We start from the raw sequence: 57,671 nt of genomic DNA, 5'->3' as shown, positions 1-57,671 counted from the left end.
ATACTCCTGTTTTATGAAGAATAATATTTTCTGTATGAGGATTTGCATCTCCGCTAAATAATACCGACACATCATAACCTTTGTGCAACAACCATTTTATAGTCAATAGCGAATGATTAATGCTACCCAAATAATTTCTAGAAACCACTACAACTTTATAATCGGGCATGATGATGTCGAACATGGTATCTTCATCATTTAAAGGAACCAAAATACCGCCAGATCCCTCAATAATTAAATTGTTGTCTGTTTCTGGTTCATTAATATGAAATCTATCAATTTCAATACCTTCAATTTCAGCCGCTGCATGCGGACTCATAGCTGCTTTTAAATTATAGCTACTTGGGTGAAATTTAGATTTCTCGTTAGATATCAATCGTTTCACCTTATCTGTATCAGTGTTATCTAAATCACCTGCTTGTACCGGTTTCCAATAATCTGCTTGTAATGCTTCGGTAAAAATTGCCGATGCAATAGTTTTACCTACCTCTGTTGAAATTCCTGTTACAAATATCTTTTGCATGTATTCTTACTTTGAGTTAGTGATCATTCCACAATTTAGGCACTTATATTTTCTTTTTTCAAAAAATGGAAAAAGTTTATAAAATACTCCCTTGCTGTTATAATATGGTTCAGATTTTTGAGCCTTGCAGTTAGGGCAAACAATAGGTTCCCCGTCATTATCTACAGCATAAGCCCTTATCTCATCATAAATGGCAATTGCACGTTCTTTATCTTTAGAATATACTTGCAATTTTACTCCGCCGATGGCATTGCTAATTAACGGATCTGAATTTAAGGTGTTCTCATCTCTTAGAAATACCGGTATACCTTCAGACTCTAATTTGCCTTTTACAATTTGCACATCGGCTACGTACTCAAAAGAAGCTAGCTGATAAAATTTATCTTCCATATATTATATAAAGCTAGCTAACAATTTTACTAAAAGTCCTATTTCTTCTTTAGAATTAAAACTATGCAAACATATTCTAAGTCGTTCTTGACCCTCTGGTACAGTAGGCGATAGAATTGCCTTTATATTGAAACCTTTATCAATTAATTTTTTCGACACCAATTTGGCTTTTTTAGAACCAGAAATTATGCATCCTTGTATGGCGGTATCACTTGGTATAAAAAACTGTTCGATTTTATGTAAGCCCAGCTGCTTTTTAAAATAAACTATATTTTCGGTTAATAACGATTTGGGCTCCTTTCCCAGTTCACCCATATATTCATGCGCCGTAATAATTGTTGCCAAGGTATGTGGCGTTAATGCTGTAGTATAAATGAATGGTTTAGCAAAATTTACCAAATAATCTTTCAAATCTTCAGAACCAAGTACAGCTGCACCATGGCAACCAAAGGCTTTACCAAATGTTACCGTTCTTGCAAAAACATCTTTCTCTAGACCTAATTCTGGTATTAGTCCTTCCCCATTACTTCCTAAAACACCAACTGCATGAGCTTCATCTACGATTAAATGATACCCGTTAGCTGTTGCAAACTTTGCAAATGCTTTTAAGTCGGGCGTATCACCATCCATAGAAAAAACACTTTCGGTTACTATATAAACAGCGTAATCTTCATGGTCATTTCTACTTGTATTTAGCGCTACCTTTTCCTTTAGGCTAGACAAATCGTTATGTAAAAAACTATATGCCTTAGCATTGCTCATTCGTATACCTTCTCTTATACTGGCATGAACAAACTCATCATAAAATATTAAATCGCCACGTTGGGGCACTGCACTAAAAAGACCCATGTTGGCATCGTAGCCCGAATTAAATACTAAAGCTGCATTTGATTTATAAAACTCAACTAATAACGGCTCTAATTTTTTATAGAGTTTATGATTGCCAGATAAAAGTCGAGATCCCCCAGAACCATTCGACGCAACACTTTCTGTTAATAGTAATTGAAATGTTTTAGAAAATAACGTTTCATTGGTCGCAAACCCTAAGTAGTCATTAGAAAGAAAATCTATTAGTCCGTCATGGGAGTTTAAAGAGCGAAAGGTCTCCTCTTTTTTACGATTTTCTAATACTTTCAATAATTTTTTAGGTAGTTGGGTCATATGGCAAAAATAGCCTTTCTATGAAACGAATGGTATCTAATTAACGAATTCCTGTAATTTTTCTAACCTCTACACCCATATTATTGAAAATAATTCAAGCTTATGCTAAAACTACTAATAAAATCATTTTAAAAATCTGACTAATAGTTACTTATAAATATTAAAAATTGCAATAATTATGAAAAAAAAGCATTTTATACGTGTGCAAAATAAACTTAAAGCATATTTTTGCCTCTTTTTTTAAAGAAATTTCCTACTTTGACGTTAAAGTATTGGATTAAGTACATGGCTTTTGATAAGGATTGAATGAACGGGAGTAATATTTTAGATACGAATAGATTAGAAACATTGATGTCTTATGACATTATGGACACGCACCCAGAGGTCATTTATGATGAAATAACATCACTTGCAGCCTCTATTTGTGATACCCCTACAAGCCTAATTTCTTTGGTAGATGATAAAAGACAATTTTTTAAATCTCACCATGGTTTAGATACTACTGGAACACCTATAAAAGATTCGTTCTGTAAACATATCATAAGCGAAGACATTGACTTATTAATTGTAGAAGACACTCATAAAGACGATCGATTTAGCAACAACAGTCTTGTTATAGGCGACCCCAATGTTGGTTTTTATGCCGGTGCATCGTTAACCGCAGAAAATGGTTCTCGTCTAGGTACTCTATGTGTTATTGACTATGCACCGAGAAAACTTAACGAGCTTCAAATTAAAAGCCTTAGAACACTTGCCAAACAGGTTGTTCATTTACTAGATCTTCGTAAATCTAAAAAGACTGAAGAAGATCAAAAAATAGACTTGGAACAAAAAGGTAAACTTCTAGACAATATTGTCAATGCTACAGGAATTGGCATTTGGGAACGTAATCTTATCAATGACTCACTTACCTTAAACGAACAAGCACTTAGTATTTATGGTTTAAACAAAACAACTTTATCTGAGTTTAAAACCGATACATGGTTTAGCCTTATTCACAAAGATGATTTAGCTGAAGTACAGAAAAAAATGTTCGATTGCTTAAGCCATCCTTCTGATGGATGTAGTGTTCAATATAGAATGTTACAAAAAGGAGGCGATTACAAATGGATACAAGACAAGGGAAAAGTACTTCAGTGGAGTGATGATAAGAAACCACAATTAATGTACGGTACCGTACAAGATATCACTGAAAAAAAGAATTATACTACAGAGCTTCAAAGAGTTAAAAACAACCAAGAAGCCATGATTAATAGTACCAAAGACTTAATGTGGTCTATTGATTTAGAATACAGACTAATAACTGCAAATACCGCATTTCACCAACTAGTTAAAAAAATTCAAGGTACACCCTTCAGTGAAGGTGACTTCGTTTTCTCTGAGCAAGTAGCCAAGCAGATTACAAAAAAATGGAAAGCCTACTATAATAGAGCTCTTACAACAGGTGCCTTTTCTGTGAAACAAAAAATTCAAGATCCTGAAAAATTCTGGACGACTTATGGGCTTACTTCATTTGACCTTTTATATAATAAAGAAGGCGAAAAAATAGGTATTACTTGTTTTTCTAAAGATATTACATCAGAAGTATTGTCTCAACAAGTACTTATAAGTGCTAAAGAAGAGCTACAAAAAATAATGGACACTTCTCTAGACATTATTTGCACCCTAGATGAAGATGGATATTTCTTAAACGTTAACAAAGCATGTACACAAATTTGGGGTTATGAACCTAAAGATATTATAGGTACTCGATATCTTGAATTGGTTTATGATGAAGATATTAAATTATCCGAAGATTCTGCTGAATCTGTTTTATCTGGCAAAAAAGTTGTCAATTTTGAAAATAGGTATAAGCACAAAAATGGAGCTATAGTACCAATGCTATGGTCATCTAATTGGGACGAAAAAGACAGAGTTTACTATTGTATTGCAAAAGATAATACTGAAAAGAAGAAATCTGAGCTACAATTAGAAAATAGCGAACGCCGATTTAAAACTTTAGTTCAAGAGAGTAGTGACATTATTTCTATTTTAGATTTAGAAGCTAATTTTACATACGTAAGCCCTAGTACAATGAAAGTACTAGGTGCTGATCCTGAATATTATATTGGCACGAATGCCTTTGACTATATTCACGTAAATGATGTAGAAAGGGTAAGAGAAAGATTTAATTCTATAATACATAGTGACTCCGTTGAAATAGAACCGTTTAGATTTAAAGATATTAATGGTGGATGGAAATGGTTTGAGAACATTATAACAAACCAACTAAGTGAGCCTTCAATAAATGGACTAGTTGTTACCACAAGAGATATTACTGCAAGGAAAAAAGCAGAAGAGGAATTAGAAAATAGCGAACGTCGTTACAAAACACTGGTTCAAGAAGGTAGTGATATGATCTGCATTGTAGATGAAAAGGCAATTTTCTCTTATGCAAGCCCTACTTCAACCAAAATTTTAAATATTACACCCGAAGAGTTCGTAGGTACTAATGCTTTTGATCATGTTCACCCAGATGATTATGATATGGTTTACAACGAATTCATAAAAGTTCATGACATTCCACAAGTGAATATCAAACCATTTCGTTTTAAGCATGGATCTGGTCATTGGATCTGGTTAGAAACCGTTATCACCAATAAACTCGATGAACCTACTATTAAAGGTATAGTTGTAAATTCTAAAGATGTTACCACGAAAGTGCTACACCTAAACGCGATTGAAGAACAAAATGCTCAGCTTAAAAAAATTGCATGGACACAATCGCATATTGTAAGAGCACCTGTGGCAAGATTAATGGGTTTAATTAACTTATTGACAGACGATAAAGGAAAATTAAACGTTGAAGAGAAAGAACAAGTGCTAAATTATATATTTACCTCTGCAGATGAAATAGATAATGTCATTAAAGACATTGTTGAAAACACTATAAACGTAATTGATATAGAAGAAAATTAATGGAGTATCAACTATTACTTATCGAAGACGATCCAATTTTTACTTTTTTACTCGAAAAAGGAATTAAACATGCCGAATTAAAAGGTGATATCATTAGTTTTTCTAATGGAAAGCCTGCTATAGAATATTTAACCGAAGAATATAAAGAATCGAACAACTATATCATATTTCTTGACCTCAACATGCCCATAATGAACGGTTGGGAATTTATGGATCAATTAGAAACATTTGCAAAAGTTGACAACTGCATGGTTTTTGTCTTGACTTCTTCTGCTTATCGTAATGATATAGAACGTTTAAACAAAAAACCCTTGGTAGCAGATTTCGTTACCAAACCAATTACCGAATATCTTTTAAATGGCATTAAAGAAACTATTGAAGATAGATTCGAAAAAAATCAGACTATATAATTCACTATACATTTTATAAAATTTAACTGCATATAACATGAATTAGCTTCAGTATCTTAGCTAAAAATCATCGTATGCGCTACCTTCTTATTATATTATTATTTGGTTTACAATCTACTCAACTAGTTGCACAAACCAACAATTACGCCATCTCTTTCGAAAATGCCGTTCATCATGAGGCTACGGTTTCAGCCACGTTTGAGCAAATAGCTGAAGATACTTTAGCGTTAAGAATGAGCAGAACTTCGCCAGGCAGATATGCTTTACATGAATTTGCAAAAAACGTCTATAACTTTAAGGCTACCGACAGTGAAGGCAATGACTTAACTATTTCAAGAACTAATCCGTACGCATGGAACGTCTCTGGGCATGATGGTACCGTTAAAATATCGTACACCCTTTTTGCGAATAGAGGCGATGGCACCTATTCTCAAATAGATGAGTCTCATGCACATTTAAATATTCCGGCAACATTTATGTATGCCCCTTCACTCAATGAAAGAAAAATTGAGGTAGATTTTAAAACTAGAGATGATTTAAATTGGAAAGTTGCCACACAGTTACCACACGTAAAAGACAATACCTATAGCGCTCCAAATCTGTATTATTTTATGGATAGCCCGACGGAGTTAAGCAACCATAAAGTACGAGAATTCAAAGTAGACGGGCAAACGATAAAACTAGCATTACACGACCCTGGCACTGAAGAAGAAGCCGATACGTATTTTGAGAAAGTGAAAAAAGTAGTGCTTGCCGAAAAGGATGTTTTCGGAGAGTTACCAACCTTTGACTATGGTTCTTATACCTTTTTAGCTTGCTATATGCCAAATGCTTCTGGTGACGGTATGGAGCACAGAAACTCAACCATTTTAACCAGTACACGGACATTAGCCAACGGAGGAATGGATGGTAATATCGGTACCGTTTCTCATGAGTTTTTTCATAGTTGGAATGTGGAACGTATACGACCAAAATCTTTAGAACCTTTCAATTTTGAGGAAGCCAATATGAGCGGCGAACTATGGTTTGCAGAAGGTTTTACCAGCTACTACACCAATTTTATACTTTGCAGAGCAGGATTGATTACGCCTGAAAACTATGTGGAAGGATTAACCGGGACTTTCAACTATGTATGGAATTCACCTGCAAGACAATTTTTTAACCCCATAGAAATGAGTTACCAAGCTCCTTTCGTTGACGCATCAACTTCTGTAGACCCCGTAAATAGAGAAAATACCTTTATTTCTTACTATTCTTACGGTAGCGTTCTCGGTTTGGCTCTTGACCTTTCTTTAAGAGAGAAAGACTTGAATTTAGATGACTTTATGAAACTGGTTTGGAATACCTACGGAAAAACTGAAAATCCGTATACCATAGAAAATCTTAATAAGGCTTTAAACCTTTATGCTGGTAAAGAATTTGGAGATAACTTCTTCAATAGTTTTATTTACAAAAGCGAAATGCCGCTATATAACGAACTATTTAAAACCGTAGGTGTTAGTTTGTCCCAAAACACTGAAACTGCCTATTTCGGTGCCGCTGTATCTATAACAGATGATTTAAATGGTAAAATTAGAAGCAATACCAAAATTGGTAGTCCCGCTTATATTGCTGGTCTCGATAAGGATGATATTATTACCACAATTAATGGCGATAAATTCCCGAACGGAATTCAATTCGATACGTTTATCAAAGATGGGTTTAAGCCAAATGATATTCTTTCAATAACATTTTTAAGAGATGGTTTAGAAAGAAAAACGGAAGTCACTTTATCTTCAAATCCTAACTATGCAATTAGCTTGGTTGAGAAAAATGAAAAAGCTCCTTCAAAAAAAGTATTAAAAAATCGTAAAGCTTGGTTAAAAGTTGACTAAAATGAATTTGATATATACGACCGCCACAACTACTGAAGAATTAATACAAATTCTCTCTTTACAAGAAATGAATTTAAAATCATCTGTTTCTGATTTAGAAATGGAACAAGAAGGTTTCGTTACCGTTCACCACACCTTAGATGTTCTCACCAGAATGAATGATGCCTGCCCGCATATTATTGCGAAAGATAAAGATAAAGTCGTTGGTTACGCGCTGTCAATGACCGAAGACTTTAAAGATGAGATTTCTGTTTTAAGACCAATGTTTACCGAATTAGAAAACGTCAACATTCAAAATTTTATTACCATGGGGCAAATTTGTGTTGCCAAAACCCATAGGAAAATGGGTATTTTCCGCGGACTTTACAGCGCCATGAAAATTGCTTCTTACCCAACTTACGATGCAATTATTACCGAAGTTGACGCTACCAATACCCGCTCTTTAGGAGCTCATTACGCCGTAGGTTTTGAAAAAGTATGTACTTATCATTCTTTAGACCAAGATTGGGAATTGATTTCTTTGAAGACGGGTTCATTATAAAAAACGTTATGTCTATGAATGTTTATTTAAACTGGAATTAAATATAGAATCAAATAGATTTCTAAATATTACTGGATAAATATGTAGATAAAAATACCAATGTAAATGATTTGTTTGGAGTGAAAATTAATGCAAATGACTTGGAAAAGAAAATGTAATTGTCGCTATTAACAGATTCTTAAATTTAGATGTATTATGAAGTATTTTGGAATAGGGGAAGGTTCGTTAGGTTGGCAACTGTACTGTAGCCAAGAAGAAATTGCTCGTTTGCAGTTAGATACACATTTACAAAGAAATAGGGAAAGATGGGAAAACCCTAAACCTATTCAATTGTATGTAGATACTAATGTTCCAGATCATGAAGCGTTAAATTTTAATGAGCCCATATTGCGTAATACCATGTTATGGTCTAGCGGTGGTGGAAGTCGAAAATGGCATAAAGCTGCTTTTACACCTTTTACTAGAGGTATTTGTATAAGTGACCAATTATTCAAAGTTTTAAATGATTTTACTTTAACGGAAGATCAATTCTTAGAACTAAAAGTTGACAATTATCAAAAAAAGACCCAATATAAATATTGGTTATTTTATCCAATAAAACAATGGAACTTTCCACATCTAAGTATTGAAAATTCAATATTTAAAAAAATAAATAAAAATGATAAAGACAACATAACAATCGTAAAAGCATCATCATACGAAGAGTTACTTGAGATAAAAAAAGCTAACCACAAGAATTATGAATTTATCCCTTCTGTTTTAGGCTTAAATAAAGAATACGATTTCTTATTTGATGGTTACACGTTTATTGTATCAGAACGATTAAGAAACGCCATAGAAGAAGCTGGTATGACAGATGTTTTCTTTTATGATCTAGATTATGAGGTTATCGTTAACAAAGAAAATTGAAGCTTATAATCCCTGCCAAATCGAACAGAAAAACATAAATTTAATAACCCTGTTGATTGTAATTACAATAGTGCAAGAAGCTATCCTGATGATGAAACTGTACTAAAAATTAAGAATCAAGGTATACATTAAGGAATCATAGACATATAAAAAGTATCGCTGTATAGGCACTAGCGTGACGCTCGCGCTAGCTGGAGGCTCATCAAGGTGCTCGAGTTGCAGGCATGCAAAACAGCGGAAGTGTAGCTAAGTGGCTGGCATACAATTGTGATTCAAGTGATTCTCCAAATAATTTATTTTATCAAAACTAATATGAGAGAATTTACAATACTTCCGAAAATTCAAGATTTTGAATTGGATATGATTGATAATATTTTGGAAGATAACATTCCAGAAGATGTGCGTATTTATCTTAAACAATATGGAGGAAGCTCTATTTTAGAATGTTATTACACAGATTCTAAAGGCTTAGAATGGGAATTGAATCAGTTTAACTTATTCCACGATTTATTTAAACTAACCAAAGAATTCAAAGAAAACGGTTGGGGTTTAAAACTACCTTTCGCATACGACCCAGGAGGTTGGCATTATTGTTTAAGTTTTGATAAAGAAACTTATGGAAAAATAATTGTAAACAGATGGACTGACCATTCACCAGAAGAACAATTTGTAATAATAGCCGAAAGTTTTGAAGAGTTCATTAATGGGCTTGAAAAAAATCCTGAAGAACTAATCTAAAAATTTAAAAAATCAGGTTATCTAGTTATTTTTTAAACGTCTAGATTATTAAAAAAACAGTCAAAAATGAATAGCAAAAACTGGGGATATGTAGGATTCGAAAATGATGTTAGAAATATATTCGAAACCATCGTTGCAAATCACTGTTTGGTAGTAGCCAAAACAGACAGTTTCTCATTTGTTGAATTCAAAAATGAAAAAATAGGTATTTATATAAACTATGATGATTCAAAAGTATTACGATTTAGTTTCAAAAAATATGCAAACACCTTTGACTATAAGCAATATGATTTAGCACAGTGTTGCGTCCTAAAAGAAATACGTTTTGTTGAACCCGTATGCGACTTCAAAGATGAAGTATGCATCAAAAAGGGAATATATTATATAAAAGAATTGGTGGAAGAGTATTTTAGTGATGAATTGAAAGGCGAGTTCTCATATAAAGAAGACTATCAACTATTAAAGGAAGAAAATTATTTTATAAAAGAAAAATTATTGCTGCTTCCTATAGGAGATAAATTAAAGCAAAAAATCAAAAACGACTATTTACCTAAAGCTGGAGTAAAGGAAATGAGAAATAGGTTAATTGAAACTCATGAATACCCTGAAAAATTCAAGGCTATTTGTAATCAATATTTAAGAAACTAGAGGTATAAAAATCCCACCGATGGCGCACGCGTCACGCTTGTGCTAACAACATTAAGAAACAAAATGAGTAGAACTAAATTATAAAATTGAAAAACAGTAACGGCACAAGCTGGAACCTTGCGTTATCATATGTGGAATTTATAAAAGATTCAAGTAAGTTATAGACTATGGAAATAAAACTAACGGAAGGGAAAAAGGAATTATTTGCCTTAACACATCCTTACTTTAAGGACAAGGGTTATACATTCAATGCTACCAAGAAAACAGGAGTTGGATACTCGCTAAACTTAAAGCATGTAAAAATTCTATTGGTATTTGAATTCAAAACAAAATCGTCATTACATGAGTTATTGCCCTTTTCAATTTTTCATGAACAGGTATAAAATTTAATTAATGAAATAGGTAAACCGAATTTTTCTGATACAGGAAATGCTTCTTGGCGCACAGTTAAAGATAGTCTACCAAACTACTATGAATCAGCAATAAATGACATTAATTTTAACACACTTTTATCATTCCGTCAATGGGGCCATGCAATTGTTGATTATGCGCAAGGTTCAGGTAAGGCTTTTATAGATACTTACTCCTACCTGCCCAACGTACTCAAAGAAATGGACTGCTTAGAGGCAGAAGGAAAATATTGGAAGGAGATTTTGGTAGGTGGGATAGATCACTTGTTTAGAGGATTAATCATTTCTAAATTATGCGATGATCCTAATTTTAATGTAAAATTGGAAAAATGGGATAGCGTTATATCTCAATCAAAATATAAAATCTGGCATTCTTATTATAATACGTTAAAAGAACACCTTAAAACGATAGAGCCTATTTATCCGTATTACAAGAATGTGTAAAATATAAGATTTTGTCACCCACCGCTAGCACATGCGTCACATTTGTACCTGTAAAAGTAAGAACGTGAATACATATTATAGATTCAAATTTAACGTATACCTCTATGAGGTTTTACTAATAAAAAAGATATCACAAATCATTTTTATTTAATTTTATTATTGTTTTTCGATAATTTTTATATATTTGTTATCGTTAAACAATAATAATGGAGAAACTTTATAAATTATTAAGATGGATTATAGTTGGCTTAATATTTACTTTAGGATTAAATTTCTTAGATATTTTGGTCAAAATAATTAGGTACTTCGTTAATGGAGAAATTAATCTTAAAAAAATCCTATCTATAAATTTCAATCAATTTTTTTCGGATATAGAGTTTATAATAATCTGTTTAATTATTGAACTCCTTTTAGGCTATTTGCTATACCTCCTTTTAAAACTAATATATTTCTCTTGGACCTTAGACGACAATAAATTATTCTCAAAAAAGAGCTATAAACTATTATACTTATCAGGTAAGGTGATTATATTCATTTCTATTTTATTTATTGGAATTGAAATATTTGTAGAAGTTAAATCAATAGACCAAAGTTTTTTCTCAATCGAAGATACACTGACATACAGCATAGGCTATATTGGCTATATTCTTGGTATACTTTTAAAAATACTGTACCAATGGATTCCCCTTTTAATACTCGGAATCATTACTTTAATTTTTGCTGAACTTATTGAAAAAGGTATAGTTCTTAAATCTGACAACGACTTAACTATATAAAAAGAATACCATGAAAATTTTTGGTCCAAAATCACTTTCAGCATTCTTCTATTTTATCTTTAGAAGTGTTTCAATTGTACTCTTGACTTTTCTAATCTATATGGAATTTGCTTTTATTACCGATAGATTCACTGTAAACAATGGTAGATTTAATATGAAAATTCCTTTATCAGGAAGCTCTATTGATGGTAATTATCAATCTAGCGATATACTAACTATATCCTTAATTCTCATATTCGGAATTTTACTGCTCTATTTACTTTCTAACATTTTTAAAGCCCTAAAACAAACTGTCATATTTAATAAGGGCATCATCAAAAATTTGAAACTCTTAACCATCCTAAATTTAATTATTGGTCCTGTTTTATACTTTCTAATTCAATACCCAATAATGCATCATAATAAATTAGGAAACATTCATAACCTTATATTATTGGTCATCTTTGGAATGATTTCTTTATTTCTTACTTACGTGTTTCAAAAGGGCTTTAGCGTACAATCTGAAAACGACTTAACCATATAACCATGAGCATAGTCGTAAACTTAGACAACGTATTATCTGAAAGGAACTTAAAAAGCAAAGAGTTAGCAGAAATGATAGGTATTACCGAAGCTAACCTTTCTATTCTAAAATCAGGTAAAGCTAAAGCAATTCGTTTTTCTACACTAGAAGCTATTTGCAAAGCCTTAGATTGTCAGCCTGCTGATATATTAGCATATGAAAAGGAATAAAAAAAGGCTACACTTTTCAGCGTAGCCTATATAATTTATAATAAAATGTACTAATTAATCTGCAAGTACAATAACTCTATTATTCTTAAGCTCAATAGTACCGCTAGAAATTTGTAATACTGTACTACCGCTAGCATCTTTAGTAAACTTAGAGGCATATTCTTCTTCTAAAGAAATATTACCTGTAATTTTAACCTTACCTTCTTGTAACAATGATACAATTGGGGCGTGGTCTTTTAACATTTGAAACTCACCATTTATACCTGGTACCGTAACCGAAGTTACTTCGCCAGCAAATAATGTTGCTTCTGGTGATACAATTTCTAAATACATATTTTTTAAGTATTCAGTAATCAGTGTTCAATAATCGAATGCAAAACTGCAAACTGCTACTGCAAACTGTTTACTAGATTTAAGCTTCAGTCAACATTTTTTCACCTGCTTCGATAGCCTCTTCGATAGTACCTTTAAGGTTGAAAGCAGATTCTGGTAAGTGATCTAATTCACCATCCATAATCATATTAAATCCTTTTATAGTCTCTTTAATATCAACTAATACACCCTTAAGACCTGTAAACTGTTCAGCTACGTGGAAAGGCTGAGATAAGAAACGTTGTACACGTCTTGCTCTACCTACGGCAGATTTATCTTCTTCAGACAATTCTTCCATACCTAAGATGGCAATAATATCTTGAAGTTCTTTATAACGTTGTAAAAGCTCTTTTACTCTTTGGGCACAATCATAATGCTCTTTACCTAAAATAGCAGCTGTTAAAATTCTTGATGTTGAATCAAGAGGATCAACCGCTGGGTAAATACCTAGCTCAGCAATTTTACGAGATAATACCGTAGTTGCATCTAAGTGAGCAAACGTTGTTGCCGGTGCTGGATCCGTTAAATCATCTGCAGGTACGTAAACTGCCTGTACAGAAGTAATAGAACCTCTTTTTGTTGATGTAATACGCTCTTGCATAGCACCCATCTCTGTTGCCAAAGTTGGTTGGTACCCTACCGCAGATGGCATACGACCTAATAATGCCGATACCTCTGAACCTGCTTGTGTAAAACGGAAAATGTTATCTACGAAGAAAAGTACATCTTTACCTTGACCTTCACCTGCTCCATCACGGAAATACTCTGCAATCGTCAAACCTGAAAGTGCAACTCTCGCACGTGCTCCTGGTGGTTCATTCATTTGACCAAAAACGAATGTCGCTTTTGAACCTTTCATTACCTCTTTATCTACTTTTGACAAATCCCATCCGCCTTCTTCCATAGAATGCATGAATTCGTCACCGTATTTTATAATACCTGATTCTAACATCTCACGAAGTAAATCATTTCCTTCACGAGTTCTTTCACCTACCCCAGCAAATACAGAAAGACCACCATGACCTTTTGCAATGTTGTTAATCAATTCTTGGATCAATACTGTTTTACCTACACCAGCACCACCAAATAAACCAATTTTACCACCTTTTGCATAAGGCTCGATCAAATCGATTACTTTAATACCTGTAAATAAAACTTCAGTAGAAGTTGAAAGATCTTCGAATTTTGGAGCTTCTCTGTGTATTGGAAGACCAGCTTTTCCTGCTTTAGGCAAATTACCTAAACCATCAATAGCGTCACCAATCACATTGAATAAACGACCGTATACATCATCACCTACTGGCATTTGTATCGCACTTCCTGTAGCAACTACATCTACTCCTCTGCTTAAACCATCAGTAGAATCCATTGAGATAGTTCTTACCGTGTTTTCACCTACATGAGATTGTACTTCTAATACTAAAATCGAGTTATCCTTTTTTACAATTTCTAAGGAATCATAGATTCTAGGAAGATCAGCACCTGACTGAAATTCTACATCAACCACGGGTCCAATGATTTGCGAAACTTTACCTGTAACTTTTGACATTACTTATATGTTTATGTATTACGTTTAATATATTCTGAAAAATGCTCTCATTTTCAGGCTGCAAAGATATAGTTTTCAATTTTAAAGAAAAATTGTTTTTTTCCTTTTTTACAAAAGTAAAAAGGTGCCTATAAAGCACCTTTTAAATCTTACTATTTTATATACGTCTATTGTAGTGTAGCCGGGTAGTTAGTCGGATAATCACCAACATTCAATAAGCTACCTGATGTCTCAAAATTAGAGCCATATGTAGCATCAATAGCTTTCATAAACTCATTTGCCAACAATGCATAACCTCTAGCTGTTGGATGAATACCGTCTAAAGAGAAGGCTCCACCTGTTACTAAATTTGATTGTAAAGTGAAATCTCCACTAGTGATACCACCATTAGCCAATTGATTCAATAATGTATTTGCATCTACAAAAGCCAAACCTGCTTGACTAGCCGTAGCTTCAATAATTTGATTAAATGCTGCCGTAGCTACCGCAATTTCTTCTTGCTCGCTAGGTATTAACACCCATTTATCTTCTAAAGGAAGAGAGATACCTTCAACCGAAAACTGACCTGCCAACGCTTGCGGCAAACCTGCTGCCATTAAAGCACCTACAGATTCTAAATTTACAGTACCTATTATTGCAGCACTTGGTAATACAAATAAATCTGAAGCCGTTGCCTCTCTTGTTTGACCATAAGTGTTACCCAACAACCCAGCAACTAAAGGTGCTGCTTGCACTGGTAAGCCAAATGACTGTACAAATGCAGGGAATGTTGGACTAGCGCTTAAGACGCCCGCAATTTGAGCAGATAAATCTGTTAGCGTTTCATCTCTAATAACCACTTCACTTGCCTTAGTTTCTGAAAATTTAATAGAACGTTCTGGAACTCCTAAAAATTCATAAACCTGATTTAACTGTCCGAATATTCCATTTAACGTCGCTATTTGTCCTCCAAAATCTGGATTAGTAGGGTCTAAAGGATTATGAGGTACCGTTGTAAAATGTGGTACATCTGTAACATTAGGAATATTTGCAACAACTCCTTGTACCCCTCCTGCTGTTAAGGTAGCTATTAAAGCTCCATAACTACCATCAAAACCTTGACCTGGTGCTCCTGAAACAGGTGTAATAGGATTTGTACCGTCACCACCTGTAGTAGCATATCCTAATACATCATTATTACCAATCCATAGTGAGAAAAAGCTAGGTGTTTGGCTTACTGCCATTTGTAATACACTAATATCTGGTGTTGCACCCGTCATTCTTACGAAATAAGGATTAGCAAGACCTAATTGCACGTTGGCTACATTACCATAACCAGGTGCCAATAAGTGAAAACTTTTCGCCCCAGGCACTCCTAAATTATTAAAAGGACCTGTTGGATTATTCAATGCAATATCTGTAGTAACAGTTACATCTCCGATCAGAGTCTCTAAGCCAACTGGACCCGCACCACCAAAGACCAATCTAGGGTTTTGAATTCGAGTACCAGCAAGTGCTAAACCACCTATATTATCACTAGTTAATGGCTGTACAAAACTACCACCACCAACTAGACTGAATTTTTGAGAAAGTAAATTAGGTATTGATAAGTTTTGACTCGCCTGAAACAAGGCACCATCTGTAAAACCTGCAGTCAATGAATTTCCTAAAGAAACATAATTAGAAAAATCTGCTGATCCCGCTGTTAAGGCAGGCAGCTCTTCTGCCATTATTTCTGGCTCAAGGTCAACATCTTCTGGGTCATTACAAGCTGTAAAAGCCAAGACACCTAAAGAAATGTATAAATATTTTAAGTTTTTCATTTCAACTTTTAATTTTAATTAGTTGTTAATTGTCCAAGATAGGTAGTACATAGAACCAATATACCCAGTACCGAATGCTGTGAAGTATTCTTTATTAGTAAGGTTCGTACCCCCTAATTTGAAAGTAGATTTGATACTTGGCACATCGTAATTAATTTGAGCATCTACTACATGAAATTCTGGAACAACGCCATTACCGAAAGTAGCTTCCCAGAAATAATCATCACTAAATCTGTACGACACATTAAATCCGAAATTATCAAATAACTCTTTGTTACCAAAAGATGCTTTGAACTTGTGCTCTGGTGTGTTGAAATTCAACATTACATCTGGATTAGCCTCACGGTCGAAATCTAATTTAGTAAAGGTATAACTACCGCCTAAATCAAAATTACCAAGTACTTTCATATCTAAACCTAAAGATGCTCCGTACGAATTTACATTTGCATCAGTATTCGTGTAAGCGCTATATGCTTGAAAATCTCCATTTGCTATTGCAGCTACAGAAAGTGCACCATCACCTGCTTCACCATAGAATGGAGCAATAACAACCTCTTGAGAAATAAAATCTTCGTAACTATTATAATAGGTACTAAAATCTACAACCAGCTTATTAATCTTACCTCTGTACCCAATTTCAAAAGAGGTAACTTTTTCTGGCTTAATTAAATCTGGATTAGAAACTTCTAATACCGCAGGGTTTCCTGTTTCGCCTAATTCTGTAACCGAAGCAGCAGAATATGAGTTAGTGTATGCAGCACCACCAGTTTGTGTAATTTGTGATGGCTGACCCAAAAGTTGACCACTTGCACTTACAGCATAATCTCTAGTATATCTGTCTAAGTTGCTCTCAGCAGAACCAACTAGTATCGCTCTACCAGCATTTAAGCCAATAAAAAGATCTTGAGTAGTAGGGTTTCTAAAACCTGTTTGAGCAGATGCTCTAATATTATGATTTCTGCTCAATGTATAACCAGCAGATAATCTTGGAGAATAAAAACCATCAAAAAGCTCTGACTTATCATATCTAACAGAACCGGTTAGTTTTAAACTTTTATCACCTTCAAAAGGAAGTGTTTTTTGAACTTGAGAATAAATTCCGAATTCAGAATACCTAATTGGCCCGTCGAAATCTGTATAGATAGTACCAGAAGAATTTAAATCATACTCTCTGAAAGAACCACCTAATTGAATTTCTGCCCAATCGATTAAATGACTAAAGTTATAATTGGCATCTGCATGGTAATATTTTGATGCATCTTGAAATTTTGAACCTGTAGATAAATCTGGATCAGCAACACTTCTATTAAAAGCAGCTTCAAATTCAGGAGATCCTGGTAAATATCTTCCAGATTCTGCTTGAGCTCTAGCGGCAGCATGTGCTTGTTCATCTGTAGCTCCTCCTAAAGTAGCCTGCACATATGCACCAGTATACTCACCGAACCAAGTATTGTCATCTTTCCACGCTCTGTTAATATTGATACCCGTAAATACCATATCATAAGAATCACCTGACTTATCGCCAACCACATAACCTCTTACAAAAAAGTTATCGTTTTTGATTTCAAGTTTATGTTGCTCTTGAAAGAAGCCTTTAATGTTATATCTATTAGTACCTTGATAAATTGTATTACCCGTACCCACTTTACCAACATAAGAAAGCTCTAAACTATTATCTTCAATAGGTCTATAAAACAAACCCCAATCAGCCTTTATACTTTCTGCATTGTAATTTGTAAGATCACTTTCACTATAACCAGTTCTACTTACTACTTCTGAAGGAACCAATGCATTTGCACCAGCAGGTAAAATACCCAGACCTTCTAAAGTAAGCGCTACTTCTTTTATGTTTGTAGAAACCTCATCTCCATAAATATTTACCCCATCATAGTTCAAATCAGCTCTAGTACCGCCTGGCGTAGTTTTATCATCTTGATTATTTGCAGCCCAATCAGTTCCTTTTAAGTAACCGAAATTAACTTTCACAGCAAATTTATCACTGAACTTATGTGCTGCTCTAATACCGAAATCAGTATAAGAGTTATCACCAGCCGCTTGCTGAGAAGTAATACCTTGTTTGATAGAAACACTAATACCTTCGTAATCGAACGGACTCTTACTACGCATGAACAAAATACCATTAAAAGCATTTGCACCATATAATGCAGAAGAAGCACCTGGTAATAATTCAACACTTAGTACATCTGTTTCAACCATACCTACCAAGTTACCGATAGGGAAGTTTAATGCTGGCGTAGAGTTATCCATACCATCTACAAGTTGCATGAAACGCGTATTTGCAAAAGAAGCAAAACCTCTAGTGTTTACAGATTTAAAAGTTAAACTATTTGTGTTTACATCAACACCTTTTAAATTCTCTAGTCCGCCATAGAAATCGGCAGCCGTTGTGTTCTTTATTTCAGAAACACCTATTCTTTCAACCGTAACCGGCGATTCGAAAATACGTTCTGGAGTTCTAGATGCTGAAATAACCACCTCATCTAAAAAAGTTTGTGACTCGTTTAAAGTAATTGTAATGGTTTGGCTTGCACTAGTAATACTTTCTTTAGTACTAGTATACCCAATGCTTGACACCTCTATTTTAAAAGGCGGCACTTCGGATGTTGCCAAATTGAAATTACCATCAAAATCTGTTACAGTACCAATGGTTGTGCCAACAATAACAACATTGGCCCCTGGTATAGGCTCGTTGTTTTGGTCAACAACATTACCATTGATATTGGTTTGGGAATACCCAAAAGTACCAATAACCATCAATGCTAAAAGTAGTATTGTTCTCATTCTTAATCAAAGTTTAAAATTAGTTGAGGGTTAAGATACAGATTATTTTAAACGAAGTATAAGAATTTGAAAAAAATTATGCGTGCATAGTAAAATTCCTGTAACCAAATATGTGTAATTTTAAGAAATACGCAATTAACTTAACTATAACAGTCCTCAGAAATTCTCTCCAAATTTGATTTATCTACATAAAAAAGAAGCACATACAAATAAAAAAGGGACGTGAAATAAATCACGCCCCTTTATAATCTTATTAAATATAAATTTTATTCTACAGTAACCGATTTAGCAAGGTTTCTTGGTTGATCTACATTACAATTTCTCATTACTGCAATATGATAAGAAAGTAATTGCAAAGGAATTGTAGTTAATAACGGCGTTAAGCTTTCTAAAGTTTCTGGCACCTCAATTACATGATCTGCCAAATCTCTAACCTGCTCATCACCTTCAGTAACGATTGCTATAATCTTACCTTTTCTAGATTTTATTTCTTGAATATTACTTACTACCTTTTCGTAATGCCCCTTTTTAGTTGCTATTACAAAAACTGGCATATGCTCATCGATTAATGCTATAGGACCATGCTTCATTTCTGCAGCAGGATAACCCTCTGCATGAATGTAACTAATCTCTTTCAACTTAAGAGCTCCTTCTAATGCTACCGGAAAATTATAACCCCTACCTAAATAAAGGCAGTTAGTTGAATCTTTATAAACATCAGCAATAATTTCAATCAATGTATTCGATTGTAAAGCCTTTTCAACTTTACTCGGAATTGTTTCCAATTCAGTTAAATATTCATGATATCTAGATTCAGAAAAAACACCTTTCGCCTTAGCCAGTTTTAATGCCATTAGCGTTAAAACGGTAATTTGAGTAGTAAATGCTTTTGTAGATGCAACACCAATTTCTGGTCCTGCATGTGTATATGCACCAGCATCTGTTTCTCTTGCAATAGAAGACCCTACTACATTACATACACCAAAAACGAAGGCACCCTTTTCTTTAGCTAATTTAATAGCGGCTAATGTATCTGCTGTTTCACCAGATTGTGAAATTGCAATTAAAACATCTTTATCTGTTATAACAGGATTTCTATATCTAAATTCAGATGCATATTCTACCTCTACAGGTATTCTTGCCAAATCTTCAAATATATACTCAGCAACTAAACCAGCATGCCATGAAGTACCACAAGCTACTATAATAATTCTATTGGCGTTTAAGAATTTTTCCATGTTAAGGTCAATTCCCGCCATTCTTATTAAACCCTGATCAGCCAATAAACGACCTCTATACGTATCTTTTATAGCTCTTGGTTGCTCATATATTTCTTTCAACATAAAGTGATCATAACCACCTTTCTCAATTTCTTCAAGATTCATCTGAAGCTCCAAAATTCTTGGATAAGCAACTGAATCATCTTTAATTTTTCTAAGCTTAATTTCTTTTCCTAATCGAATAATAGCCATCTCTTCATCTTCAAGATAAATAGCATTATTTGTAAACTCAATAAAAGGAGATGCATCTGAAGCGATAAAAAATTCCCCTTCACCAATTCCAATAGCCAAAGGACTACCTAATTTAGCAACTACAATTTCATCTGGTTTTTTCTTATCAAAAACCGCAATAGCATATGCACCAACCACTTGATTAAGTGCAATCTGAACTGCTTTTCCTAATTTAACACCTTCAGTCTTTTGAACTTCTTCTATTAAATTAATTAAAACTTCAGTATCTGTGTCAGAGTGAAATATATAACCACGCTTAGTCAACTCTTGTTTTATAGCCTCATAGTTTTCAATAATACCATTATGGATTATTACTAACTCGCCTGAATTAGAATAATGAGGATGAGAATTAACATCATTTGGAACACCATGTGTTGCCCAACGGGTATGACCTATACCAATAGTACCCTTTTGAGAAATCTCTTTAGCTTTATTTTTTAAATCTTCAACCTTACCCTTTGTTTTGGCTAGATTGATTTGGTTACCATCAAACAATGCAATACCTGCACTATCATAACCACGATATTCTAATCTTTGAAGTCCTTTTATAACTATAGGAAAAGCTTCCCTATACCCTATGTATCCTACAATTCCACACATATTACTATCAATTTGAAAATTTTATCTAATATTTAATCGAACATTAGATATACGAACAAGCCTAATATTTAGACCATTTAGGTTATACAACGTAAATAATTAGGAAGTGGTATATAAACTTTGAACAAAATCGGAACACTATACTAGAAATATTTTCTAATCTGCTTTAGTATATGATATTTCAAGCTTTAACCTTTTGTCAAAATCGGGATCTGTAGCCTCAAGATTACTGCCAAAAAGAATAGTACCTAGCGGAGTAACTGTAGAAGTCATTGCTAGCCTCTCTTCACCACCTACTACTTTTGCATCTGCAATACTCCAATTTTGGATATTAGTAGTTAATGTCAAAGCTAAAGTTGCATTCGTAGAATCTCTAACTACCATATTATTAATATGATCAGTTATTTTGACAGAATACTTAACACCCTTATCACTAGATTTCTCTATTATTCCATCATAATTAAGATAAGTACCAAACAGCGCGGGTGAACCAGTATCAATCTGTTCTGTTAACGTATTTATCAAAGGAAATTTATTCTCAGCATTATATAAATAAAGTCTTGGCGGCTCTAACTTGCTGCCAGAAGCATCCAGTTGATCTCTGTCTATATAAAAAACCAAATTAGCTTCATTTATAACCCAGTTTTCACTTTTAATTTGTTCTAAAATACTTTCACCACCATCTTCTTCAAAAAGATTAATTTCAGCATAAGTACCCGAACCTCCTTTTAAATATACTCTTGATGCATTCTCGCCATTATCTAACGCTTGTACAATCTGAGGACCATAATTTTCTGTAATTAGGGTATTTACCGCATTACCATTAACAGCTCCAGTTGTACTCCCCGTTAAGAATGAAAACGTAAAATCTTTTTCTAAAATATTATTTGGGTTATCATCACTTGTATCGTCAACAGTACCATTAGTATCATAGTTAGTGTAACTATAAGTCATAGTAATATTAGAACTTTTTAAGTCAAATAACAACATAACATCATTACCTGTATTATCAGTTATTGAAAAGTGGAGTCCACGAATGAACTCAGTAAAATTTGATTGACTTATTAATTCCGAATCCCCCTCTTTATCTAGAATATTAGTTTGAAAAAACTCATTATCTAATGCAACTCTAATACCTGGCTGGACCTTGGTAAATGTTAAGGACTCATCTACATCTTCAGTAGATTCATCATCATCATTCTGTATTAATATTTCTTCATCATTAATTTCAACAACACCATCAAACAATGGATCTCCTGTTACGAAATCTGGTGAAAAAACTTGATTAGAATAATATTCTTGTGCCTCTTGAAAACTTGCATTTGGATCCAAGTCACGTAAGAAAAACGTAGAACGCTCAACCTTCAAGTTAAATGAAGGCAAATTTGACCCGCCCACATCATCATAGTTTTCACCATTAATGTAGATACTGTCTAATTCTACTTTTTTAGCGAAGTTGTTTGTGAAAATTGTAGCCCCATTAGGATCATTTAAACCATCGCGATCTTCATCTACACTAGTATCGTCTAACGGATCTGTATTAGATGCAGTTTCAATAATATTAGAAACTCCATCGCCATCATTGTCATTATCACTATTTTCCGGCTCCGCATCAAATTCATCTGCAACCCCATCACCATCATTATCCAACGAACTCGTGTTTGTCAAAAAAGGAATATAAAGAAATACCTCTTTCACAGTCTCATTCTCTTGAACTACAGTTATAGAAACATCTTCTTCACCCGCCGTATCTTCTACTGCCTGCGATAAACCACCAAACGAAGGGCTTGCCGCACTTAGAAAAAGTTGCGATGTTACAGAAGCATCTGTTCTACCATAGATAGGATCGTTATAAGTACCTAATTGATATATTGGCAATTTATTGGTTTGTACAGCCTCAATGTTCTTATTATATGCAAAAACATCATACACTTCTGTCCCTGTAGTAAATGGCTCATTACCAACCACCCCAGAACCTACGGTAGTTAAATCTTGTTCGCAAGAAACCAAAAGACCCAATATCAATAACAATCCCGAAAATTTGGGAAGAGCGGAATTAGCAATAAAATTCATTCAGATTATTTTAAAACTTCGGTGTTATAAAAATTAGCATACGCCTCTTCAAATTCTTGAACAGGAACATATGGCAACACTGGTTTTTCTTGGTTGGCAATATGGTTTTCTAATTCTTCTGGAATATCTTCGGAAGCTAAAATAATTGCATCAGAATAATCAACAGCTACCTTTAACAAATTATTATAAGTAGGATCGCCTAAAGATGCAATCGCTTCTTCTGGTATACCATCAAAAGCAATTCTTTTAACCATATCTTTATCTAAAGCGCCTTCAAAAGTTTTACCGTAAACCGACAATACTATTTTACTATCTGCAAAAAGTGGCTCGTCAGCATAATACTTCTTAAGATATAATGGTAATAAACTTGCCATCCATCCATGAACATGAATAATATCTGGTGACCAATTTAATTTTTTCACCGTCTCCATAACTCCCTTTGCAAAGAAAATTGCACGTTGGTCGTTATCTGGAAAAAGGTTTCCTTCCTTATCTGTAAATGTAGCTTTACGCTTGAAGTACTCTTCGTTATCGATGAAGTAAACTTGAATTCTCTCTTTAGGTATAGATGCTACCTTAATGATCAATGGCATATCCATATCATTGATGACCAAGTTCATACCTGATAGTCTAATTACTTCGTGTAATTGATGCCTTCTTTCGTTAATGTTCCCATATCTAGGCATGAAAATCCTGATCTGACCACCATTGCTGTTGACCATTCTAGGTGTTTCATAAGACATTAGGGAAACTTCGTTTTCGGGTAAGTAAGGAACTAATTCAGAAGATACAAATAATATCTTTTTACCATTCATAGAGGTTATATTTTATTTTTCACTGAAACGCAACTGCAAAATTACAAAAAATATAGAGATTAGCAGTAATTATAGTAAGTTTGCTCGCTAATGAACTTTTCAATGCCGGTAATACAGACCAAAACCAAGCTAACAGAAGAACTAAATAAACTAGGCAACAATCAAGACTTAGGTCTTGTACCCACTATGGGCGCCCTACATAAGGGGCATGCTTCGCTCATACAAAAAGCGGTTGAAGAAAGTGAGAATGTCGTTGTAAGTATTTTTGTCAATCCTACTCAATTTAATAATAAAGAAGATTTAGACAAATACCCGAAAACTTTAGCATCTGACGTTCAATTGATCTCAGCTATTTCAGATAATATTATAGTTTTTGCACCTGATGTAGCCGAAATATACCCAGACACCATTATTCCTAAAATCTATGATTTTGAAGGACTTGATAAAGTCATGGAAGGAGAATTTAGAGATGACCATTTTAATGGTGTAGGCACAATAGTAGAAGAGCTTCTTAAAACCGTAAAACCTACAAGAGCTTATTTTGGAGAGAAAGATTTTCAGCAATTACGTATCATTCAAAAACTTACCGAAATACAACATATACCTGTCGAGATAATTGGCTGTGAAATAATACGAGAGGATCACGGCTTAGCAATGAGCTCAAGAAACGAAAGGTTAAGCGAAAAAACACGACTTAAAGCTGCATTTATATATGATACATTAAAAACTGCCAAAATAAAATTTGGCATGGAAAATGTACTAAACGTAAAAGATTGGGTGATTAATGAGTTTGAAAAAACCGACGAATTTCAGTTAGAATATTTTGACATTACAGATGTTGAAACATTGACCCCAATTCAAAATAAAATAAATAATGTAAAATACAGGGCGTTTATTGCCGTTTACGTTGAAGACGTAAGACTCATAGATAATATAGCCTTAAATTAGTATAAGATATGCAAATAGAAGTAGTTAAATCAAAAATACATCGAGTAAAAGTTACTGGTGCCGACCTTAATTATGTAGGTAGTATTACTATCGATGAAGATTTAATGGATGCCGCAAATTTTATTCGTGGCGAAAAAGTTCAGATTGTCAACAATAACAATGGCGAAAGATTAGAGACCTACATTATTCCTGGCCCAAGAAAAAGTGGAGAAATAACCCTAAATGGAGCCGCAGCAAGAAAAGTATCTGTTGGTGATATTTTAATTTTAATTTCTTATACTTGGATGGATATTGAAGATGCAAAAAAATTCAACCCTTCTTTAGTTTTCCCTAACGAAGTAAATAATCTTTTAACCTAAAAGTTGACGAATACCCTAAAAAAAAATCTTAAGACCATACTCCCAATTGCATTGGGAGTTTTTTTAGTTTGGTACTCTTACAATTCAACAACACCAGAAAATAGAAAGGAAATTATCTTTTACATTAAAGAGGCGAACCCGCTTTATGTATTTCTTTCTGTTTTATTAGGCATACTAGGGCATATTTCTAGAGCAGTACGCTGGAATTATCTTTTAGAACCATTAGGATACAAGCCTAAACTCACAAATAACATCTTAATTATATTAACCTCTTATTTTGCCAATTTAGGTATCCCCAGAACTGGTGAAATATTAAGAGCAACAGCGCTGACTACTTACGAAAATGTTCCTTTTGAAAAAGGATTTGGCACTATTGTAACAGAAAGAGTTATAGATGTAATTATGCTACTTTTAATAGTAGCAGTGGCATTTTTGCTACAGACCGATGTTATTATGGGCATTCTTCAAGAACGCGGCTTCAATGCAACCGGACTCATACTTCTCGCATTAGCAGGTATAGCTTTATTCTTTGTTTTCATTTTTATTATAAAAAAATCTAAGAGTGCATTTGCTCAAAAAATAAAAACATTCGTAAAAGGACTTCTTGACGGAGTGTTCAGTATTTTTAAAATGAAAAATAAATGGTTGTTTATTTTTCATACTTTCTTCATTTGGGGATGCTATATCGGCATGCTTTGGATCATAAAATTTACGGTCCCTGAAACTATTTCACTTACGCTTAGTCAACTCTTGGTCGCCTTTGTGGCTGGGGCTTTCGCCATGGCAACTACCAATGGCGGCATAGGTCTTTACCCCATCGCCGTAAGTAGCGCTTTAGCCATCTTTGGGATCAGCGCAGTGTCTGGTGATGCGTTCGGGTGGATTATATGGATTGCACAGACTCTAATGATAGTTGTTTTTGGTGCAATATCTTTTCTTTTATTACCGTTATTAAACCGTAGTAAATAGTATACTTTCAACTAATAATTACCTTTTATGCGTTATGTAGCTTTAATATTCGCACTTTTATTTGGGATAACATCCTATGCTCAAGTGACACAAGAAATCTTCGAATCTTTTAAACTTCAAGAACGAAGAGATGTTCATTACTATTTTCCTGAAAATATGGATGAAACCAAAAAGTACCCTTTAATCATTGTACTTGATGGCGAATATCTATTTGAACAGGTAGTGGCAACCTCGAAATTTTATAGTCGTTTTCACGGTATGCCACAGAGTATTGTTGTGGGTATAAACCAAAGCGAAAATGATTTAAGGTATGAAGATTGCGCCTTTGATCAAGATAGCGGCCTGCCTTCAGAAAAAGGAAAAAGTTTTTATGAATTTATAGGAATGGAACTAATACCCTACCTAGACCTTAATTACAGTACAGCGCCTTTTAAAATGATTGTAGGCTATGACATTACAGCTAACTTCATGAACTACTGGTTGTTTAAAGACAATTCTGTTTTTGATGGCTATGTAAGTATTTCACCTACTCTTGCGCCAGAAATGGAAAGTAGAGTACCTATGCGATTAGGCATCATTGAAGACCAAATATTCTATCAGTTAATTGTTGAAGGGGAAGCTAGTAATGACAAGCAACGAATTTTAACAATGGACAAAGGTTTGAAAGCCATAGACAAAGAGTCTTTGCATTATTTCTTTGATGAATATACAAATGCAGATCATATTTCTGTTGCTACCTATGGCATCGGAAAAGCATTTGATAATATCTTCGGAATGTTTAAACCTATCAGCCCGAAAGAATACAAAACCCAGATATTAACTAGTGAAGAGCCAGTTTATAATTATTTAGAAAACAAATACCAAGGCATTGTCGATATGTTCGGTTTTAGCAAGCCTGTTGAACTAAATGATATTATGGCAATATATGCGGCATCTCGTAAAAAGGAGGATTTTGAGTCGCTTAAACCTTTATCTGACCTTTGTAAAAAAGAGTACCCAGAGACGATGCTAGGTTTTTATTTTGAAGCTGAATACTATGAACAACTTGGCGAACCTAAGAAAGCATTAAGAACATTTGAAAAATCTTTTCAAATGGAAGAAATAGATTTTTTAACTAAAGAAATGGCCCTTGAAAAAATGGATGCACTAAAAGCCGATTTCGGTTTTTAAAAATTATTATATTAAATAAACGGCTATCCCAAATTAGCCTAACCTACTTAATTATGATTAAAATTGACGCAATGTACTTCGTGTTCTCCGGAGTGCTCTTTACTTATTTTGGCTTAAAAGGAGAATTTATCTTAGCCTATAACGGTATTGCCCTATTTATGGCGTGGGCATCATTTTTCCTCGCCTTTAGTGCTTTTAAAAAAGAACGGTCCGGTGAAAATTAGCCTATAATTTCATTCTAAAATATAATCGTTTCAAACTTCTTGCTACCTTTAGCTTTTTCAATAAAAGCTAAAAATGGCCAAAACTAAAACTGCATTTTTTTGTCAAAATTGTGGTACTCAATATGCCAAATGGGTAGGGCAATGCTCTGCTTGTAAACAATGGAATACCGTTGTTGAAGAAGTGGTACAAAAAGAAGAGAAGGCAAGTTGGAAAACTCCTTCTCAGACCTCAAAAAGAGTCTCTAAACCTCTTTTGGTTAATGAAATTAGTATTGAAAAAGAAGTACGCCTAAACACTTTTGATCTCGAATTCAATAGAGTTCTTGGTGGTGGCTTAGTACCTGGTGCATTAGTACTTCTTGGTGGTGAACCTGGTGTCGGAAAAAGCACCTTACTGCTACAAATCGCTTTAAAACTACCTTATAAAACGCTATATGTTTCTGGTGAAGAAAGCCAAAAACAGATTAAAATGCGTGCCGATAGAATTCACCCAAACAGTCAAACCTGTTTTATTCTAACGGAAACGAAAACCCAAAATATCTTTAAACAGATTGAAGCTACAGAACCCGATATTGTAGTTATCGATTCTATACAAACGCTTCACTCTGATTACATAGAATCTGCCGCAGGTAGTATTTCGCAAATACGAGAATGTACTGCCGAGCTTATAAAATTTGCCAAAGAAACGAACACACCCGTAATTCTTATTGGTCATATCACTAAAGATGGCTCTATTGCCGGACCTAAGATTCTAGAGCATATGGTCGATACTGTTCTGCAATTCGAGGGTGATCGTAATTATGTTTATCGTATTCTTAGATCGCTAAAAAATAGATTCGGATCAACTGCAGAATTGGGTATTTATGAAATGCAAGGCAGCGGATTGCGTGAAGTCAACAACCCTTCTGAAGTTTTGATTTCTAAAAATGATGATGGATTAAGTGGTACCGCAATTGCCTCGACCGTAGAAGGCATGCGACCTTTACTTATTGAAATTCAAGCACTTGTGAGTACTGCTGTTTACGGTACTCCACAACGTTCTACTACTGGCTATAATGCCAAAAGATTAAATATGCTATTGGCAGTATTAGAAAAACGCGCCGGTTTTAAACTAGGCGCAAAAGATGTTTTCTTAAACATAACTGGTGGTATTTCTGTAGATGATCCAGCAATAGATTTAGCTGTTGTTGCCGCAATTCTATCAAGCAATGAAGACATACCCATTGACAAGGGTATTTGTTTTGCTGCAGAAGTTGGTTTAGCTGGTGAAATTAGACCGGTACAACGGGTAGAGCAACGTATTCTTGAAGCCGAAAAATTAGGTTATGACACCATAATTATTTCAAAAAGTAATAAAATAAGTCTTAAATCGACCAAAATTAAAATTTTAATGGCTTCGAAAATTGAAGAAATTGCTGGCAATTTATTCAGTTAACGCTTGTCTCTCATTATTCTAGCCAAAACCATAATGATTATTATTACTACTAGAATAAGGACTATTTGTCCGAATCCGACTTTTAATAAAATAAGGCTTCCCATATTATGGTGCTGGATTTGGTATTGAGTTGTGAATGGCTTCTATTTCTTTTAAAACATCTTCGGATAAATCAACATCTATACTACCAATATTTTCTTCTAATTGCCTGATGCTTGTGGCACCAATAATAGTACTGGTTACAAAAGGTCTCGTATTTACAAACGCCAAAGCCATTTGTGCTAACGTTAGACCATTTGTCTGTGCCAAATCATAATATCTTTTTGTCGCCTCTACAGCTGTATCGCCGATATATCTATTATAATGAGGAAATAAACTTAATCGAGAACCTTCTGGCATTCGATCACCTAAATACTTACCACTCAACGCACCAAATCCCATCGGAGAATATGCCAATAGACCTACTTGCTCTCTCATAGAAATTTCTGCCATACCCACTTCAAAAAGTCTATTTAATAAACTATATGGATTCTGAACTGTAATGGTTCTAGGCAAAGTGCCATGAACTTTACTCTCCTCCAAAAAACGCATGGTACCCCAAGGTGTTTCGTTAGATATACCTACATGTTTAATTTTACCCTCGCGTATTAAATCGCGCATGGTTTCTAAAACCTGATGAATATTATCTTCCCAGTGGTCAGATACGTCATGCTTGTATCCTCTTTGACCAAAATAGTTTGTGCTTCTGTCTGGCCAATGCAGTTGATATAAATCGATATAATCTGTTTGTAAACGCTGCAAACTCCCTTCCACCGCATCAATAATAGACTCTCTAGTAAACCCGGTAGTTCGAATAAACTTCGTCATATCGGCTTTTCCTGCAATCTTAGAAGCTAAAACGATATCTTCTCTATTACCGTTTTTCTTAAACCAATTACCAATAACTTTCTCGGTAGCGGCATACCTGTCTTTATGTGCAGGAATAGGATACAGCTCAGCAGTATCTAAAAAATTAACACCTTTATCAATGGCGAATTTAATTTGCTCATGACCTTCTTCTTCGGTATTCTGATTACCCCAGGTCATAGTACCCAAACATATTTTACTTACTTCAATATCTGTATGCGGTAAATTGGTATAAATCATTCAATTTAAAATTTGCAATCCTTAAATACAAAATTACTAAATATATTAAGGGTACTTGTATCCATTTCGTTAACTCTCTACCTCTATCAAAATAGGGCAATGATCACTGTGCTTCGCCCCTGTTAAAATTACAGACCTAGACAACCTATCTTTCAACGTAGAAGCTACCATGGCATAATCTAAACGCCAACCCTTATTGTTATTTCTAGCATTCGCCCTATAACTCCACCAGGTATAATTATCTGGCTCAGAATTAAATTCCCTAAAACTATCTATGAATCCGCTTTTCATGAAATCTCCTATCCATTCTCTTTCCACCGGTAAAAAACCAGATACGTTTTTTAATCCTACAGGGTTATGAATATCTATTGCTTCATGACAAATATTATAATCTCCAAGTACTATTAAGTTCGGATTCGTCTTTTTAAGATTATCGGCATACTCTTGAAAATCTGCCATATAAGTAAGCTTAAAATCTAAACGCTGCATATTTGAACCTGAAGGCAAATACATGCTCATGATAGAAATATCACCAAAATCGGCACGAATATTTCTCCCTTCGAAATCCATATAATCGATGCCTGTGCCAAACACCACAGTATCTGGCTCGGTCTTAGAGAGTATAGCAACACCACTATAGCCCTTCTTTTGAGCGCTATACCAATAATTGTATTTATAACCCGCCTCTTCGAACAATGAAAGATCGAGCTGATCCTCGTTAGCCTTAATTTCTTGAAGACAAACTACATCTGGCGATACGGTACCCAACCATTCTAAAAAACCCTTTCTTAATGCTGCCCTAATTCCATTTACATTATAAGATATGATCTTCATCTCTATTCATTTTGCCTTAAAAATAAAAAAGAGTTGAAGATTAAAGGTGCATACTTTCTATTAAAATCATAATTTCACATCTTTTAAAAAATATTTGCATTTTAAAACGCATCTTATGAACAAGATTATTTTTTCTATTGCCTTACTATTTATATCAGCTTCTTCTTTTGCACAAGCTTACCATGACAACGAAAACAGTCATGAAGTAAAATTGAATATTGGTCAATTTTTGGTGACTTCTACTGTAGAATTCGGTTACGAATATTACATCAATGAAGATACTAGTATTGGAGGTACTCTTTATTTTGATGGAAAATCTACAGATTATAACGGTAATTTTGGAATAGGACCCAATTTGAGAGCCTACTTTGGTTACGGACCTAAAAGTGGTCTATTTGCTGAAGTATTCGGATTGTATTATACGGGTGATGATAATGATGACACCGAAAATCTAGGCGGTAGAAATTACGATTATTCAACCGTAGCACTTGGTCTTGGCGGTGGATATAAATGGTCAACGAGAAGTCAAAAATTTACTATAGAATTAAATGGTGGTTTAGGCAGAAACATTAATCCTGAAGATTTTCAGAAGGATTTTATGTTCAAAGCCGGTTTATCTTTAGGTTACCGCTTTTAATAGGTATTTTTGGGGTTTTACCCTTCTATGAAAAGAATATTCTCCCTTCTACTTATTACCTCAATTTCTTCAAGTCTTTTTGCACAAAATACTGTCGAAAAAGATAGTATTACCCAATTAAGCGAAGTTATTGTAATAGATACGCTTACTGCTAAAAATGCCATTGGCATTATACCTTCACAAACGATTGGCGCTACAACATTTGCAAATTATAGTCCGGTAGATTTCATCAGCTCTATCAATCAAGTTTCTGGGCTTTATGCATTATCTGGCGCTTTAAATACCAACAGAATAACTATTAGAGGGGTCGGTTCAAGAACATTATACGGCACAGACAAACTAAGGCTATACTATAATAACATTCCAATTACCAACGGAACAGGGTCTTCAACTATTGAAGCTTTTGACTTAGAGAACTTAACTTCTGTTGAAATCATTAAAGGACCAAAAGGAACAGGATTTGGCACAAATTTAGGTGGAGCAATTATCTTAAACACCAAACAACTGAGCGACCAACCTACTAAATTTACCAATAATACTACTATTGGTTCTTTCGGATTATTTAAAAACAGTTTAGGTTTTACCCATTCACAAAAAGATTTTTATATGACCTTTCAATATGGCCATATGGAGATAGATGGATACCGCGAAAACAACAGATTTGAACGTGACGGATTCCTTTTAAACACCATTTTCAAACTTTCAGAAAAAAGTGAAGTCGGACTTCTGGTAAATCATATCGATTACTCGGCTCAAATCGCTAGTTCAATAAGCCAAGAAGATTTCGATGAAGACCCTACTCAAGCTGCCTTTACGTGGAGGTCAGCCAAAGGGTACGAAGACAACAATTATAGCCTAATAGGCCTTTCTCATACATACTATGCAAATTCTAAACTTAAAAATACTACTAGTCTATTCTACACTTATTTAGATCATTATGAACCTGCACCGTTTAATATTTTAGATGAATACACAAATGGTTACGGCTTAAGAACATTGTTCTCAGGTACTTTAAATATTTCTGAAAATGCCCTTTCATACACTTTTGGAGGTGAGCTTTATAAAGATGAATATTCTTGGGGAACATTTGAAAATCTTTATCAAGAGAATGACGGCAATGGAAGCTTACAAGGAGATCGATTATCTAAAAACAAAGAATTTCGAAGTCAAATTAACGGTTTTGCTACAGCATCGTATTCATTTACAAATAAGTTGACCGCACAATTAGGATTAAATATTAATAAAACTCAGTATGATTTTAGAGATCTTTTTAACTCTGGTGCATCAAGTACAAGTGCTTATAGGGATTTTAAAACCTTATTCTTGCCCAGTTTAGATTTAAACTACGCTATTTCACCTACAAATAAACTTTATGCGAATGTTAGCCGCGGATTTTCAAACCCCGGATTAGAAGAAACATTAACGCCTGACGGCATCATCAATCCTGATATTGTTCAAGAAACAGGTACGAACTATGAGATTGGTATTGAGCATAAAAGTAAAGACGATAGACTAAAATTAGAGGTCGCTTTTTACTTAATGCCCATAAAAAACTTACTCGTAGCTAAACGCGTAGGAGATAACCAGTATATTGGGCGTAATGCAGGTAAAACTAAACATCAAGGTATTGATTTAGACCTAAATTATCGTATCAGCCTAACCGATAAAATAACAATTTCGCCATTTATAAGCTACACCTATAGTAATCATAAATTTGTTGATTTCATAGACGAGGAAGCTGATGAAGATTATTCTGAAAATGCATTAACAGGTGTACCCAAAAACAAAATAAACTCTGGTATACAAACTAATTTTGGAAACGGATTATTTGCAAATATCACCCATCAATTTATAGATGAAATTCCGCTAACAGATGCGAATTCACTTTATAGCAACTCCTTTAATTTATTGAACATTAAAGTGGGCTATAAAAATCAAATTACAGAAAAATTACGGGTAGGTCTAGATTTTGGCATCAATAATCTAACAGACACAAAGTACGCCCAATCAGTATTAATTAACGCTACCGGATTTGGAGGAAATGCCCCAAGGTATTTCTACCCTGGGAACACTATTAATTATTATGGCGGTGTAAAGTTGAATTACACCCTTTAACTTATTCCATTTTCTTTAACCAGGTCTTCATATCTACTGCATCATGAATGATACCATTCAATGCTGATATAGCAACACGCTCTTGTTCCATAGAATCTCTATGTCTAATGGTAACCGTTTGATCTTCTAAAGACTGGTGATCAACAGTAATACAGAAAGGAGTACCATTGGCATCTTGTCTTCTGTAACGTCTACCCACAGCATCTTTTTCATCATAAACCACATTAAAATCCCATTTAAGGTCATCTATAATTTGGTGTGCTATTTCTGGTAAGCCGTCCTTTTTAAGCAAAGGCAAAATAGCCGCTTTTACTGGTGCTAAAACAGCTGGTAACTTAAGTACCGTTCTAGTTGTATTATTTTCCAATTCCTCTTCTTTAAGCGAATTAGAGAATACTGCCAAGAACATTCTATCTAAACCGATAGAAGTTTCTAATACATAAGGAACATAGTTCTTATTTACTTCGTGATCAAAATATTGTAGTTTCTTACCCGAGAGTTTCTCGTGACTGCTTAAATCAAAATCGGTACGAGAATGTATACCCTCTAATTCTTTAAAACCGAATGGAAAACGAAATTCTATATCAGAAGCAGCATCTGCATAATGAGCTAATTTCTCATGGTCATGAAAACGATAATTATCTTGACCTAAACCAAGTGACATGTGCCACTTCATTCTTTTTTCTTTCCAAACCTCGTACCACTCTTTCTGGGTGCCTGGTTGTATAAAGAATTGCATTTCCATTTGTTCGAACTCACGCATTCTAAAAATAAACTGCCTTGCAACAATTTCATTTCTAAAAGCCTTACCGGTCTGTGCAATTCCGAAAGGAATTTTCATACGACCAGATTTCTGAACATTCAAGAAATTTACAAAAATACCTTGGGCAGTTTCTGGTCTAAGAAATAGATCCATTGCAGTTTCTGCATTGGCACCTAACTTTGTACCGAACATTAGATTAAACTGCTTTACCTCTGTCCAGTTTTTAGAACCTGACATTGGGCAAGCGATATCTAATTCTTCTATTAAAGCTTTTACATCAGCTAAATCTTCATCCTGTAAAGATTTACCTAACCTGCTTAAAATAGTTTTTCCTTGCTCTTGATAATCAACTACACGCTGATTCGTTTGCAAAAACTGTTCTTTATCAAAAGCTTCGCCAAAACGCTTAGCAGCCTTATTGACCTCTTTTTCAATTTTAGCATCAATTTTAGCGACATAATCTTCGACTAAAACATCTGCTCTATATCTTTTTTTAGAATCTTTATTATCTATTAATGGATCATTAAACGCATCTATATGCCCAGAAGCTTTCCACGTTAGTGGATGCATGAAAATTGCAGCATCTAACCCAACGATATTATCATTGAGCTGAACCATGGCCTTCCACCAATAGTCGCGTATATTCTTTTTAAGTTCTACACCATTTTGACCATAATCATAAATAGCACTTAACCCATCATAAATTTCACTAGATTGAAATACATATCCGTATTCCTTTGCGTGAGAAATTACACGCTTAAAATCATCTTCTTGCTTTGCCATGTTGCAAAAATAGAACAATAGCCCAAAAAAAAAATAATTATTTCAATTCAAATTCAGAAGAAGTAATTAAACGTTCGTCTTCGAACACATTTAATGTGTAATTACCTTCAATTAAAGAACCTTCTGGTATGGTAATAGATTCACAAATTGGCGACTCTAATCCTGTAAATATAAATTCAACTCTTTTACTATAAACATTACCGTTCACTGTAATAGTATTAGCATTGTCTTCAACAATCTGTTTGTTTGGATCTAAAAACTGTAAATAAATTACCTTCTCGTTATCAGCTTCACTCTCATCTGCTAAAACTGTAACGCAACCTCTTAATTTTTCAATTATAGATGCCTTATTGGTTTTGGTTGGCTTTGTACCACGAATTAATCTAAAACCGCTTCCTTCAGAATTAGCCATTTTCAAATAGCTCTTCGTCTTTAATTTCTGATTAAGTTCTAGTATTTTTCTTCTTTGTAAAGCTTCTGCTTCTGCTAGAGAATTACTGTTTGCTCTTAGATTTTCCATCTGCTTACGAGACTCATCATACTTATCGGTAAGTAACATGTTGTTATAACGTAAGAAGTTGTTCTTTAAAAGTAAGCTATCGTTCTTAGACTCTAACCTACGTAATTCCGTTTTAAATTCTCTTAACTTTTGTACTGTAAAATTTAATCGACCTACAGAATCTAAAAGTTCTTGTACCTTATACCTGGAATCTTTCAATTCAATATCGTTCATTTCACTTTTTGCAGATAAGCGAGCTACATCTGCTTTCATAATAGTAAGGTCTTTTACAAGAATCTCTTTCTCTTGTTCTAAAAAGTCTATTTGATCGTTTGATTGGGCATAACTATAGTAGAATGCAATTAATAGTGCTAAAAGAACTGCAACAAATGCTGCTAGTATTATTTTATAATTGAATTTATTATCTTGACTGTCCATTTAAAAAGTGGGCTGTAGGTTGTTTAATCTGTAAAATTTGATGAAAAACAGAATTTCAAATATACTAAAGGATGTTACGAACATACTCTTACCCATATCATGTTTTGGATGTAATGCACGATTATATAGAGGAGAGGTTCTTCTCTGTACATCTTGCCGACACCAATTACCACTTACCGAGTACACCTTTAACGATGAAAATGCAGTTGACCGTATTTTTTATGGTCGAATTAACATAAAAAAAGCAAACTCATTCTTATTCTTTACCGAAATTGGAATCGTAAAAAACCTTATTCACTTCTTAAAATATAAAAACCAAGAAGGTATAGGTATATTTTTAGGCGATTGGCATGGTCAAATTTTGAAGCAACAAGGTCATTTGCCAAAAATCGACTATGTAATTCCCGTTCCCTTACACAGAAAGAAACTTAAGAAGAGAGGTTATAACCAAGTGGCACTATTTGCAAAACAAATTGCACTTCACATTGATGCAAACTATACAGATGATATTTTGATAAAAACTGCAAATACTAAAACACAAACCAAGAAAAATAGACTAAACAGATGGTATGACAACCGGTCGTTATATGAAATCAAAAATGGAGAAAAATTAATAAACAAAACCATATTGTTGGTTGACGATGTTATTACTACCGGTGCTACTATGGAAATTTGTGCAAACACCTTCAAAGATATTGAAGGTGTTGAAATTTACATATCAAGTATGGCAGTTGTTCCATAGAATTAGATTTCTATAAAATATGTTGTTTCTTTGCGGTCGATAATTACACTAATGAGCAGAAAAATTTTAGGTTTTATATTTGTTTTTATCATCGTATTGGTGTCATACCAATGCGCACAAAGGGGCACACCTACCGGTGGACCAAAAGACATAACTCCACCAGAATTAACAAGGGCAGAGCCACCAAATTTAACAACCAACTTTACTGGGCAAAAGATTAGATTGTATTTTGATGAATTAGTGAAGCTAAAAGATATTCAAAAGCAGCTTATAATTTCTCCCCCTTTAAAAAATGCTCCTGTACTTTCACCTATTGGTAATGCTAACAAATACGTAGAAATTACTATTAAAGACACGCTCGAACCAAATACAACCTATACTTTTAATTTCGGTCAAGGTATTGTCGACAACAACGAAGAAAACCCAAAATCTTTTTTTACCTATGTTTTCTCTACTGGCGATTATATCGATTCATTAGAATTAACAGGCGTAGTTAAAGATGCATTCAATAAAAATGCCGATGATTTTGTCAGCGTAATGCTTTATAAAATTGACACTAGTTATACAGACTCTACCGTTTACAAGAGACCACCAAACTATATTACCAATACGCTAGACAGCGCAGTTATATTTAAACTTAATAATTTAAAGGAAGGCAAATATGCCTTATTTGGTATTAAAGATGCCACAGGCAATAATTTATTCGATCAAAAAACCGATAAAATAGGTTTTGTACGTGATACTATAAACTTACCTACAGATTCTATCTATTTATTGAATCTATTTAAAGAAATACCCGATTACAGCATAGCCGTACCCAGTATGGAAGCTAGTAATAGAATTAGCTTTGGCTATTATGGAGATGGAACCGACATATCAATTGAAACCATTACCGAAATACCCGATACAGTTAGAACGAAGATTAGTAAAGAAAGAGAAAAAGACACATTGAATTTCTGGTTTACACCTTATGAAATGGACTCTCTCCTTTTTGTAATTACTAATGAATCTTTAATTACAAAAGATACGTTTAAAGTTAAAAACAGAAAAGTTGAGTTTGACTCCTTAAAAATTTCGATGAGTCAAAATGGAAATATTGAAATGGATAAGCCTATAAATCTCTTAAGTAATACTCCACTAGTTAGTTTCGATAGCACCAAAATTAAATTGATGGATAAAGATTCTGTTGAAATTGCTTATAAATTAAAGCTCGATACCTTAGAAAATTTATTGAATTTTAACTTTAAGATTGACCCCGACCAAAGCTATAGAATGGAACTTATACCTGGTGCGGTAACCGACTTTTTCGAAACATCTAATGATTCGGTCGCTTATTCTTTTCGAACAAAGAGCATTGCAGATTATGGCAACTTAACTTTAAATCTAAATGGCAGCTCAATCGTTTACCCGATAATTGTTCAGCTTACCAACGAAAAAGGAGATTTACAACGAGAAATTTACGCTACTGAGCCACAGGCGTATGTCTTTGATAATTTAAATCCTGGTAAATACCAAGCTAGAGTCATATTCGACATGAACGGTAATGGAAAATGGGATACAGGCAGTTTTTTAGAACATAGACAACCTGAAAAAATAAGCTACTACCCTACGCTAATAGAATTACGCGCTAATTGGGAAAAAATAGAGACCTTTAATTTGATAGATTAAAATCATCGCGGTCATTTAAAAAACGGAGCTTATTTCGCACTAGGTCGATTTCATCTTTTACTAATTCAATAATAATTGTTTCTTCTTTCTCAGAAAGTGAAACCAATTCTCCGAGTGGGTCATATACGCTAGAATGCCCCGGGTACTGATGTCCTACTTTGTCTTCACCTATACGATTTACCCCAACACAATACACCATATTCTCGATGGCTCTTGCTTTTAAAAGTGCATCCCAAGAATTAATTCTTGGCGTAGGCCAATTTGCTGTATATATTAAAACATCAAAATTTTCTGTGTTTCTACTCCATACCGGAAAACGAAGATCATAACATACTAATGGGCAGATGGCAAAACCTTTGTAGTCTATTATTAGTCTTTCTGTACCTGCAGTATATTTTTCATGTTCACCAGCTAAAGTAAATGTATGTCGCTTATCATACTTTTCATATTCGCCATTTGGTCTTACAAATAAGAGTCTATTATAATATTTGTCATTATCATGAAATACGACACTACCAACTACTGCACTATTTTTATTGGCAGCCATTTTCTTCATCCAATCTAGGGTTGTCAAACCTTCTTTTTTTTCAATATTATCAGGTGACATTGTAAAGCCTGTGGTAAACATTTCTGGCAAAACTATTAAATCAACAGGTTCATCGATTTGATCGATTTTGGCGCCGAACATTTCTCTATTGGTATGTGGATCCTCCCAATGTAAAGTAGATTGTATAAGTGCTATTTTTAAACGACCGTTTTGCTCCTCTTTCATACTATTACTCCAACAAATCAATAAAAGCGCTCAAACCTTGAGTTTTAGCATGATCTAATGCACTGTTGCCCCTATTATCTTTTATTGTTTTATCTGCGCCATTCGCTATTAATAATTTTGCGATTTCTAAACGATTAAATTGTGCAGCATAAATTAGGCAAGTTGCCCCCATAGCATTACGCTCATTAAGTTGTGCCTTCTTATCTATCAATAATTTTGCAAGATCGGTAAAGCCTTTGAAGCAAACACCCATTAAGGCTGTGTTACCAGATGCATCTACAGCATCGATTTTTGCTCCTTTGTCTAATAGTAGCGTTGCAATTTCCATTTCATCATAATAAGTAGCCAAAATTAAAGGTGTTGAACCTCTAACATCTTTACTGTTGACGAGTATAGGATTCTTCTCTAACATAGCTTTAACCTCATTAAAGCTACCTTCTCTTATCTCTTTAAAAAAAACCTCGTTCATAGTTTTGTATAATAAATTATTCTCATTCACGACAATATGAAAGTAATCATATCAAGATGTATTTTCTTACTATTCCATAATTTTTTCCTACCTTAAAGATAATATGTACCTTTAAATTAAAATTCTAGAACTTTTGAAAACATTAGCCGTTGACTTTCTTTTAAAAGAGTCCCCCAATGCAATTGCTATCGTGGATACTAAGTTAAACTTTATTAGTTACTCTAACCAGTGGCAAGAAAAATTTAGTTTAGGTGAAATCGATATCATCGACAAAAATTTATTTGATCATACAATTGAAACTCCTAACCTTTTTAAAGTTGCTGTAAAAAATGGCATAAAAGGACAAGAGGATATAAATATTGGACAAAAATTCATTTTACCAGATGGCAAGCTACAATGGCTAAAATGGAAAATTATACCTTCTACTATTGAAGATCATGGTTTTGACGGTGCCATTATATTTTTAGATAATATTACCGCCGTACAGAAAGAACTAGAGCTACTACATAGAGCTGAAGAAGTTGCCAGAATAGGATGCTGGGAACTAGACTTAATAAATAATACAGTACACTGGACAAAAACAACAAAAGACATTCACGAAGTGGAAGCTGATTTTGTTCCAAACTTAGAGGAAGGAATAAATTTTTATAAAGAAGGTGTTTACAGAGATAAAATTTCTTACTTAATTAGTATCGCAATTGCTGAAGGAAAACCTTTTGACACAGAACTAATTATTATCACTGCCAAAAACAATGAAATTTGGGTATGTGCAAAAGGGGAGGTTGAAATGCTAAACGGAAAAGCGGTTAGAATTATTGGCACTTTTCAAGATATAGACGAGCGAAAGAAAATTGAGTTAGCCCATCAAGAAATCTCCGAACGATTAAAAATTACCACCCAAACTGCAAAAATTGGAACTTGGAACTATGATCTCGTTGAAAAAGAGTTAGAATGGGATAATGAAATGTACCGAATTTTTGATTTAAATGAAAATCAATTTTCAGGAGCTTTTGAAACCTGGTCATCTACCATAGATGAAACCGATAAAGAAAGAATATTAGCCGCCACCTTTGATGCTATAAAGGGTATGAAAGATTTTGACGAAGAATACAGAATAAAACTTCAAAATGGATCCACTAGATATATTAAAGGAATTTCCAAAACTATTAGAGATATAAACGGGCAACCTATTAAAATGACAGGTGCTAATTGGGATATTACAGAACTTCGTAGTACCGAAATTGAATTAGCCAAAAGTACTAAGTTATTTGCTGAAACTTTTGAACACTCTGCTATTGGTATGGCACTGGTAAGTCCAGAACTTAAATGGTTAAAAATAAACAAAAGCTTATCGCATAGTTTAGGATATTCTGAAGAAGAGTTATTAAAAATGACCTCGATGGATATTACTCACCCAGATGATAAACCAGGCAGTAATTCTTATAAAAACAAAGTAGTTAATTACGGCTCTGAGCATTTACAGTTTCAGAAAAGATATTTTAATAAAAACGGAAATATAGTACATGCTATAATTGGATCAACCCCTGTAAAAGATTTGAATGGTAAAGTAAGTCATGTTATCACTCAATTTTTAGACATTACTGATAGAATTGAAGCACAAAACAAATTAGAAGCATTGGTAGATGTTACCAAAAGCCAGAATGAAAGTTTAACTAATTTCGCCCATATCGTTTCGCATAACCTTCGTTCGCATTCTACCAATATGACGATGCTTACCACATTTTTGAATAAAGAAGAAGATGAAGACGAGCGAAAGAATATAAATCGAATGATTACCAGCGCTACCGAAAGTTTATCTGAAACTATTGCGCATTTAAACGATGTTGTTCAGGTTAAAACCGGAGCTCTTGAAAAATTACAAAGTATTAGCATACTTAATACTTTAAACCAAATTACTCAAAGTATCAATGGTTTATTAGAAGAACAAAATGCCAAGCTTAACATTGATATTGAAAAATCTCATTTTGTAAATGCAGTACCAGCATATTTAGAAAGTATTTTCTTAAATGTACTTACAAATGCCCTAAAATATCGCTCAATACAACGCACACCTGTTATAAAAATAAAATCTGAAATTAAAGGAGAAGACATTGTAATTTCATTCACAGACAACGGTCAAGGAATAGACTTAGATCGACATGGCAATACTATTTTCGGTATGTATAAAACTTTTCATAAGCATAAAGATGCTAAAGGAATTGGACTGTTCATTACCAAAAATCAAGTCGAGTCAATGAGTGGTAGTATTAGTATAGAAAGTAAAGTAGACGAAGGCACAACCATTTTCATCAAACTTAAAAAGAGCTAAATAAAATTGACTATGAATAAAGTTTCAACATGCTGTATAATAGATGACGACCCTATATTTGTATATGGTACCAAAAGAATAATAAAAGAAGTAGATTTTGCAACTTCTATATTGGTATATAGCAACGGACAAGAAGCTCTTGACGGCCTCACAAGATTGTGTATGGCCAGAGAACCTTTACCTGATGTTATCTTTTTAGACCTTAATATGCCCATACTAAATGGTTGGGAATTTTTAGATGAATTTAAAAACTGCAAAAGCAAAAGATCAAAAAAAATTATAATCTACATCATTAGTTCTTCAGTTGACCCAAGAGACTTAGAGCGGGTAAAAAACTATGAGCAAGTAGATACTTATATTTTAAAACCAATAACACCAGATGATCTTGCCAAAATATTAGGAACAATTACTGAAAATTAAATGACACATTTCAGTTAAAGACAAAAACACTATTGTTAATAAAAATGGGGGCAACTTGTTTCTATTTATATTAAAGTTGTCTAGTCATTTTAATAACTTCGTCAAGTGTAATGGGTTGTTTTTCTCCAACTTAAATCTGAGTAAGATTTACTTTTGAAATAATTTAAAATGAGTATATTTTCTAGTTGTTGTATTATTGATGATGACGAATTTTTTTCCGTCAGTAGTAAGCGTATTTTAAAGCAACATAACTTCAGTGATAATATTCTTTATTATTCTGGTGGTCAAGAAGCTCTTGATGGTTTAATTGGTTTATTGGTCGAAAATATAACACTACCCGACGTTATCTTTCTAGACCTAAATATGCCAAATAGAGATGGGTGGTCATTTTTAGAAGAATTTGAAGCACTGCCAGAAGATAAAATAGGGCATATTCAAATTTATATTACCAGTTCTTTTATTAGCCCTAAGTACATGGAAAAGGCTAAAGACTACAAATTGGTTAAAGATTATATTGTTAAACCTTTAACCGAAAGTGCCGTTAAAAAAATAATCGATTCTAAAGAAATAGCGTAAAGCTATCTCACACTTGGGCTAAAATCTAACGGAGCATTTTGAGGCTGATTTATTGTACCCGCATCGCCTGTATCATTGTAAATAGTCCATTCGCTTGCGGTAAAAATCGAATTTCCAGAAACTACATCTAATTTACGTACAGCAGCACCATCTTCAAATTCGTGATTGGTATTACTGCCATCTTCTCCAATAACTCCAAAAATATCTATAATCATACCGAAAGGGTCTACTAGCACAATAGTATCGTCGCCATTAGAATCTGCCGGGGAGTTTGTGCCGACGGATATATCAGGCTCAAACCCATAAACATTTTTAAACTCTTCTGCATTGGGTGAAATTACTATGAGTCCGTTGGCTTCTATTACATATTCAGATAAATCTATACTTGAACTTACCTGTATATTATCATTTGTATACCGCTCTAACATCCATCCTTTTAATGATAGACTTTCTTCAGATGCATTATATAGCTCCACAAATCGGGCTCCTGCATTATTATCGGGGTCAGCAATTTCAGATATAAAAATTAAAGAAGACGTAAATTCATCAATCAAATCTTCACATCGTTCTTGGTTAAATGAAAGATCATCTACACTTCTAATGATCAATTGATATTCATTATTATCCTTAGTTAATATTCCGGTGGCAGTTCCCATTTTATCTGGGAGTATTTCAGCTTGAAAATCAGCATAACCACTGTTTACTATTACCAATTCGTTATCGCCACAATCAACTAATGTTCTCAAAGTTTCTTCTTCTTTAATCGCAAATGATTCCCCTAGCTCTTCTTGCGTGATTTCTACATCAGTTACAGCAACCAATGTATTCAACATAGATGCATTTAATTCTGAAATAGCAACTGAAGTAGGCTCAATACCCAAATTCCCTTTACAAGAGACCAATACATGGTCAAAAACAACATTTTTAGGCAGCCTACCTACACTACGGTTACCAAAAGAGGTAAATACACCACCAATTTTATAAATCCCTTTAGACTCACCCAAATACAAGCCTTTTAACTTTATGATTATTTGCTGGCCCACATTAAAGAACAAATGCGCATCTCTTAATTCTAATTCGATTTTCATTCCACCTAATGGATTACTTGGCTCGTCTTGAAAATGTATTGTATTGAAAAAATTACCGTCCTTGTCCGAAGAAATTACATAACCTTTAATAACCAAGTCTTCTTGAATCTGAATAGTCTCGTCAACATACATATTCTTTAATTCTGATAAACTAATAAACGTAAATTCAGTATCAGAACATTCTAAATCTGGAGCATCAAATTCCTTATCTTTCACACAAGAGGATAGCATAAGAGCAATGACTATCATGGAATAAAATATATTACTTTTTATCTTCATACTATTTGTATCAGATTTAAAAACTGAAAGCGAAATTTAAAAAATAGGTTCTACCGAAACCATACCAATACTTAGGTGCAAAAGACGGATTACCACTAAAATTATCTTGCTTTAGCTGACCGTAATTACCATTTCTACTCTGCTCATAACCACCCGTTCTAAAAGTGGTGTCAAAAAGATTGTTAACACTTGCAAAAACACTAATGTATTTACCTTTTTTAAGCCACGACTTACCCCCAACCATATTCAATAAATAGAAATTATCTAATGGTTTCTGCATTAGTAATTTTTGAACGTTTTCATCGGTCGCATCAGGAAATCTTAACTGGGTTTCTGGGTCAATTAAAAAACTCTGAGTTCTGGTTATCGTAGAAATATTTGCATAGTTATTTGCTAGGTAGTTGGCAGAAGCACTAATCCACCAATATTTAGGATCTCTATATTCTATACCTGCCGCAATTGCTTTCTGCGGACCTTGTGCCAACTTATAATCTTTTACTGCCGATTGCCCCAAAAACTTAGAACCAGAAATATCAATTAAATCTTCGGTTGCACCTGCGGTATCAAAATTAATAGTCACAAATGGGTTACTCGCATATTCATGTTTTGCCACTGAAGCTACTAACGAAAGTTTTACAGCACTAGAAAATTGGTATTCTAAACCAAGTTCAATACCTAAATGTAATTTGTCTAAATCAGTCAGCACTTCTTGAACGAAATCTGAACCAACACCCGAATCAACGAAGAAGAAATTTACATCTGTTGTATTTTGAAAACGGGTATAAAACCCTGTAAATCTACCTGTCAATTTTGGCATTCTAAGAAAATAAGTTGCATCGACACTAGTCACAGTTTCGCTTTGCAAATTGGGCACTATCGCATTATTCTCCCTCGGGTTTATAAATACATTTTGTAAAACGGGTGCTCTATTTATAAGCGCAGCATTTACAGAAACCCAATGCCTACCAGTTATTGTGTAAGATGCGCCTGATTTTAACGACCAATTCGAAAATTTTACCTGCTCACTCTCCCCAAACGAATTATCTAAAAAGCGTTCATTCTTAAACAAACCTTCTCTTTGATAATTAACTAAAGCATACTTACCAGCAACAAACGCCTTTACTTTATTATAATGCGCATTTAACTGCGTATAAAAATCGCTATTGCTTCCCTTTAAATTATAGTTGTAATTAAAAACAGCACCATCACCTTTATTTACTTCAGATGAAATATCATTTAAGGTTTCTGAAAACGTATCGATATCGCGATGATAATCTGCCCCTAACAAATCATTTATTTGGGCAAAATTTTCAGAATTTAGCTGCCTATGAGTTGCACCCAGATCAAGTTTCAAATGACTATCAATATCTATATTGGCAGTAGCCCTAGCAGTAATCTGATTATCTTTTATGGTATCATCATACAGTACATAAGCCGCTTCTCCGTTTTGGCTTATACTGGTATTCGCCTTGTATATATTTTCCCAATCTAATTGAGGATTTTCAATAAAGCCTTCTTCTGCTTGAATTGCACTTTCGAAGTTGGCACCAATAGGGGAATTCAAATAAAAACTAGGTAAGTATCGATAGTATGTAGGATCAGGATTCGGAGCATTATAATACCCTAAACGACTTCTCTTGTACATACCTGTTTGATAGCCCAAACCAGCATTTATTTGCACATTTTTAGATTCATGATGATAGTTGAATAAGAACAATGGCTCGCGAATATGTCGCTCTCTAGAATTTCTAATTTTACCATCTTGAATACCGGCATATGGATTATATCTGTTTCCTTGAATTTCTTGTACTTCTTCTGTGATTGCAGAAGACCGCCCTCTTCTATTTGATGCTACGATTGCTGTGGCTGAAATTGTATTCTTTTCATTTAAAAGATACTCGAACGAACCGTAAACAGAATACGAATCATACAAAGTACCATCCATATATCCTTCTTTTGCCCAGCGACGAGAAGCTGAAATAATATAGGCGAATTTCTCATTCTTAACTCCAGAATTATAGGTTGCCATTAATCTGCCGCTATATGTTCTATTAGAGAGAGATGAAGATAATCGCGTACCTGGTCTTAATCCAGATGGTCGCAAATCTATATTTGTGTTTCCTAAAATTCCTCCAAAAGTAAAATCTGATGCTTCTAAGCCATTCGCATATTGTTGATTTCTGATAACGTCATTTAATCCTCCCCAATTATTCCATTGTGGTCGGCCGTCATACATTTTATTCATTGGCAATCCGTTTAGGTGCACTTCACCATATTGAGAATCATATCCTCTTACCCTAAAAAATGCCTGACCAAAATCAAAAGCCGCTCTGTTTAGAAAAATATCTTTTGTGGACTGTAATAAAGCAAGTGCGTTAGAATTTATCTCATCATCTAATAACTCGTCATCGGTAATATTAATGAGATTTATAGATTTTTCTACAGTCATATCTCTTTCCAAAAAAATAATGCCTAAGTCAATAGAATTGTCATCAAGAAATACGGGTATTCTTTTATTATCAAAATCGGGCGTAGAAATCTGGAGTATGAATTCTCCTTTATTGGTAGTGATCAATTTAAATTCTCCTAATTCATTAGTAGTTATCGGTGTAGATTCTCCTTCTAAGACTACTTCTGCATTAGCAATTACCTCACTTGCAACCCTTTCTTTTATTATCCCCGAAATTGTTGTTGCACTTTGAGCATTTAGGAAACATATTTTAACAAATAGTAATAAAAAGAGGGTATGCTTAATCATTCTATATCTTAAGGCCTTACTAATGAGCTATTAAGATACTATTTAAGAAATAATTAACGTGAATTTTCCGTATACTCGCTTATAATTAAGACAAAATACCCTCAACAATGCGATTACTACTTCTAATATGTTTCTTTTCCCCTTTACTTACCTATGCACAAAAAGCTGATTCTTATCAAATTAGAACCGTTGCTTTCTATAATCTAGAAAATCTATTTGATACTAAAAACGATACTTTAATTTTTGATGATGATAGAACTCCCGAAGGAAAAGATAAATGGACTGAAGAACGTTATCTGAACAAATTAGAAAATATGTCGAAGGTGATTTCTGAAATTGGCTCTACAGATAATAAAACAGCACCAGATATTGTAGGAGTTTGCGAAGTAGAAAACTTAGGTGTACTTGAAGATTTGGTACATCATAAGAACTTAGCAAAATTCAATTACGGAATTGTACATTACGAATCTCCCGATGAACGTGGCATAGACGTAGCGCTACTGTATAAGAAAAGTGCCTTTGTTCCTGTTAATTTCAATAGCCATAGATTGCTACTTTTTAACCTTGAAGGAAAAAGAGATTACTCTAGAGATCAACTTATTGTAGAAGGGTTATTAGATAATGAAAAGATTTACTTTATTGTAAACCACTGGCCTTCTAGAAGTGGTGGCGAGGCTAGAAGTCGACCTTTTAGATTAGAAGCTGCCAAGTTGAATAAACGGATTATAGATTCTGTTCAAAGACAAGACACCAGTGCCAAAATTATAAGTATGGGAGATTTTAACGATGACCCTATAGACCCGAGTTTAAAAAAAATATTACTTGTTGAAAAAAACTCTAAGAATTTGGACTCTTTAAGCCTCTATGGACCAATGGAAAAACTTTATAAAAAAGGAAGAGGTTCTTTAGCTTACCGTGATAAATGGAATTTGTTCGACCAATTATACATGACATCTTCCCTTATAAGTGCCGACCGAGAAGGTTATAGTTATTGGAAAGTAGGGATATTTACTCCTGAATATTTAATGGACCCAAAAGGAAAATATAAAGGTTACCCATTACGGACTTATGCAGGCGGAAGTTATATTGGTGGCTATAGCGACCATTTTCCTGTATACCTGCACCTCATTAAAAAAGTTCATAATATGAATTAATCTAACTCTTCTATTTCAATATTTTTCCACTTTACTTTTATACCTCCACCAGAATGAATTTGTAATAAAATGGCACCTTTGCCTTTACCAATAATTCTATCTTTCAAAGAAACCATTTCAACACCGTTTACCCAAGAGGTTACCACCTTACCGTCGACCTTTATCTTCATGTGGTTCCACTCACCAAATTTCAATGCCTTGTCTTTTTCTAGTGCTGGTTTAATTAACCATTCTCTTCCATAAGACTCATATATACCACCCGTAAATGCACCCGGCGGAGCTACTTCTACTTGCCAACCGCTTACGGTTGTGCCTTCTACATTTGATCGTATAAACACCCCACTATTACCATCTGCTTCTTGTTTAAAATCTAAATCAAGAATGAAGTTTTTATACTCCTTATCGGTACCTAAATAACCATATTCAGCATCAGGTCCGCTTTCGCAGATGAGCAGTTCATCTTCTACGTACCATTTCTCGGTTCCGTAAATCGTCCATCCTTCTAAACTTTCACCGTTGAACAATGCCGTTTTTTGAGCAAATAATGAGGTACTAAAAAGTAGCACCAAAAGGGTTGATGTAATTTTATTCATATATAAATACTATTGAATTAGTTAAACCACTGTCCCCAAGGAATTCTACTTAAAATAAGAAGTAATCCTATTGTGTAGAAAATAGCAATACTCTTGAATTTTTTAGCTCCGTCAACAAATTTCTTATGTCTTGACCAACCTATGGTTATTGATGCAATTGCCAGTATATTAATGAAAGGATGTTCTACTGCCAATAAACGCGCAGCAGAAGTTAAACCACCCATACCAAACTCTTGTATTGCGCTAAATCCACTTGGAGAAACAAAATACAATATTAGCCCTACTGTTAATTGAATATGGCACAAAATAAGCGCAAATAGGCTTAATCTAAGATCTTTACCCATATTAAAGATTCTCTTTCCAACAAGACCTGAAATAGCATTAATAACTGCTAAGATCAATACAGCCAATGCTATATAAGCCAAGTATGAATGTAGCATGTGAATAGTTTCGTACATAGTTCTAATTTTAAGTTTTAAATGTACTGAATTTTGAGCATAAAAAAACCCTGACCAGATGGTCAGGGTTTTTATTTATTATCAATATTGCTACTAGAATTCGTAACGCAAAGTAACGTTCCAAGTTCTACCCCAACCAAAGTAACCTTGGTTAGATACTGCAATACCATCATAAGTTACATCACCAGCTTCTGCAAAATTAGCAGTAGTCAATGTTGAAAGATACTCAGTATCAAATAAATTGTTAATGTTACCTCTTATTTTCAATTGCTTTAATTTATCAGCTCCTAATGGAACTCTAAAAGTAATACCAGCATCTAATAAGTTGTAAGAAGGTAATTTTAAATTTTCTTTAACCGCACCTACATCAGAATATAAATTATCATAATATCTCCAATCAGAATCGATAGAGAATTTTTGGTTGATTTTATAAACAAAACCTAAACCACCTGATAATTGTGCAGCACCACCAACTTTACCTCCGTCGTAATCAACGTTTTCAAAGCTAATAATGTTTCTGTCTTCATCTGAAACCTGCGTTGTAGCATCACCTACATATTCCCAGTTACCTGCAGAAAACTGACCATTAATTGTTAAATCTGTAATAGGTTTAAATTTGAAATCTACCTCTACACCAGAGTGCAATTGCTCTGTACCAAAATTAGTTGTAAACTGAAGTACATCATCAACAATATTAGAGCTAGATACAACTCTATCTTTCCAAGAAGTTCTATACAAGTTAACGTTAGCAGAGAACATTGAACTCTTGAAACCATAACCAGCTTCTAAGCCGAAAATCTTTTCATTTTCAGTTAAAGGGTTTACTTGGTTTGTAAAGCTTAAGTAAATATTATCATGATAAGGCTGACGATTGTAGTAACCAGTGTTTACATAAAATGCGTGAGCTTCTGAAATTTTATAACTTAAACCAGCTTTAGCATTATACCCTAAGTTATCTACTTTTTCAGAATCTGTACCAGGTGTAATACCTGCTGGTATAGCTTCATCTGTACCTTGACTAGAAGTACCATCAATTAATGCTTGATCTGCATATTGAAAAAAGTCAAATCTTTGGTGATTTTGATTAGAAACCGAACCTTGAAAAAATGCAGACATATTATCTGTTGCATACTCTAACTGGCTAAACAAACCACCATAAGAAATACGCTCTTCATTATTATACGCTATTTTTTGCTCATCAGGATAAGAATCAAAAGCAGCAGCCCAACCAGAAGGTCTAAAGCTTTCTGTTGCCAGTACATTCTTATAAGTACCAAAAGTACCGTATCTCTCGTGATTATTGTTTTGATCCCTTAAACGAACTGTTTCTGCCCAAGAATTAAGACCATGAAAATCAGAAACAACTCTAAAGTGTTTACCGTAGTATGTTCTTAAATCGAAACCTACATTCCAAGAAAGTTCATCTGTAATTTTAGTTTCGAAATTTGTAATTAAACCATACCAGCTATGTAAGTTCATAGAAGAACGAGTAACATAACCACCACCAGCTGTAAAATAACCACCAGCTCCGTTTTCAATTTCACCATTAGCTGCGTAAATAGCATCGTAATCTATACGACCTTCAGCAGTTCTAATTCTATTACCACGGTCACCAGTACCACCACCGTTACCCCAAGAGGCATATAATACAGTAGAAAGGTTAGACTTATCGCTAATAGTAAAATCCCAGTTTAAGTTAGCAACAGGCTTATGGTAGAAGTTTCTTCTTTCAGTTTTGTAAACACCGTTGTAAGTACCCCAGTTGTTATTATAACGTACACCGTACTGCTGATAATCAGCTATAGATTTTGTAAAATTTTGATCGTGAAATTGTGGTGCACCAGTAAGTAATAAGTTGAAACCGTGCTTTTCATTTGGTCTAAAACCAGCAGAAATAAAGTAAGTCTGACCTTCACCGTAGTTACCTTCATTGTAACCATCACCTTGCCAGTGAGAAAGCATAACACTTAAACCCCAACCTTTTTCAGAAACACCTGTGTTATAACCCGCAGTTGTTTTAATGTAGTTATCGTTAGCAACCGTTGCGTATGCAAAACCACCTTCATTCATTTCAGTTGCTTTGGTAACGAAGTTAACCGTACCACCAACAGAAGAAATTGCTAATTTAGAAGAACCCAAACCACGTTGAATTTGAACTCCACTTGCAATATCATTTAACCCAGACCAGTTAGACCAGTACATTTTACCGTCTTCCATACCGTTAATCGGCTGACCGTTTAAAAGAAACGCAGTGTTATCTTGTTCGAAACCACGAACCCTCATATCAGAATCACCAAAACCACCAGCTTGACCAGATACATAAACAGATGGAGTGTTTACCATTGTCATCGTAATATCTTGAGTACCAATTTTCTCTTGAATGATTTCAACAGGAATAGATGATACTGCTATTGGTGTTTGTCTATCGCTAGCAAGGTCAATAAGACCTCTACCAACTACAACAACACCTTCTAATTCTTCAGCATTAGGCTCTAAAACAATAGAACCAATATTACCTGAAGCAGTAAAAGCAACTTGCTTTGAATTAAAACCAATGTAAGAAACTACTAAAGTTCCAGATGCAGAACTTGTGTTAATTGTAAAATTACCATCAAAATCAGTTGATGTTCCGTTTGTTGTTCCTTTTACTATTACTGTAGCACCTGGCAACGGACTATTTGAGTCGCCATCTAATACAGTACCAGTAATTGGTCCTTGTGAAAAAGCAGTTACGGTCATTAAAAATGCCGCTAATGCAAAATACATTTTTTTCATTTTCTTCGAGTATTTGTTAGTTTTTTAACTTGCTGCAAAAGTCAATTATTTTTACACCTCCAACGTTAAGAGAACGTTAAATCAGCAAGACAAAAATACCTAAAAACCAAACACGATTTATGTGAAAATGAAATAGTTATCCTTTTAATAGGAACTTTATCGTATTTATAATTATTTCTTAAAATATTGCAAAAGTCTCAATGTAGAGCTGTCGTGATCAGAAATATCTGAATTGTTAATATCATCAAGAATAGTCCCAGCCAGTTGTTTTCCTAATTCTACACCCCATTGATCATAACTAAATATGTTCCAAATCACCCCTTGAACAAAAATCTTATGCTCATACAAGGCAATTAAAGAACCTAAACTTTTAGGCGTTAGCTTATCCATTAAAATAGTATTGGTAGGCTTGTTACCTGCAAACACCTTAAATGGAGCTAGTTTATTAATTTCAGATTCTGATAAATCTTTAGTCTTTAATTCAGCAACTACTTCTTCTCTAGTTTTACCATTCATTAAAGCCTCGGTCTGTGCGAAATAATTTGCCATCAATTTATTATGATGGTCCTTATCGCCATGTAAAGAATGCTTGAAACCAATAAAGTCTGTAGGTATTAATTTAGTACCCTGGTGTATTAACTGAAAAAAGGCGTGCTGAGAATTTGTACCCGGTTCTCCCCAAATAATAGTTCCTGTTTCGTAGCCAACTTTATTGCCTGCTCTATCTACACTTTTACCATTACTTTCCATTATGCCCTGTTGTAAGTAGGCAGAAAATCTACTTAAATATTGTGCATATGGAATTATAGCTTCTGTTTCTGCACCATAAAAATTATTATACCAAACACTTACCAATGCCATTATAACGGGAATGTTCTCTGAGAATTCAGTTTCCTTAAAATGTACATCGGTTTCATTGGCACCTTGTAACATTGCATCAAAGTTATCGTAACCAACTGCCAAGGCAATTGTCAACCCTACTGCACTCCATAAAGAGAATCTACCACCAACCCAGTCCCACATTGGGAATACATTCGCAGCGTCAATACCGAATTCAGCAATTTTCTCACTATTAGTCGATACTGCGGCAAAGTGCTTTGCAATATCTTCTTGGGTACCATGCTTTAAAAACCACTTCTTAATCGTAGTCGCATTACTTAATGTTTCTTGTGTTGTAAAAGTTTTAGAAACTACAACGAACAAGGTTGTCTCTGGATCTAACGTTTTTAAGATTTCATGAACATGATCACCATCTACATTACTAACGAAATGTATTGATAATTGATTCTTATAAAATTTTAAAGCTTCGGTCACCATTGCCGGACCTAGGTCTGAACCGCCAATACCTATATTTACTACATTGGTAAATGCTTTACCTGTATATCCTTTTAGCTCGCCATTAATTACAGAGTTGGTAAATTCTTTAATATGCTCTTTTACCTCATATATCTCTGGCATTACATTTTCACCATCAACCAAAACAACATCGCCCTTTTTAGCACGAAGCGCTGTATGTAAAACAGCTCTGCCTTCTGTTTCGTTGATTAAATCTCCTCCAAAATAATCTTTTATAGCTCCTTTTAAATTTACCTCGTCAGCCAATTTAAGCAACATCTGCATTGTCTCTTCTGATATTCTATTCTTTGAATAATCAAAAAGGAAATCATTCCACTGTAACGTGAATTTTTCAGCTCTTTTTGCATCCGAAGAAAACAAACTTCTTAGGTGCGTACCTTTTGTTTCTTCGTAATGAGCCGTTAATTTCTTCCAAATATCAGTTTGCTGTGGGTTTATTTTATTTAGTGCCATTTTCTTGATTAAGTGTTAGTAAATCCTCGTCTTCTTCTTCTATTAAAACTTTAGGATAGATTATGCAATCTAACTGTTCTTTATATGTTGCGATATACGCGAAGTATTCTTCTTTTAAGGTGTCATGTAAAGGTTCTGCTTGCGGTAGCTCTTCTTGTAATGGATCTACTTGTTTTCCATTTCTCCAAAAGCGATAGCACACATGTGGTCCACCTGTATTACCTGTCATACCAATCCACCCAATTACATCTCCTTGACGAACAAACTCCCCTTTCTTTACCTTTTGGGCTTTCATATGCAGATACTGAGTGGAGTACGTACCATTATGTCTGATCTTAACATATTTACCGTTACCACCCCTTCTTGTAGATTCTACAACGGTACCATCTGCTGTAGCCATAATTGGTGTACCTATAGGTGCCGCATAATCTGTTCCTTTATGTGGTCGTAACTTATAACCATAGTATTTTATTCTTCTATTCAGATTGTACCTAGAAGATAATCTACCATACTCTACTGGCATTCTTAAAAACGTTCTCCTTAAATTATTTGCATTCTCATCATAGTAATCGACCAGACTTCTTAGAGAATCATTTTCATAAGCGAAAGCATAGATAGGTTTACCATTATGCTCAAAATACGCTGCTTCGATAGGTTCTGCACCTGCATATACCGTATCGTTTATAAACTTCTCATTGTAGATGATCTTGAACTTATCGTTCTTTTGTAATCTAGAGAAATCAATTGTCCATGCATACACATTAGCCAGGTTATGCGTAACATTATAATCTACACCCTGTTCTAATATAGCTTCTGACAAACTAGATACTATTACACCTGAAACTTCTCGTTGAACAAATTTTACCTTGTTCTTATCCTTATATACATTTACACTATCGCGCAAATCTACAACGGTATAGTTAATTGGATCATTCTCATAAATAAATACCTGTGCTTGTGCAGTGGTATCTTTAGATTGCAAAATAGTGTACGGCTTACCTACACGAATTTTACGAACGTCAAAACTATCTTTGAAGTTTTCTGAAATAGCCAAAACCTTTGGATATTCGACATTATTCTTTTGCATTAATTCGCCAAAACTATCGCCATATTTGATAGTATCTAACTTAACATTGAATTCGTCTAAATTAAAACCAAACCTCTCATTGACTTCTGGCACTTCAACAACCTTAACATTTTGAGCCACGTCTTTCTTCTCATTATTGGCGTCTTTGCATGATGCAATAACAGTCAATGCCAATAATATTCCCCAATACTTCTGCATTATTCTACTCTTGATTTATCTGGATTCAACATATGGTTTACCCACTGCTTACCCCAATTATTTAATTCTTGTTCAGTGTATAATTCTGGAAAAAAAACAATTTTCTGAAAACTAGGCGGCAAATATTCTTTCCAATTTGTACCTCCTGTAGCTTCAATATCACCAGTCTCTTTTCTTAAATACCTATGCGCAGAACCCATATGCATTAACTGCCAATTAATGTTAGCATTTACATCTAGCGTCTTCAAAGAATCTACCAAAGTTTTATCTTCTCTCTGCTCTTTGGGTAAACTTAAGTATTTATGATATATTGTTGCGTTCTCTACCTGTTTTGCTATTCTTATAAGCCTAGGTGTATAACGATACTCAAACTGTTTTAAGGTTAAGGTTTTCTCGCCTGTATCTTTATCTGTAGCACCTTTTTTCCAATAGATATGTTCGTACAATTCTTCTATGGTAGATTCTGAAGAAAATTGAACTCTTTCAGAAACATGAACTAAATTTTCTAATGGTGTTGCATACAGTTCTATCATTCTAAACTGGGCTGACTGAAAACCACTAGCAGGTAGCAATGCCATACGATATTGCAAAAACTGTTCGCGCTCCATACCCTTTATCATTACACTAAATGACGATATAAGCACTTTGTAATAGCTATTAACTCTTCTAACCTTTTCTATAAAAAAATCTAAGCTGTTACTTTTATCATCTACCAATTGTTTTTGCTCGTGCAAAATCAATTTAAAATAGAGTTCGGTAATTTGATGATACATGATGAAAATCTCTTCATCGGGAAAATGTGTTCTTGGAACTTGTAGACTTAATAAAGTATCTAGATGAATATAGTCCCAATAGGTAAGATAACGTTGATGCAATAACCCATCTAAATAAGAGCCTAGATCTTGCCCTGAATCTTTATATTTTTCTTCTAGCTTAGAGATTTGGGATTTGATTTTCTCTTTATCTTCCATTTGGGGTCTAATCCATTATTATTTTAAACTGATGCTTAAGACCATTATACCCATCTATATCTGCTTTTATAGCACCTACTGCTAAATCTGCTTTAATTCTTATAGGAATTCGATTGTCGTCATTCGACACCCATAATGATAAACTTTCTTGCTCTTTAAATACACGCCCCGATTGTACCAAGGGTCTAAATTTTAAGCATTCAACTTTACCATATTTTGTATTTACAACTTCAACACCTAAATACTTAAGTTTAAAGTCGAAAATACCATCATCGTCATAAAGCATTTTCAGGGTAATCGCTTTTCCTACTTCAAGGTCTTCTGTCTTATAGTTGTTCCTTAAAAAATAAAAAGCGGATATTAAGTCCTGTATATTGTTCTCTAATGTAAAATTAAGCTTTTTCTTGTTTTTCTTGTCATTAAGTTCTGCTTTAGATGTATTATGATCAAAGTTTATTTCTACATCTTTCTTATAGCCACCTTCATTAATTTTACGAACGAACCTATATGGTTTGCCATCTTGTTTATCAAAATAACTTTCATAAGTATCGTCTACCTTAAAAAACCAACTAGCAACACCCGTTGTTTCGCCATGACCAACTACATGATACACAGATTTATCATCTATAGTCGCAGAATTAACTTGTAGGGTCGCATAACTTGCGTTTAAAAAACCATAATGCATTCTAAACTTCAACCACTCTCCTGTCTTAAAAGCCGACTGAGAACTCTGACCTTGGACACCAAAATATGTTAAGATAAGGGCGAATAAAAATAGTTTTTTCATAGTCCGTATTTTAATGTAAAAATAGTCATAGATACTTCTCTATCACTTTCATTACAATATCTTAAACAAAATTTATTCCAAAGTATTGTTGTATAAAAAAAGCCCAGCTTAAAAACTGGGCTTTTCCTAAATAACCAACCAAACTTTAAATTATGAAAAACCACTACTTAAAGTTGTAAGGGAACCACCCCTTAGCTGATGTAAATTTAAGGCACATTATTCTACCTACAGTACGGTTTAACTTACTTTAATGATAACCTTAACAGTTATTCACACTTCTAATAAATATTTAGGAAACTATTAAGAAAAGTAAGGCATATTAGACCTTTTTCTATCCGCACTTTTAATCTAACCGATATTAAAACCAGTAGCCTACGCTT

52 protein-coding genes (2 of these 52 cut by a window edge) are annotated in these 57,671 nt (G+C 34.1%); 26 read left to right on the top strand and 26 right to left on the bottom strand.

The window, feature by feature from the left end:
• The 3 genes in view from bioD to QSV08_RS17725 are tightly spaced (at most 6 nt apart) and all read right to left on the bottom strand, a layout consistent with a single transcriptional unit that may run on beyond the window.
• Positions 1-523 carry the 5' portion of a dethiobiotin synthase gene (bioD, locus tag QSV08_RS17735; RefSeq protein WP_324025039.1) on the bottom strand. 95 nt of this gene lie to the left of the window's left edge, so the window shows 523 of its 618 coding nt (coding positions 1-523); the start codon lies at positions 521-523; its stop codon lies beyond the left edge, outside the window.
• Positions 524-529: 6 nt separating this feature from the next.
• Positions 530-913 carry a DUF2007 domain-containing protein gene (locus QSV08_RS17730; protein ID WP_073240880.1) on the bottom strand — a complete coding sequence of 128 codons (384 nt, stop codon included), beginning with the start codon at positions 911-913 and terminating at the stop codon, positions 530-532.
• 3 nt (positions 914-916) lie between these two features.
• Positions 917-2,074, bottom strand: coding sequence for an aminotransferase class I/II-fold pyridoxal phosphate-dependent enzyme (locus tag QSV08_RS17725; RefSeq protein ID WP_324025038.1), 1,158 nt, complete (start codon positions 2,072-2,074; stop codon positions 917-919).
• 306 nt (positions 2,075-2,380) lie between these two features.
• Here QSV08_RS17725 and QSV08_RS17720 point away from each other — a divergent pair, with 306 nt between their 5' ends.
• The 12 genes from QSV08_RS17720 to QSV08_RS17665 all read left to right on the top strand — a co-directional run bounded on the left by QSV08_RS17720 (position 2,381) and on the right by QSV08_RS17665 (position 12,514).
• Positions 2,381-5,032, top strand: coding sequence for a PAS domain S-box protein (locus QSV08_RS17720; RefSeq protein ID WP_324025037.1), 2,652 nt, complete (start codon positions 2,381-2,383; stop codon positions 5,030-5,032).
• Positions 5,032-5,442 (top strand): response regulator, encoded by a 411-nt coding sequence (locus QSV08_RS17715; RefSeq protein WP_324025036.1) that lies wholly within the window; start codon positions 5,032-5,034, stop codon positions 5,440-5,442. The genes QSV08_RS17720 and QSV08_RS17715 overlap by 1 nt, the downstream gene beginning before the upstream one ends.
• 74 nt (positions 5,443-5,516) lie before the next feature.
• On the top strand, positions 5,517-7,316 hold the full coding sequence (locus tag QSV08_RS17710; RefSeq protein WP_324025035.1) for a M61 family metallopeptidase: 1,800 nt from the start codon (positions 5,517-5,519) through the stop codon (positions 7,314-7,316).
• A gap of 1 nt (position 7,317) precedes the next feature.
• The gene (locus QSV08_RS17705) at positions 7,318-7,857 is read left to right on the top strand and encodes a GNAT family N-acetyltransferase (RefSeq protein ID WP_324025034.1); all 540 of its coding nucleotides are present in this window, start codon (positions 7,318-7,320) and stop codon (positions 7,855-7,857) included.
• Positions 7,858-8,052: 195 nt separating this feature from the next.
• A complete protein-coding gene (locus tag QSV08_RS17700; RefSeq protein ID WP_324025033.1) occupies positions 8,053-8,766 on the top strand; it encodes a hypothetical protein in 714 nt (237 codons plus the stop codon).
• A gap of 312 nt (positions 8,767-9,078) precedes the next feature.
• Positions 9,079-9,504: an SMI1/KNR4 family protein gene (locus tag QSV08_RS17695; RefSeq protein WP_324025032.1), complete on the top strand. Its 426-nt coding sequence runs from the start codon at positions 9,079-9,081 to the stop codon at positions 9,502-9,504.
• A 66-nt stretch (positions 9,505-9,570) separates the two neighbouring features.
• Positions 9,571-10,152 carry a hypothetical protein gene (locus QSV08_RS17690; protein ID WP_324025031.1) on the top strand — a complete coding sequence of 194 codons (582 nt, stop codon included), beginning with the start codon at positions 9,571-9,573 and terminating at the stop codon, positions 10,150-10,152.
• Positions 10,153-10,319: 167 nt separating this feature from the next.
• Positions 10,320-10,535: a hypothetical protein gene (locus tag QSV08_RS17685; protein ID WP_324025030.1), complete on the top strand. Its 216-nt coding sequence runs from the start codon at positions 10,320-10,322 to the stop codon at positions 10,533-10,535.
• A gap of 228 nt (positions 10,536-10,763) precedes the next feature.
• Complete coding sequence (locus QSV08_RS17680) at positions 10,764-11,006, top strand: hypothetical protein (protein WP_324025029.1); 243 nt, start codon at positions 10,764-10,766, stop codon at positions 11,004-11,006.
• Positions 11,007-11,212: 206 nt separating this feature from the next.
• Positions 11,213-11,782 carry a hypothetical protein gene (locus QSV08_RS17675; protein WP_324025028.1) on the top strand — a complete coding sequence of 190 codons (570 nt, stop codon included), beginning with the start codon at positions 11,213-11,215 and terminating at the stop codon, positions 11,780-11,782.
• 10 nt (positions 11,783-11,792) lie between these two features.
• Complete coding sequence (locus QSV08_RS17670) at positions 11,793-12,305, top strand: DUF2975 domain-containing protein (protein WP_324025027.1); 513 nt, start codon at positions 11,793-11,795, stop codon at positions 12,303-12,305.
• 2 nt (positions 12,306-12,307) lie between these two features.
• On the top strand, positions 12,308-12,514 hold the full coding sequence (locus QSV08_RS17665) for a helix-turn-helix domain-containing protein (RefSeq protein WP_073240904.1): 207 nt from the start codon (positions 12,308-12,310) through the stop codon (positions 12,512-12,514).
• A 54-nt stretch (positions 12,515-12,568) separates the two neighbouring features.
• On the opposite strand, the gene QSV08_RS17660 is transcribed toward QSV08_RS17665, so the two are convergent.
• From QSV08_RS17660 to QSV08_RS17630, 7 genes are all read right to left on the bottom strand, one after another.
• The gene (locus tag QSV08_RS17660) at positions 12,569-12,847 is read right to left on the bottom strand and encodes a F0F1 ATP synthase subunit epsilon (protein ID WP_299321619.1); all 279 of its coding nucleotides are present in this window, start codon (positions 12,845-12,847) and stop codon (positions 12,569-12,571) included.
• A gap of 79 nt (positions 12,848-12,926) precedes the next feature.
• Positions 12,927-14,435 carry a F0F1 ATP synthase subunit beta gene (gene atpD / locus QSV08_RS17655; protein ID WP_324025026.1) on the bottom strand — a complete coding sequence of 503 codons (1,509 nt, stop codon included), beginning with the start codon at positions 14,433-14,435 and terminating at the stop codon, positions 12,927-12,929.
• Between the two features lie 167 nt (positions 14,436-14,602).
• On the bottom strand, positions 14,603-16,237 hold the full coding sequence (locus QSV08_RS17650) for an SGNH/GDSL hydrolase family protein (protein ID WP_324025025.1): 1,635 nt from the start codon (positions 16,235-16,237) through the stop codon (positions 14,603-14,605).
• A gap of 18 nt (positions 16,238-16,255) precedes the next feature.
• Positions 16,256-19,039 carry a TonB-dependent receptor gene (locus QSV08_RS17645; protein ID WP_324025024.1) on the bottom strand — a complete coding sequence of 928 codons (2,784 nt, stop codon included), beginning with the start codon at positions 19,037-19,039 and terminating at the stop codon, positions 16,256-16,258.
• Positions 19,040-19,305: 266 nt separating this feature from the next.
• A complete protein-coding gene (gene glmS / locus QSV08_RS17640; RefSeq protein ID WP_324025023.1) occupies positions 19,306-21,150 on the bottom strand; it encodes a glutamine--fructose-6-phosphate transaminase (isomerizing) in 1,845 nt (614 codons plus the stop codon).
• Positions 21,151-21,306: 156 nt separating this feature from the next.
• Positions 21,307-23,223, bottom strand: a complete 1,917-nt coding sequence (locus QSV08_RS17635) for a DUF4270 domain-containing protein (RefSeq protein ID WP_324025022.1) — start codon at positions 23,221-23,223, stop codon at positions 21,307-21,309.
• Between the two features lie 5 nt (positions 23,224-23,228).
• The gene (locus QSV08_RS17630; RefSeq protein WP_324025021.1) at positions 23,229-24,038 is read right to left on the bottom strand and encodes a glycogen/starch synthase; all 810 of its coding nucleotides are present in this window, start codon (positions 24,036-24,038) and stop codon (positions 23,229-23,231) included.
• A gap of 102 nt (positions 24,039-24,140) precedes the next feature.
• On the opposite strand from QSV08_RS17630, the gene panC reads away from it, so the two are divergent.
• The 6 genes from panC to radA all read left to right on the top strand — a co-directional run bounded on the left by panC (position 24,141) and on the right by radA (position 29,143).
• A complete protein-coding gene (panC, locus tag QSV08_RS17625; RefSeq protein WP_324025020.1) occupies positions 24,141-24,986 on the top strand; it encodes a pantoate--beta-alanine ligase in 846 nt (281 codons plus the stop codon).
• An 8-nt stretch (positions 24,987-24,994) separates the two neighbouring features.
• On the top strand, positions 24,995-25,345 hold the full coding sequence (gene panD, locus QSV08_RS17620; RefSeq protein ID WP_324025019.1) for an aspartate 1-decarboxylase: 351 nt from the start codon (positions 24,995-24,997) through the stop codon (positions 25,343-25,345).
• A gap of 3 nt (positions 25,346-25,348) precedes the next feature.
• Entirely contained in the window at positions 25,349-26,314 is a 966-nt protein-coding gene (locus tag QSV08_RS17615) for a lysylphosphatidylglycerol synthase transmembrane domain-containing protein (protein ID WP_324025018.1), read from the top strand.
• Positions 26,315-26,341: 27 nt separating this feature from the next.
• Positions 26,342-27,484, top strand: coding sequence for an alpha/beta hydrolase (locus tag QSV08_RS17610; RefSeq protein ID WP_324025017.1), 1,143 nt, complete (start codon positions 26,342-26,344; stop codon positions 27,482-27,484).
• 53 nt (positions 27,485-27,537) lie between these two features.
• Positions 27,538-27,708 (top strand): hypothetical protein, encoded by a 171-nt coding sequence (locus tag QSV08_RS17605; protein ID WP_155941599.1) that lies wholly within the window; start codon positions 27,538-27,540, stop codon positions 27,706-27,708.
• Positions 27,709-27,781: 73 nt separating this feature from the next.
• The gene (gene radA, locus QSV08_RS17600) at positions 27,782-29,143 is read left to right on the top strand and encodes a DNA repair protein RadA (RefSeq protein ID WP_299321573.1); all 1,362 of its coding nucleotides are present in this window, start codon (positions 27,782-27,784) and stop codon (positions 29,141-29,143) included.
• Positions 29,144-29,248: 105 nt separating this feature from the next.
• Here radA and QSV08_RS17595 read toward each other — a convergent pair whose 3' ends face one another.
• Both QSV08_RS17595 and QSV08_RS17590 read right to left on the bottom strand, forming a co-directional pair.
• A complete protein-coding gene (locus QSV08_RS17595; RefSeq protein ID WP_324025016.1) occupies positions 29,249-30,289 on the bottom strand; it encodes an aldo/keto reductase in 1,041 nt (346 codons plus the stop codon).
• A 69-nt stretch (positions 30,290-30,358) separates the two neighbouring features.
• Complete coding sequence (locus tag QSV08_RS17590; RefSeq protein ID WP_324025015.1) at positions 30,359-31,123, bottom strand: exodeoxyribonuclease III; 765 nt, start codon at positions 31,121-31,123, stop codon at positions 30,359-30,361.
• A gap of 115 nt (positions 31,124-31,238) precedes the next feature.
• Here QSV08_RS17590 and QSV08_RS17585 point away from each other — a divergent pair, with 115 nt between their 5' ends.
• Positions 31,239-31,760: a hypothetical protein gene (locus QSV08_RS17585; protein WP_324025014.1), complete on the top strand. Its 522-nt coding sequence runs from the start codon at positions 31,239-31,241 to the stop codon at positions 31,758-31,760.
• A gap of 27 nt (positions 31,761-31,787) precedes the next feature.
• Positions 31,788-33,875 (top strand): TonB-dependent receptor, encoded by a 2,088-nt coding sequence (locus tag QSV08_RS17580; RefSeq protein WP_324025013.1) that lies wholly within the window; start codon positions 31,788-31,790, stop codon positions 33,873-33,875.
• Between the two features lies 1 nt (position 33,876).
• Here QSV08_RS17580 and QSV08_RS17575 read toward each other — a convergent pair whose 3' ends face one another.
• Together QSV08_RS17575 and QSV08_RS17570 are read right to left on the bottom strand one after the other, a co-directional pair.
• A complete protein-coding gene (locus QSV08_RS17575) occupies positions 33,877-35,421 on the bottom strand; it encodes a glycine--tRNA ligase (protein ID WP_324025012.1) in 1,545 nt (514 codons plus the stop codon).
• A gap of 37 nt (positions 35,422-35,458) precedes the next feature.
• Entirely contained in the window at positions 35,459-36,358 is a 900-nt protein-coding gene (locus tag QSV08_RS17570; RefSeq protein ID WP_324025011.1) for a hypothetical protein, read from the bottom strand.
• A gap of 40 nt (positions 36,359-36,398) precedes the next feature.
• Here QSV08_RS17570 and QSV08_RS17565 point away from each other — a divergent pair, with 40 nt between their 5' ends.
• Together QSV08_RS17565 and QSV08_RS17560 are read left to right on the top strand one after the other, a co-directional pair.
• Positions 36,399-37,100, top strand: a complete 702-nt coding sequence (locus tag QSV08_RS17565) for a ComF family protein (protein WP_324025010.1) — start codon at positions 36,399-36,401, stop codon at positions 37,098-37,100.
• A 51-nt stretch (positions 37,101-37,151) separates the two neighbouring features.
• Positions 37,152-38,768, top strand: a complete 1,617-nt coding sequence (locus tag QSV08_RS17560) for an Ig-like domain-containing protein (protein ID WP_324025009.1) — start codon at positions 37,152-37,154, stop codon at positions 38,766-38,768.
• Here QSV08_RS17560 and QSV08_RS17555 read toward each other — a convergent pair.
• Positions 38,752-39,540, bottom strand: a complete 789-nt coding sequence (locus QSV08_RS17555) for an amidohydrolase (RefSeq protein ID WP_324025008.1) — start codon at positions 39,538-39,540, stop codon at positions 38,752-38,754. The genes QSV08_RS17560 and QSV08_RS17555 overlap by 17 nt on opposite strands.
• 4 nt (positions 39,541-39,544) lie before the next feature.
• Positions 39,545-40,009 (bottom strand): ankyrin repeat domain-containing protein, encoded by a 465-nt coding sequence (locus tag QSV08_RS17550; RefSeq protein ID WP_324025007.1) that lies wholly within the window; start codon positions 40,007-40,009, stop codon positions 39,545-39,547.
• A 133-nt stretch (positions 40,010-40,142) separates the two neighbouring features.
• On the opposite strand from QSV08_RS17550, the gene QSV08_RS17545 reads away from it, so the two are divergent.
• From QSV08_RS17545 to QSV08_RS17535, 3 genes are all read left to right on the top strand, one after another.
• Entirely contained in the window at positions 40,143-42,338 is a 2,196-nt protein-coding gene (locus QSV08_RS17545) for a PAS domain-containing protein (protein WP_324025006.1), read from the top strand.
• 12 nt (positions 42,339-42,350) lie between these two features.
• Positions 42,351-42,758, top strand: a complete 408-nt coding sequence (locus QSV08_RS17540; protein ID WP_324025005.1) for a response regulator — start codon at positions 42,351-42,353, stop codon at positions 42,756-42,758.
• A 168-nt stretch (positions 42,759-42,926) separates the two neighbouring features.
• Positions 42,927-43,334 (top strand): response regulator, encoded by a 408-nt coding sequence (locus QSV08_RS17535; RefSeq protein ID WP_324025004.1) that lies wholly within the window; start codon positions 42,927-42,929, stop codon positions 43,332-43,334.
• Between the two features lie 2 nt (positions 43,335-43,336).
• On the opposite strand, the gene QSV08_RS17530 is transcribed toward QSV08_RS17535, so the two are convergent.
• Positions 43,337-44,638, bottom strand: coding sequence for a DUF5689 domain-containing protein (locus tag QSV08_RS17530; RefSeq protein WP_324025003.1), 1,302 nt, complete (start codon positions 44,636-44,638; stop codon positions 43,337-43,339).
• Between the two features lie 79 nt (positions 44,639-44,717).
• On the bottom strand, positions 44,718-47,459 hold the full coding sequence (locus QSV08_RS17525) for a TonB-dependent receptor (RefSeq protein WP_324025002.1): 2,742 nt from the start codon (positions 47,457-47,459) through the stop codon (positions 44,718-44,720).
• A gap of 107 nt (positions 47,460-47,566) precedes the next feature.
• Between QSV08_RS17525 and QSV08_RS17520 the strand changes: the two genes are divergently transcribed.
• Positions 47,567-48,613 carry an endonuclease/exonuclease/phosphatase family protein gene (locus QSV08_RS17520; protein ID WP_324025001.1) on the top strand — a complete coding sequence of 349 codons (1,047 nt, stop codon included), beginning with the start codon at positions 47,567-47,569 and terminating at the stop codon, positions 48,611-48,613.
• On the opposite strand, the gene QSV08_RS17515 is transcribed toward QSV08_RS17520, so the two are convergent.
• From QSV08_RS17515 to QSV08_RS17480, 8 genes are all read right to left on the bottom strand, one after another.
• Positions 48,610-49,206: a 3-keto-disaccharide hydrolase gene (locus QSV08_RS17515; RefSeq protein WP_324025000.1), complete on the bottom strand. Its 597-nt coding sequence runs from the start codon at positions 49,204-49,206 to the stop codon at positions 48,610-48,612. The two genes, QSV08_RS17520 and QSV08_RS17515, sit on opposite strands and share 4 nt — an antisense overlap.
• A 17-nt stretch (positions 49,207-49,223) precedes the next feature.
• A complete protein-coding gene (locus QSV08_RS17510; protein ID WP_324024999.1) occupies positions 49,224-49,664 on the bottom strand; it encodes a hypothetical protein in 441 nt (146 codons plus the stop codon).
• Between the two features lie 93 nt (positions 49,665-49,757).
• The gene (locus QSV08_RS17505; RefSeq protein ID WP_324024998.1) at positions 49,758-52,439 is read right to left on the bottom strand and encodes a TonB-dependent receptor; all 2,682 of its coding nucleotides are present in this window, start codon (positions 52,437-52,439) and stop codon (positions 49,758-49,760) included.
• 171 nt (positions 52,440-52,610) lie between these two features.
• Positions 52,611-54,248, bottom strand: a complete 1,638-nt coding sequence (gene pgi / locus QSV08_RS17500; protein ID WP_324024997.1) for a glucose-6-phosphate isomerase — start codon at positions 54,246-54,248, stop codon at positions 52,611-52,613.
• The gene (locus QSV08_RS17495; protein WP_324024996.1) at positions 54,235-55,533 is read right to left on the bottom strand and encodes a M23 family metallopeptidase; all 1,299 of its coding nucleotides are present in this window, start codon (positions 55,531-55,533) and stop codon (positions 54,235-54,237) included. Before QSV08_RS17495 ends, pgi begins: the two co-directional genes overlap by 14 nt.
• Positions 55,533-56,504, bottom strand: a complete 972-nt coding sequence (locus QSV08_RS17490; RefSeq protein ID WP_324024995.1) for a tryptophan 2,3-dioxygenase family protein — start codon at positions 56,502-56,504, stop codon at positions 55,533-55,535. The genes QSV08_RS17495 and QSV08_RS17490 overlap by 1 nt, the downstream gene beginning before the upstream one ends.
• A gap of 7 nt (positions 56,505-56,511) precedes the next feature.
• Entirely contained in the window at positions 56,512-57,291 is a 780-nt protein-coding gene (locus tag QSV08_RS17485; RefSeq protein WP_324024994.1) for a DUF3108 domain-containing protein, read from the bottom strand.
• A gap of 358 nt (positions 57,292-57,649) precedes the next feature.
• Positions 57,650-57,671 carry the end of a patatin-like phospholipase family protein gene (locus QSV08_RS17480; RefSeq protein WP_324024993.1) on the bottom strand. The gene runs 2,270 nt beyond the window's last position, so 22 of the gene's 2,292 nt are visible here — the last part of the coding sequence; its start codon lies off the right edge, out of view; it ends in the stop codon at positions 57,650-57,652.

Origin of the sequence: Maribacter sp. BPC-D8, from assembly GCF_035207705.1 — a bacterium.
Classification (GTDB): domain Bacteria; phylum Bacteroidota; class Bacteroidia; order Flavobacteriales; family Flavobacteriaceae; genus Maribacter.
The sequence above is the reverse complement of the archived record's forward strand: the minus strand, read 5'-3'. Positions and strand labels throughout refer to the sequence as shown.

Excerpts from the sequence above, each read along its gene's own strand:
- QSV08_RS17730 (WP_073240880.1), bottom strand. The coding sequence starts at position 913 with ATGGAAGATAAATTTTATCAGCTAGCTTCTTTTGAGTACGTAGCCGAT.
- QSV08_RS17565 (WP_324025010.1), top strand. The coding sequence starts at position 36,399 with ATGAAAAACAGAATTTCAAATATACTAAAGGATGTTACGAACATACTC.
- QSV08_RS17595 (WP_324025016.1), bottom strand. The coding sequence starts at position 30,289 with ATGATTTATACCAATTTACCGCATACAGATATTGAAGTAAGTAAAATA.
- QSV08_RS17695 (WP_324025032.1), top strand. The coding sequence starts at position 9,079 with ATGAGAGAATTTACAATACTTCCGAAAATTCAAGATTTTGAATTGGAT.
- QSV08_RS17575 (WP_324025012.1), bottom strand. The coding sequence starts at position 35,421 with ATGGCAAAGCAAGAAGATGATTTTAAGCGTGTAATTTCTCACGCAAAG.
- atpD (WP_324025026.1), bottom strand. The coding sequence starts at position 14,435 with ATGTCAAAAGTTACAGGTAAAGTTTCGCAAATCATTGGACCCGTGGTT.
- QSV08_RS17715 (WP_324025036.1), top strand. The coding sequence starts at position 5,032 with ATGGAGTATCAACTATTACTTATCGAAGACGATCCAATTTTTACTTTT.
- QSV08_RS17515 (WP_324025000.1), bottom strand. The coding sequence starts at position 49,206 with ATGAATAAAATTACATCAACCCTTTTGGTGCTACTTTTTAGTACCTCA.
- QSV08_RS17670 (WP_324025027.1), top strand. The coding sequence starts at position 11,793 with ATGAAAATTTTTGGTCCAAAATCACTTTCAGCATTCTTCTATTTTATC.
- QSV08_RS17725 (WP_324025038.1), bottom strand. The coding sequence starts at position 2,074 with ATGACCCAACTACCTAAAAAATTATTGAAAGTATTAGAAAATCGTAAA.
- QSV08_RS17685 (WP_324025030.1), top strand. The coding sequence starts at position 10,320 with ATGGAAATAAAACTAACGGAAGGGAAAAAGGAATTATTTGCCTTAACA.
- QSV08_RS17660 (WP_299321619.1), bottom strand. The coding sequence starts at position 12,847 with ATGTATTTAGAAATTGTATCACCAGAAGCAACATTATTTGCTGGCGAA.
- QSV08_RS17550 (WP_324025007.1), bottom strand. The coding sequence starts at position 40,009 with ATGAACGAGGTTTTTTTTAAAGAGATAAGAGAAGGTAGCTTTAATGAG.
- QSV08_RS17555 (WP_324025008.1), bottom strand. The coding sequence starts at position 39,540 with ATGAAAGAGGAGCAAAACGGTCGTTTAAAAATAGCACTTATACAATCT.
- panC (WP_324025020.1), top strand. The coding sequence starts at position 24,141 with ATGCCGGTAATACAGACCAAAACCAAGCTAACAGAAGAACTAAATAAA.
- QSV08_RS17705 (WP_324025034.1), top strand. The coding sequence starts at position 7,318 with ATGAATTTGATATATACGACCGCCACAACTACTGAAGAATTAATACAA.
- QSV08_RS17495 (WP_324024996.1), bottom strand. The coding sequence starts at position 55,533 with ATGCAGAAGTATTGGGGAATATTATTGGCATTGACTGTTATTGCATCA.
- pgi (WP_324024997.1), bottom strand. The coding sequence starts at position 54,248 with ATGGCACTAAATAAAATAAACCCACAGCAAACTGATATTTGGAAGAAA.
- QSV08_RS17510 (WP_324024999.1), bottom strand. The coding sequence starts at position 49,664 with ATGTACGAAACTATTCACATGCTACATTCATACTTGGCTTATATAGCA.
- QSV08_RS17635 (WP_324025022.1), bottom strand. The coding sequence starts at position 23,223 with ATGAATTTTATTGCTAATTCCGCTCTTCCCAAATTTTCGGGATTGTTA.
- panD (WP_324025019.1), top strand. The coding sequence starts at position 24,995 with ATGCAAATAGAAGTAGTTAAATCAAAAATACATCGAGTAAAAGTTACT.
- QSV08_RS17525 (WP_324025002.1), bottom strand. The coding sequence starts at position 47,459 with ATGATTAAGCATACCCTCTTTTTATTACTATTTGTTAAAATATGTTTC.
- QSV08_RS17675 (WP_324025028.1), top strand. The coding sequence starts at position 11,213 with ATGGAGAAACTTTATAAATTATTAAGATGGATTATAGTTGGCTTAATA.
- QSV08_RS17535 (WP_324025004.1), top strand. The coding sequence starts at position 42,927 with ATGAGTATATTTTCTAGTTGTTGTATTATTGATGATGACGAATTTTTT.
- QSV08_RS17630 (WP_324025021.1), bottom strand. The coding sequence starts at position 24,038 with ATGAATGGTAAAAAGATATTATTTGTATCTTCTGAATTAGTTCCTTAC.
- QSV08_RS17485 (WP_324024994.1), bottom strand. The coding sequence starts at position 57,291 with ATGAAAAAACTATTTTTATTCGCCCTTATCTTAACATATTTTGGTGTC.
- radA (WP_299321573.1), top strand. The coding sequence starts at position 27,782 with ATGGCCAAAACTAAAACTGCATTTTTTTGTCAAAATTGTGGTACTCAA.
- QSV08_RS17490 (WP_324024995.1), bottom strand. The coding sequence starts at position 56,504 with ATGGAAGATAAAGAGAAAATCAAATCCCAAATCTCTAAGCTAGAAGAA.
- QSV08_RS17560 (WP_324025009.1), top strand. The coding sequence starts at position 37,152 with ATGAGCAGAAAAATTTTAGGTTTTATATTTGTTTTTATCATCGTATTG.
- QSV08_RS17650 (WP_324025025.1), bottom strand. The coding sequence starts at position 16,237 with ATGAAAAACTTAAAATATTTATACATTTCTTTAGGTGTCTTGGCTTTT.
- QSV08_RS17690 (WP_324025031.1), top strand. The coding sequence starts at position 9,571 with ATGAATAGCAAAAACTGGGGATATGTAGGATTCGAAAATGATGTTAGA.
- QSV08_RS17580 (WP_324025013.1), top strand. The coding sequence starts at position 31,788 with ATGAAAAGAATATTCTCCCTTCTACTTATTACCTCAATTTCTTCAAGT.
- QSV08_RS17540 (WP_324025005.1), top strand. The coding sequence starts at position 42,351 with ATGAATAAAGTTTCAACATGCTGTATAATAGATGACGACCCTATATTT.
- QSV08_RS17505 (WP_324024998.1), bottom strand. The coding sequence starts at position 52,439 with ATGAAAAAAATGTATTTTGCATTAGCGGCATTTTTAATGACCGTAACT.
- QSV08_RS17665 (WP_073240904.1), top strand. The coding sequence starts at position 12,308 with ATGAGCATAGTCGTAAACTTAGACAACGTATTATCTGAAAGGAACTTA.
- QSV08_RS17645 (WP_324025024.1), bottom strand. The coding sequence starts at position 19,039 with ATGAGAACAATACTACTTTTAGCATTGATGGTTATTGGTACTTTTGGG.
- QSV08_RS17720 (WP_324025037.1), top strand. The coding sequence starts at position 2,381 with ATGAACGGGAGTAATATTTTAGATACGAATAGATTAGAAACATTGATG.
- QSV08_RS17585 (WP_324025014.1), top strand. The coding sequence starts at position 31,239 with ATGAACAAGATTATTTTTTCTATTGCCTTACTATTTATATCAGCTTCT.
- QSV08_RS17610 (WP_324025017.1), top strand. The coding sequence starts at position 26,342 with ATGCGTTATGTAGCTTTAATATTCGCACTTTTATTTGGGATAACATCC.
- QSV08_RS17520 (WP_324025001.1), top strand. The coding sequence starts at position 47,567 with ATGCGATTACTACTTCTAATATGTTTCTTTTCCCCTTTACTTACCTAT.
- QSV08_RS17570 (WP_324025011.1), bottom strand. The coding sequence starts at position 36,358 with ATGGACAGTCAAGATAATAAATTCAATTATAAAATAATACTAGCAGCA.
- QSV08_RS17710 (WP_324025035.1), top strand. The coding sequence starts at position 5,517 with ATGCGCTACCTTCTTATTATATTATTATTTGGTTTACAATCTACTCAA.
- QSV08_RS17700 (WP_324025033.1), top strand. The coding sequence starts at position 8,053 with ATGAAGTATTTTGGAATAGGGGAAGGTTCGTTAGGTTGGCAACTGTAC.
- glmS (WP_324025023.1), bottom strand. The coding sequence starts at position 21,150 with ATGTGTGGAATTGTAGGATACATAGGGTATAGGGAAGCTTTTCCTATA.
- QSV08_RS17605 (WP_155941599.1), top strand. The coding sequence starts at position 27,538 with ATGATTAAAATTGACGCAATGTACTTCGTGTTCTCCGGAGTGCTCTTT.
- QSV08_RS17680 (WP_324025029.1), top strand. The coding sequence starts at position 10,764 with ATGGACTGCTTAGAGGCAGAAGGAAAATATTGGAAGGAGATTTTGGTA.
- QSV08_RS17590 (WP_324025015.1), bottom strand. The coding sequence starts at position 31,123 with ATGAAGATCATATCTTATAATGTAAATGGAATTAGGGCAGCATTAAGA.